At 58.7% G+C, this 56,717-nt stretch carries 50 protein-coding genes, 2 tRNA genes, 1 pseudogene and 2 riboswitches (2 of these 55 cut by a window edge); of the genes and pseudogenes, 32 read left to right on the forward strand and 21 right to left on the reverse strand.

What is annotated here, in order from left to right:
• From ACP151_RS02080 to ACP151_RS02095, 4 genes are all read left to right on the forward strand, one after another.
• Positions 1-600, forward strand: the 3' end of a protein-coding gene (locus tag ACP151_RS02080) for an ABC transporter ATP-binding protein (RefSeq protein ID WP_424977188.1). The gene continues 1,248 nt to the left of window position 1, outside the view; only the last 600 of its 1,848 coding nucleotides appear in the window; its start codon lies beyond the left edge, outside the window; its stop codon occupies positions 598-600.
• Positions 601-654: 54 nt separating this feature from the next.
• Complete coding sequence (locus tag ACP151_RS02085) at positions 655-1,902, forward strand: class I SAM-dependent RNA methyltransferase (RefSeq protein WP_424977189.1); 1,248 nt, start codon at positions 655-657, stop codon at positions 1,900-1,902.
• A 2-nt stretch (positions 1,903-1,904) separates the two neighbouring features.
• Positions 1,905-2,714, forward strand: coding sequence for an ion transporter (locus tag ACP151_RS02090; RefSeq protein ID WP_424977191.1), 810 nt, complete (start codon positions 1,905-1,907; stop codon positions 2,712-2,714).
• A 65-nt stretch (positions 2,715-2,779) separates the two neighbouring features.
• Complete coding sequence (locus tag ACP151_RS02095; RefSeq protein WP_424977192.1) at positions 2,780-3,307, forward strand: L,D-transpeptidase family protein; 528 nt, start codon at positions 2,780-2,782, stop codon at positions 3,305-3,307.
• 99 nt (positions 3,308-3,406) lie between these two features.
• On the opposite strand, the gene ACP151_RS02100 is transcribed toward ACP151_RS02095, so the two are convergent.
• Positions 3,407-3,889, reverse strand: a complete 483-nt coding sequence (locus tag ACP151_RS02100) for a CAP domain-containing protein (protein ID WP_424977344.1) — start codon at positions 3,887-3,889, stop codon at positions 3,407-3,409.
• A gap of 170 nt (positions 3,890-4,059) precedes the next feature.
• Between ACP151_RS02100 and ACP151_RS02105 the strand changes: the two genes are divergently transcribed.
• Positions 4,060-4,668, forward strand: a complete 609-nt coding sequence (locus tag ACP151_RS02105) for a L,D-transpeptidase (protein ID WP_424977345.1) — start codon at positions 4,060-4,062, stop codon at positions 4,666-4,668.
• 138 nt (positions 4,669-4,806) lie between these two features.
• Positions 4,807-4,989 (forward strand): hypothetical protein, encoded by a 183-nt coding sequence (locus ACP151_RS02110; protein WP_024092111.1) that lies wholly within the window; start codon positions 4,807-4,809, stop codon positions 4,987-4,989.
• Between the two features lie 78 nt (positions 4,990-5,067).
• Here ACP151_RS02110 and ACP151_RS02115 read toward each other — a convergent pair whose 3' ends face one another.
• The 3 genes from ACP151_RS02115 to ACP151_RS02125 form a co-directional block, all read right to left on the reverse strand.
• Entirely contained in the window at positions 5,068-8,076 is a 3,009-nt protein-coding gene (locus tag ACP151_RS02115) for an aminotransferase class III-fold pyridoxal phosphate-dependent enzyme (RefSeq protein ID WP_424977193.1), read from the reverse strand.
• Positions 8,077-8,146: 70 nt separating this feature from the next.
• Positions 8,147-9,208, reverse strand: a complete 1,062-nt coding sequence (gene hemH, locus ACP151_RS02120) for a ferrochelatase (protein WP_424977194.1) — start codon at positions 9,206-9,208, stop codon at positions 8,147-8,149.
• Between the two features lie 111 nt (positions 9,209-9,319).
• Positions 9,320-10,135: a methyltransferase domain-containing protein gene (locus ACP151_RS02125; RefSeq protein ID WP_424977195.1), complete on the reverse strand. Its 816-nt coding sequence runs from the start codon at positions 10,133-10,135 to the stop codon at positions 9,320-9,322.
• A gap of 13 nt (positions 10,136-10,148) precedes the next feature.
• Between ACP151_RS02125 and ACP151_RS02130 the strand changes: the two genes are divergently transcribed.
• The 4 genes from ACP151_RS02130 (at position 10,149) to ACP151_RS02145 (ending at position 12,500) form a co-directional block, all read left to right on the forward strand.
• A complete protein-coding gene (locus ACP151_RS02130; RefSeq protein ID WP_424977196.1) occupies positions 10,149-10,877 on the forward strand; it encodes a double zinc ribbon domain-containing protein in 729 nt (242 codons plus the stop codon).
• Between the two features lie 82 nt (positions 10,878-10,959).
• Entirely contained in the window at positions 10,960-11,217 is a 258-nt protein-coding gene (grxC, locus tag ACP151_RS02135; RefSeq protein ID WP_424977198.1) for a glutaredoxin 3, read from the forward strand.
• 15 nt (positions 11,218-11,232) lie between these two features.
• Entirely contained in the window at positions 11,233-12,063 is an 831-nt protein-coding gene (locus ACP151_RS02140; protein WP_424977199.1) for a carbon-nitrogen hydrolase family protein, read from the forward strand.
• Positions 12,063-12,500, forward strand: a complete 438-nt coding sequence (locus ACP151_RS02145; protein WP_424977201.1) for a MarR family winged helix-turn-helix transcriptional regulator — start codon at positions 12,063-12,065, stop codon at positions 12,498-12,500. Before ACP151_RS02140 ends, ACP151_RS02145 begins: the two co-directional genes overlap by 1 nt.
• Positions 12,501-12,818: 318 nt before the next feature.
• Here the strand turns inward: ACP151_RS02145 and ubiG are convergent, their stop codons facing one another.
• A complete protein-coding gene (gene ubiG / locus ACP151_RS02150; RefSeq protein ID WP_424977202.1) occupies positions 12,819-13,565 on the reverse strand; it encodes a bifunctional 2-polyprenyl-6-hydroxyphenol methylase/3-demethylubiquinol 3-O-methyltransferase UbiG in 747 nt (248 codons plus the stop codon).
• A 50-nt stretch (positions 13,566-13,615) separates the two neighbouring features.
• Between ubiG and pip the strand changes: the two genes are divergently transcribed.
• The 6 genes from pip (at position 13,616) to infB (ending at position 20,962) form a co-directional block, all read left to right on the forward strand.
• Complete coding sequence (pip, locus tag ACP151_RS02155; RefSeq protein WP_424977203.1) at positions 13,616-14,596, forward strand: prolyl aminopeptidase; 981 nt, start codon at positions 13,616-13,618, stop codon at positions 14,594-14,596.
• Positions 14,593-15,438, forward strand: a complete 846-nt coding sequence (locus ACP151_RS02160; protein WP_424977204.1) for an ABC transporter substrate-binding protein — start codon at positions 14,593-14,595, stop codon at positions 15,436-15,438. Before pip ends, ACP151_RS02160 begins: the two co-directional genes overlap by 4 nt.
• A 178-nt stretch (positions 15,439-15,616) precedes the next feature.
• Complete coding sequence (gene rimP, locus ACP151_RS02165) at positions 15,617-16,207, forward strand: ribosome maturation factor RimP (protein WP_424977205.1); 591 nt, start codon at positions 15,617-15,619, stop codon at positions 16,205-16,207.
• On the forward strand, positions 16,207-17,823 hold the full coding sequence (nusA, locus tag ACP151_RS02170; protein ID WP_424977206.1) for a transcription termination factor NusA: 1,617 nt from the start codon (positions 16,207-16,209) through the stop codon (positions 17,821-17,823). The genes rimP and nusA overlap by 1 nt, the downstream gene beginning before the upstream one ends.
• 26 nt (positions 17,824-17,849) lie before the next feature.
• Positions 17,850-18,470, forward strand: coding sequence for an RNA-binding protein (locus ACP151_RS02175; protein WP_424977207.1), 621 nt, complete (start codon positions 17,850-17,852; stop codon positions 18,468-18,470).
• 8 nt (positions 18,471-18,478) lie between these two features.
• Positions 18,479-20,962, forward strand: a complete 2,484-nt coding sequence (gene infB / locus ACP151_RS02180; RefSeq protein WP_424977208.1) for a translation initiation factor IF-2 — start codon at positions 18,479-18,481, stop codon at positions 20,960-20,962.
• A 473-nt stretch (positions 20,963-21,435) separates the two neighbouring features.
• Here infB and mutT read toward each other — a convergent pair whose 3' ends face one another.
• The 3 genes from mutT to ACP151_RS02195 are packed head-to-tail and all read right to left on the reverse strand — an operon-like array spanning position 21,436 to position 23,911.
• Positions 21,436-21,834 (reverse strand): 8-oxo-dGTP diphosphatase MutT, encoded by a 399-nt coding sequence (gene mutT, locus ACP151_RS02185; protein WP_424977209.1) that lies wholly within the window; start codon positions 21,832-21,834, stop codon positions 21,436-21,438.
• Positions 21,831-23,057 (reverse strand): bifunctional glutamate N-acetyltransferase/amino-acid acetyltransferase ArgJ, encoded by a 1,227-nt coding sequence (gene argJ / locus ACP151_RS02190; protein ID WP_424977210.1) that lies wholly within the window; start codon positions 23,055-23,057, stop codon positions 21,831-21,833. Before argJ ends, mutT begins: the two co-directional genes overlap by 4 nt.
• A 2-nt stretch (positions 23,058-23,059) precedes the next feature.
• Positions 23,060-23,911 (reverse strand): peptidylprolyl isomerase, encoded by an 852-nt coding sequence (locus ACP151_RS02195; RefSeq protein WP_424977211.1) that lies wholly within the window; start codon positions 23,909-23,911, stop codon positions 23,060-23,062.
• Between the two features lie 177 nt (positions 23,912-24,088).
• On the opposite strand from ACP151_RS02195, the gene secA reads away from it, so the two are divergent.
• Complete coding sequence (gene secA, locus ACP151_RS02200) at positions 24,089-26,788, forward strand: preprotein translocase subunit SecA (protein WP_424977212.1); 2,700 nt, start codon at positions 24,089-24,091, stop codon at positions 26,786-26,788.
• Positions 26,789-27,055: 267 nt separating this feature from the next.
• On the forward strand, positions 27,056-28,609 hold the full coding sequence (locus tag ACP151_RS02205; protein WP_424977213.1) for a phosphate ABC transporter substrate-binding/OmpA family protein: 1,554 nt from the start codon (positions 27,056-27,058) through the stop codon (positions 28,607-28,609).
• Positions 28,610-28,727: 118 nt separating this feature from the next.
• Here ACP151_RS02205 and ACP151_RS02210 read toward each other — a convergent pair whose 3' ends face one another.
• Positions 28,728-29,078, reverse strand: coding sequence for an META domain-containing protein (locus ACP151_RS02210; protein ID WP_424977214.1), 351 nt, complete (start codon positions 29,076-29,078; stop codon positions 28,728-28,730).
• Between the two features lie 309 nt (positions 29,079-29,387).
• Here ACP151_RS02210 and ACP151_RS02215 point away from each other — a divergent pair, with 309 nt between their 5' ends.
• The 7 genes from ACP151_RS02215 (at position 29,388) to ACP151_RS02245 (ending at position 40,429) form a co-directional block, all read left to right on the forward strand.
• A complete protein-coding gene (locus ACP151_RS02215) occupies positions 29,388-34,913 on the forward strand; it encodes a hypothetical protein (protein ID WP_424977215.1) in 5,526 nt (1,841 codons plus the stop codon).
• 22 nt (positions 34,914-34,935) lie between these two features.
• On the forward strand, positions 34,936-35,640 hold the full coding sequence (locus ACP151_RS02220) for a CpXC domain-containing protein (RefSeq protein ID WP_424977216.1): 705 nt from the start codon (positions 34,936-34,938) through the stop codon (positions 35,638-35,640).
• Positions 35,641-35,874: 234 nt separating this feature from the next.
• On the forward strand, positions 35,875-36,573 hold the full coding sequence (locus ACP151_RS02225; RefSeq protein ID WP_424977217.1) for a fumarylacetoacetate hydrolase family protein: 699 nt from the start codon (positions 35,875-35,877) through the stop codon (positions 36,571-36,573).
• 323 nt (positions 36,574-36,896) lie between these two features.
• Entirely contained in the window at positions 36,897-37,940 is a 1,044-nt protein-coding gene (locus tag ACP151_RS02230) for a TRAP transporter substrate-binding protein (protein WP_424977218.1), read from the forward strand.
• Positions 37,941-38,019: 79 nt separating this feature from the next.
• On the forward strand, positions 38,020-38,601 hold the full coding sequence (locus ACP151_RS02235; RefSeq protein WP_424977219.1) for a TRAP transporter small permease: 582 nt from the start codon (positions 38,020-38,022) through the stop codon (positions 38,599-38,601).
• On the forward strand, positions 38,598-40,103 hold the full coding sequence (locus tag ACP151_RS02240) for a TRAP transporter large permease (RefSeq protein WP_424977220.1): 1,506 nt from the start codon (positions 38,598-38,600) through the stop codon (positions 40,101-40,103). Before ACP151_RS02235 ends, ACP151_RS02240 begins: the two co-directional genes overlap by 4 nt.
• A gap of 149 nt (positions 40,104-40,252) precedes the next feature.
• Positions 40,253-40,429 (forward strand): hypothetical protein, encoded by a 177-nt coding sequence (locus ACP151_RS02245; protein WP_424977221.1) that lies wholly within the window; start codon positions 40,253-40,255, stop codon positions 40,427-40,429.
• Between the two features lie 9 nt (positions 40,430-40,438).
• On the opposite strand, the gene ACP151_RS02250 is transcribed toward ACP151_RS02245, so the two are convergent.
• Together ACP151_RS02250 and ACP151_RS02255 are read right to left on the reverse strand one after the other, a co-directional pair.
• Positions 40,439-41,647, reverse strand: a complete 1,209-nt coding sequence (locus ACP151_RS02250; protein ID WP_424977222.1) for a winged helix-turn-helix domain-containing protein — start codon at positions 41,645-41,647, stop codon at positions 40,439-40,441.
• Complete coding sequence (locus ACP151_RS02255; RefSeq protein ID WP_424977346.1) at positions 41,647-42,672, reverse strand: LacI family DNA-binding transcriptional regulator; 1,026 nt, start codon at positions 42,670-42,672, stop codon at positions 41,647-41,649. The genes ACP151_RS02250 and ACP151_RS02255 overlap by 1 nt, the downstream gene beginning before the upstream one ends.
• A 148-nt stretch (positions 42,673-42,820) precedes the next feature.
• Between ACP151_RS02255 and ACP151_RS02260 the strand changes: the two genes are divergently transcribed.
• Positions 42,821-42,897, forward strand: a tRNA-Arg gene (locus ACP151_RS02260).
• A gap of 559 nt (positions 42,898-43,456) precedes the next feature.
• Here ACP151_RS02260 and ACP151_RS02265 read toward each other — a convergent pair.
• A pseudogene (locus ACP151_RS02265) lies at positions 43,457-43,870 on the reverse strand (transposase); the annotation flags it as partial.
• 305 nt (positions 43,871-44,175) lie between these two features.
• Positions 44,176-44,251 (reverse strand) — tRNA-Lys (locus tag ACP151_RS02270).
• Between the two features lie 187 nt (positions 44,252-44,438).
• Between ACP151_RS02270 and dapF the strand changes: the two genes are divergently transcribed.
• From dapF to ACP151_RS02285, 3 genes are all read left to right on the forward strand, one after another.
• A complete protein-coding gene (gene dapF, locus ACP151_RS02275; protein ID WP_424977223.1) occupies positions 44,439-45,281 on the forward strand; it encodes a diaminopimelate epimerase in 843 nt (280 codons plus the stop codon).
• Positions 45,278-46,540 (forward strand): tRNA (N(6)-L-threonylcarbamoyladenosine(37)-C(2))-methylthiotransferase MtaB, encoded by a 1,263-nt coding sequence (gene mtaB / locus ACP151_RS02280; protein WP_424977224.1) that lies wholly within the window; start codon positions 45,278-45,280, stop codon positions 46,538-46,540. Before dapF ends, mtaB begins: the two co-directional genes overlap by 4 nt.
• 204 nt (positions 46,541-46,744) lie before the next feature.
• Positions 46,745-47,182, forward strand: coding sequence for a glyoxalase superfamily protein (locus tag ACP151_RS02285; protein WP_424977225.1), 438 nt, complete (start codon positions 46,745-46,747; stop codon positions 47,180-47,182).
• Positions 47,183-47,330: 148 nt separating this feature from the next.
• Here the strand turns inward: ACP151_RS02285 and ACP151_RS02290 are convergent, their stop codons facing one another.
• The 4 genes from ACP151_RS02290 to ACP151_RS02305 all read right to left on the reverse strand — a co-directional run bounded on the left by ACP151_RS02290 (position 47,331) and on the right by ACP151_RS02305 (position 50,418).
• Positions 47,331-48,119, reverse strand: coding sequence for a cytochrome c1 (locus tag ACP151_RS02290; RefSeq protein ID WP_424977226.1), 789 nt, complete (start codon positions 48,117-48,119; stop codon positions 47,331-47,333).
• A 19-nt stretch (positions 48,120-48,138) separates the two neighbouring features.
• A complete protein-coding gene (gene petB, locus ACP151_RS02295) occupies positions 48,139-49,473 on the reverse strand; it encodes a cytochrome b (RefSeq protein WP_424977227.1) in 1,335 nt (444 codons plus the stop codon).
• Between the two features lie 12 nt (positions 49,474-49,485).
• Complete coding sequence (gene petA / locus ACP151_RS02300; protein ID WP_424977228.1) at positions 49,486-50,046, reverse strand: ubiquinol-cytochrome c reductase iron-sulfur subunit; 561 nt, start codon at positions 50,044-50,046, stop codon at positions 49,486-49,488.
• A 213-nt stretch (positions 50,047-50,259) separates the two neighbouring features.
• On the reverse strand, positions 50,260-50,418 hold the full coding sequence (locus ACP151_RS02305) for a hypothetical protein (protein ID WP_424977229.1): 159 nt from the start codon (positions 50,416-50,418) through the stop codon (positions 50,260-50,262).
• A gap of 141 nt (positions 50,419-50,559) precedes the next feature.
• A riboswitch (FMN riboswitch) is annotated at positions 50,560-50,758 on the forward strand.
• Positions 50,759-50,848: 90 nt separating this feature from the next.
• Between ACP151_RS02305 and ACP151_RS02310 the strand changes: the two genes are divergently transcribed.
• Positions 50,849-51,286, forward strand: a complete 438-nt coding sequence (locus ACP151_RS02310) for a 6,7-dimethyl-8-ribityllumazine synthase (protein ID WP_424977230.1) — start codon at positions 50,849-50,851, stop codon at positions 51,284-51,286.
• Between the two features lie 165 nt (positions 51,287-51,451).
• Here the strand turns inward: ACP151_RS02310 and ACP151_RS02315 are convergent, their stop codons facing one another.
• The 3 genes from ACP151_RS02315 to thiB are packed head-to-tail and all read right to left on the reverse strand — an operon-like array spanning position 51,452 to position 54,646.
• A complete protein-coding gene (locus ACP151_RS02315; protein ID WP_424977231.1) occupies positions 51,452-52,150 on the reverse strand; it encodes an ATP-binding cassette domain-containing protein in 699 nt (232 codons plus the stop codon).
• On the reverse strand, positions 52,137-53,693 hold the full coding sequence (locus ACP151_RS02320) for a thiamine/thiamine pyrophosphate ABC transporter permease ThiP (protein WP_424977232.1): 1,557 nt from the start codon (positions 53,691-53,693) through the stop codon (positions 52,137-52,139). Before ACP151_RS02320 ends, ACP151_RS02315 begins: the two co-directional genes overlap by 14 nt.
• Positions 53,669-54,646, reverse strand: coding sequence for a thiamine ABC transporter substrate binding subunit (gene thiB / locus ACP151_RS02325; RefSeq protein ID WP_424977233.1), 978 nt, complete (start codon positions 54,644-54,646; stop codon positions 53,669-53,671). The genes ACP151_RS02320 and thiB overlap by 25 nt, the downstream gene beginning before the upstream one ends.
• A gap of 32 nt (positions 54,647-54,678) precedes the next feature.
• A riboswitch (TPP riboswitch) is annotated at positions 54,679-54,770 on the reverse strand.
• Between the two features lie 230 nt (positions 54,771-55,000).
• Here thiB and aroC point away from each other — a divergent pair.
• Positions 55,001-56,104, forward strand: a complete 1,104-nt coding sequence (aroC, locus tag ACP151_RS02330) for a chorismate synthase (RefSeq protein ID WP_424977234.1) — start codon at positions 55,001-55,003, stop codon at positions 56,102-56,104.
• Positions 56,105-56,166: 62 nt separating this feature from the next.
• Here the strand turns inward: aroC and ACP151_RS02335 are convergent, their stop codons facing one another.
• Entirely contained in the window at positions 56,167-56,583 is a 417-nt protein-coding gene (locus tag ACP151_RS02335) for a MerR family transcriptional regulator (RefSeq protein WP_424977235.1), read from the reverse strand.
• A gap of 73 nt (positions 56,584-56,656) precedes the next feature.
• Here ACP151_RS02335 and ACP151_RS02340 point away from each other — a divergent pair, with 73 nt between their 5' ends.
• Positions 56,657-56,717 carry the 5' portion of a cation transporter gene (locus tag ACP151_RS02340; RefSeq protein WP_424977347.1) on the forward strand. The gene runs 578 nt beyond the window's last position, so only the first 61 of its 639 coding nucleotides appear in the window; it begins with the start codon at positions 56,657-56,659; its stop codon lies beyond the right edge, outside the window.

Raw genomic sequence — 56,717 nt, forward strand, 5'->3', positions numbered from 1 at the left:
AGGATTGATGGCCAGGAAATATCCGGCGTCACACAGAACTCGCTGCGCAGCCAGATTGGCATGGTCACCCAGGAAACGGCCATGTTCAACCGTTCGGCGCGGGAGAACATTCTCTATGGGCGGCCGGACGCTTCGGAAGATGAATTGGTCGCCGCGGCGGAAAAGGCCGAGGCGCATGAGTTCATCACGGATCTGGAAGACGGGCAGGGCCGCCAGGGCTACGATGCCTATCTGGGGGAGCGCGGTGTAAAGCTTTCGGGCGGGCAGCGACAGAGGATCGCGCTGGCGCGGGCTATTCTCAAGGATGCGCCGATCCTGGTGCTGGATGAGGCGACCTCAGCGCTGGATTCTGAAGTTGAGGCCGCGATTCAGGTGGCTTTGCACCGGGTGATGGACGGTAAAACGGTGCTGGCGATTGCACACCGTCTGTCCACGCTCAGCGAAATGGACCGGATCATCGTGATGGATAAGGGCAGGATTGCCGAAATCGGCAACCACGAAGAATTGCTGGCCAAAGACGGGCTCTATGCCAAGTTCTGGACCCGGCAGTCAGGCGGCTTTATCTGTACAGATGAGGACACGGTGGAAGCTGCTGAATAAAGTTCCCAGCGTATTTTGCTTTTGCTGATGCCTGGCCCGCGCTATGGAGCGGCCATGACTGACGCAGCCAGAACCACAGTAACGATCAGTCGGCTTGGCCATCAGGGTGATGGCGTGGCCGACGGTCCCTTGTTTGCACCGCGCACGCTGCCGGGCGAAACCGTCACCGGAACCGTGGAGGGCAGCCGCCTGACTGGCATCCGGATCGAGACGCCCTCGGAACATCGGGTGCAGCCGCCCTGTCGCCACTACAAATCCTGCGGCGGCTGCCAGTTGCAGCACGCCAGCGATGCCTTTGTGGCGGATTGGAAAACGGATGTGGTGCGCAATGCGTTGACGGCGCAAGGGCTGGAAACAGAATTCCGGCCGATCCTCACCTCGCCACCGCTTTCCCGCCGCCGTGCCACCCTGTCGGTGCGGCGCACCAAGAAAGGGGCGATGGCAGGTTTCCATGGTCAGGCATCGGATGTGATTACCGAAATTCCCGATTGCCAATTGCTGGCGCCTGCATTGATGGCGGCGATACCGGTGGCCGAAGCGCTGGCGCTGGCTGGCGCCAGCCGCAAGGCGCCGCTGGCAGTAACCGTTACCACCTCTGAGGCCGGACTGGACATGCTGGTCAAGAACGGCAAACCATTGGATGGGCCTTTGCGCATTGAGCTGGCGCAACTGGCCGAAAAGCACAGGATTGCCCGCCTGACCTGGGACGACGAGCCGGTCGCGATGGAACAGCCACCGGTGCAGCCTTTTGGCACTGCCCGTGTTTGCCCGCCGGCAGGCGCCTTTCTGCAGGCCACCCGCGAGGGTGAACATGCGCTGCTGGCCAGTGTGCTGGAAATCACCAAAGGCACCAAGCGGATCGTCGATCTGTTTGCCGGCTGCGGAACCTTCTCGCTGCCCTTGGCGCAGCATGCCGAAGTGCATGCCGTGGAAGGCGAGAGAGAGATGCTGGAGGCACTGGATACCGGATGGCGCAAGGCCCAAGGTCTGAAGAAAGTCACCATTGAAGCCCGCGATCTGTTTCGCAATCCACTGCTGCCAGTAGATCTAAACCCCTTTGGCGCAGCCTTTGATGCTGCAGTCATTGACCCACCACGGGCCGGCGCTGAGACACAGACTGAACAGCTGGCTCAGGCGCGCACGCCGGTGATCGCCTATGTTTCCTGTAATCCGGTCAGCTTTGCCCGAGACGCAAAGATCTTGGTCTCTGCGGGTTACAGCCTTGATTGGGTTCAGGTTGTTGACCAGTTCCGCTGGTCGGCCCATACCGAACTCGTCGCAAGATTTTCCCTGACAGACTGAGAATGACGGATATTCAAGTGATGACACCGACCCGCCGCCTGGAAGCCATTCTGGACAGCAGCCGCTTTGGCCGCTTCATCACAGCCGTAATCATGATCAATGCTGTCACGCTGGGGCTTGAGACCGCTCCGTCGGTTATGGCGAAGGCTGGCGGGCTGATCCATCTGATCGACAAGATCTGCTTGTCCATCTTTGTAGTCGAAATCCTTGCCAAGCTTTTGGTGCGGCGGCTTCGGTTCTTCCTGAGCGGCTGGAATGTGTTTGATTTCGTGATTGTCGGCATTGCATTGGCACCGGGGACACAGGGTCTGTCCGTCTTGCGGGCGCTGCGTATCTTGCGGGTGCTGCGGGTGATCTCGGTTGCACCAAGACTGCGCCGGGTCGTCGAAGGCTTCATCACTGCGCTGCCGGGTATGGGGTCAGTTTTTCTGCTGATGGCGATTATTTTCTATATCGGGTCGGTCATTGCGACCAAACTGTTTGGCCAGGACTTCCCGGAATGGTTCGGCAATCTGGGGCTCAGTGCCTATTCGCTCTTTCAGATCATGACGCTTGAAAGCTGGTCCATGGGAATTGTTCGCCCGGTCATGGAGGTGCATCCATACGCCTGGGCATTCTTTGTACCGTTCATCATGGTCACAACCTTTGCCGTGGTGAACCTGCTGGTCGGTCTTATCGTGAATTCGATGCAGGATGCTCATGGCGAGGAAGAGGTAGAGCGCACAGACGCTTACCGGGATGAGGTGTTGAGCAGGCTGGAAGCGATTGAGCAAAAACTAACCGGAGATGCGGCCCCGGACAGGAAATTGTGAATTTCCTTAACAGCAGTTTCGCGCTAAAGCCTGTGTAGAGGCAGAAAAAGAATACAGGCTGGAACATGAACAGAAGGGCATTTGGCATCAGTGCGGCCGCTAGCCTGGCGCTGGCGGGCTGCAGTGCGACGTCCGGATCGGTAAACAGATTCAAGAGTTATGACGGCCCACAAGTCACTTCGGTTGTGATCAACAAAGGTGCGCGCAAGATGTACCTGATGCACAACGACGACGTCCTTCGGGAGTATGAGGTCGATCTGGGATTTGCACCACTGGGGCCCAAGCGCTTTGAAGGCGATGGCAAGACTCCGGAAGGCACCTATACTATCGACCGGCGAAACCCGAACAGCCGCTATCATCTGTCGGTTGGGATTTCTTATCCCAACAATCAGGATCGCGCCCGCGCGCGCGCCAAAGGCAAGCGGCCGGGTGGAGAAATCTTTATTCATGGGCAGCCGAACAACCCCAAAGACCGCAAACGCGCGGCCCGGGTTGACGACTGGACAGCAGGCTGCATCGCCGTGACGAATAGTGAGATTGAGGAAATTTACGCGATGGTGAACGATGGCACCACAATCGCGTTGCGGCCCTGATCGGAACTGATGGGCGGGAACTGAAGGTCTGGCGCGGATGCGCTGGACCTGACTGCTGGTGATTTCACGCAGCGCCCTGCTTTTGCACGGCGCTGCAGTTTAATCTGCCATCACCAGTGTCCACCAGATTTTTCCATTCGATTCCTGGAACCAGGAAAAGCCCATGTTCACAGCCTTGGGATCAAGGATCACTGCACGCGTGGCCGGTCTCTCTAACCAGGCAGTCAGGGTTTGCTGTTCGTTTTCGTAGGTTTCGGAAATGTTTTCGCCTAGCAGAGTGCCCGTGTATCCGGCGCGGGCGACCCTATCCAGCGGAGACGATCCGTCTGACCCGAAGTGCCAAGGCCGATTCTGCACGGACATATCGCGCGAATGAGTGGCCGCTGCGGCGGTAAGTTCAGCATTCAGCTGAACGTTTTGGACGCCCGAGGCCTGACGCAGCGCATTGACAGAGTCGAGCATCCGAAGCTGCACCTTGTCAGCATTCCTGATGCGGTAAGTGCTGCCGGACTCCAAAGTCGGCGTACAAGCTGCCACGACCGTAAGAAATGCAGCTGCCATCAGCAAAAACACGCGATTCATAATGCTCTCTCGCTCCATCAGTTGCTGTTGCATTTATCCTTCCTGTGGCAGCTGTGCAAACAGGCCGGCAGAATTATGCAGACTTGACTACCGGATTGATTTGCGACTGCGGCTTTCCAGCCATAAAATGCATCAGACCTTTACCTTGAATGCGCAAGTTGGAATATGTGATGCCCCGAAACTCTTTTGAAGTCTTCAGCCGGAGGCAGTTCCTTGCTGGTGGCGCTGCGTTGATAGGTTCCTCTGCGCTGGCGCAAAGTGACGATGAACAGGCGTTCGATCCTTTGCGGCCGCCGCCCGAACCTGAACCGCCGGTTCAACGAAATATATCGGCGTTCCGTGCCAAGTCTTGGCGGCCCTATTTTGACAATCTTCGCAATGGGGCAATCCTGGTCGATATCGACAGCCGGGCGCTGCATTACTGGTCAGCAAACGAAGGCACCTACAAGCTGTTCCCGTCATCTGTGCCGCTGTCGGACGACCTGACACGCCGCGGTCGCACGCAGGTCGTGCGAAAGGTGGAAGGACCGAGCTGGGCACCGACACCCAACATGCGAAAGCGGAACCCTGAATGGCCGGCCTATATTCCGCCGGGTCCGGACAACCCGCTTGGCACCCATGCGCTGTACCTGGGCTGGAAGTACTATCGAATCCATGGAACCCACGACACGCGCAAGATCGGCCGGAAATCATCGAACGGATGTATTGGCCTCTACAATGAGCATATCGCGGAACTGTTCAGCCTGGCAAAAGTAGGCACACAGGTGTTGCTAATTTGACGACACGCAACAGGGCGCTAGGCTGTTAACTATAACAAGCAATTGCAATCCCGCGTTTTTGCTGGTTAGAAAAAAATACGAGGTAAGTCTTGGGTGCGCGGTTCAGATGTTTGATCCGCGCAAATTCTGGAGGTTAAAATGAAAAAACTCGTTATCGCCGCTGCGCTGACCGCTGCTGCTTCGACTGCCACTGCTGGCAACCTGTCCGAGCCGGTCGTTGAACCGCCGGTCATCGTGGAAGAAGCTCAGGGTTCTTCCAGCGGCATTCTGCTGCCGCTGCTGCTGCTGGTTCTGGTTGGCGCGGCTGTTGCATCGAACTAATTTCGATACACGGTTACAGAAAAGGCGGTGGGAAACCACCGCCTTTTTTGTTGCCCGAAGATGAACCGATGGCGCTCGTCAGGACGCTTCCACTTCCCGAAGAATGCGATCCAGGGTTTTGACAATCATGTCCGTGCCATCTGTATCGATGGTCAGTGGCGGCCGGATTTTTAGAATGTTGTCTTTGGGTCCTTCGCTGCCGATCAGAATCCTGTGGTCTCGCATCCGGTTTTTTACATAGGAACAGATCTCTGTGGCTTGTGAGCCGTCCGGATTGATCAATTCCAGCCCGAGAAACAGCCCCATGCCGCGGACATCGCCGACACAGGTGTATTTCTGCTCAAGCATTTTCAGGCCTTCAATCAGCCGCTTGCCCTGGCTGCGGGCATTCTCCTGCAGGCTCTCGTCATCCACGATATCAAGTACTTCTTTCCCGATCCGGCAGGAGAGAGTTGAGCCGCCGAAGGTTGAAAAGAACTCGATACCGTTGTCAAAACTTTCGGCAATTTCCTTTGTCGTGACAAGAACGCCCAAAGGATGGCCGTTGCCGATCGGTTTGCCCATCACAACGATATCCGGCAGGGCACCCTGATGTTCAAACCCGAAGTAACACTCGCCAAGCCGCCCAAGACCGGTTTGCACTTCATCTGCAATGCAGATACCGCCTGCCGCCCGGATTTTCCTATAAACTGCAGACAGATACCCTTTTGGCGGGATGATCTGGCCGCCAACTGATGGAAAGGTTTCAGCGATAAATCCAGCAACGCCGTGGCCTGCATCTTGAAGTTTAAGGATTGCTGCGTCGACGAGAGCGGCGTATTTTTGCGCCCTGTCCGGGTCATCACGCCGGTATGAACCGCGGTAGTCATCGGCAACTTCGACAAGCTCTACCCAGTCAACTTTGCCGATTCCCTTGGGCTTGTTGAATTTGTAGGCGGAAAGGCTGATCGCGCCGGTTGTATTGCCGTGATAGCCATGGTCCGGTGTCACCATACCCTTCTTCCCGGTATGGGCGCGGGCCAGGCGTAGCGCCAGTTCGTTTGCCTCTGTTCCTGAGTTGACGAAGAAGCAAACCTCGAAATGATCGGGCAGTTTGGACAGCACCTTTTCCGCAAAGGCGGTTTGTGCCGGGTGCAGATATCGGGTGTTGGAGTTCACCCGCTTTAACTGGTCAGCTGCGACGGCCTGGATGCGCGGATGGGCGTGCCCGACATGTGGCACGTTGTTGTAGGCATCCAGATAGGGTCGACCCCATTCATCAAACAAGTGGTGCTTCCAGCCGCGAACGAGCATGACAGGATTGCTGTAAGTCAGGCTGAGGTTGCCGCCGAAATATGCACGGCGCCCGGCCAGGACGTCATCTTTGCGTGTTGGCTGATAGAGAACCTTTTCTGCCGGCAGATTTAGAAGCGCAGCCGGGTTAGGGCAGAGCGCCTGCCACAGGTACATTTCGTCAGGATCGCCAACGCCGGGCCAGTCGGTTTCGATTCCCTCTGTGGTCAGCGCCAGCTGAAAATGAACATGCGGTGCCCAGCCGCCGTTTTGGCTGGGATCGCCAAGGCGGCAGAATTCTTCACCTCTTTCGACCGTATCACCCGGTTTCAAACGGTTCAGAAATTCAGGATCCAGGTGACCGTAAAGGGTGTAGAACGAATCCCCATCCGGTGTTTCATGGCGCAGAATAATTACTCCGCCGTAGTCTAGGTGCCTGCTGCGGTTTTCGGCGGCAATCACTTCGCCCCGCAATGGCGCGAACATCGCCGTGCCCGCTGGTGCAAATGCGTCCACTGCCAGATGCACGGTACGGCGGTTGCTTGCTTTCCACGGTCCTCTGCGAAATGCGGTATCTGTGTAAATCAGTCTGGGTTCGGCATAGTACCCCAGCCAAATACGACCTTCATCCTCAAATTCTTCACCGACTCTGGCGGCTTCTTCCAGGGGCATGTGAAACGGGTTCTGGGGCCAGGTTGAATGTTCTACCGACAGCGATCCCATAGGCGCATCCACCAGATCAGCACCCATCAAAGGTGCAAAACCGCCGCGCTCCTGGTCCAGCCATGCCATGACCCGGTCGGCGCCTTCGACCACCGGCAAGCCGCAGGCGGCACGCAGCCGGGCTTTCACCAATCCGCTGTTCAGTCCATTGCTTTCCAGGAACCGCCAGGCCGGCGCCTGCGAGATGGTCACATAAGGGTCATCCGGGTTGTTTGCAGCCATGAGGGTGGAATTTACGACACTGACCGCCAACCGCATTTGCAGCAGCGGCCAGACCAGGTCCACCTCAGCGGCGGTCAGCGGATATGCCGCGTGGTAGCCTGCAACGATGGACGCAAGCGCTGCCTCCGGTGCCGGGTGATCCAGAACGATATATGCGGCAGCAATTGCCAAGTCACAGACGCGCGGTGCAACGCACATGTCGCCTAAGTCGATCAGACCGGATACCCGGCGTGCTGCGCCGAGTTCACCCGCTACCATAATGTTGTAATCATTGGCATCATTGTGGATGGCTTGTTTGCGAAGTTTTGCCAGAACAGGCTCTAAATGGGAAAACTCTGCGGCAACATCCTGCAGGATTGCGCGGCGCGCGGGGTCGGTGATGCAGAAGAGCTGATCTGTGATCCAGCCCGCCTGCATGAGATTCCATTTGAAGTCGCGTTCGAGGCCTTGGTGATGAAAGTCTGCCAGCGCTCTCGCGGCGTTGCCCAGGACTTGGCCGATTTCATGGATCAGAGCATCTGTTTTCGGTTCAGCCTTGGCATAGCAGCGGCCCGGCAGTTGATTCAGAAGCCAGACCAAACGGTCGCGGCCTTCACCATCCGCTAGTTTCAGCAGGGAGGCGCCGCTGATAGAAACTATCACCCGAGGACATGGCAGGTCTGGTAGCTGTCTGGCGATGTGTTCGAATGCTTTTACTTGCATATCGACCAGCCATTCCTCGCAGCCGGGGCGCATGGCTTTGAGGACATAGCCCTGGCCATCCAAGCCTTTGGCCAGGAAGTTCAGATCGTATTCGCCATCCAGGCGGGTGAGCTCCGCCTCGATACCCCAATGCTCCCAAAGGATTTTGCCCCAATGCGCAAGCGTCATCCAATATCTCCCTGTTTTCCGGCCGGTCCGGAAACTGAATATTGGATACTTTCTGGACTGGGGCGGCGGGTTAGTCCAGCCAGCCTTTCAGGTTCTGCTCGATAACGCCTGCCAGTGCCGCAACGTGATCATCGTCATCATTGAGGCATGGGATATACAGGAAATCCTCGCCACCGGCGTGCTCAAAGCTTTCGCGGATCTCTTCGTTGATCTCTTCCAGGGTCTCGATGCAATCGGCAGAGAAGGCAGGCGCGATCACTGCGATGTTCTTCTTGCCCTCCCTGGCCAGCGTGGCGACGTGATCGACGGTATAGGGTTTCAGCCACTCCTCAGGGCCGAATACCGACTGGAAGGTGGTGGTGATTTCTGTGTCGCCCCAGCCCAGCCGTTCTTTCAGCAGACGCGTCGTCTTCTGGCACTGGCAATGGTATGGGTCGCCCTGCATCAGATAGCGTTTGGGCATTCCGTGATAGGACACCACCAGGATATCCGGACGCTTTTCTGCCTTGGCATAGGACTCTTCAACTGAGCGTGCCAAGGCGTCGATATAGGCGGGTTGGTCGAAATAGGGCTCGATTGTGCGGGCGGCAGGCTGCCAGGGCTCTGCCATCAGCGCGCGAAAGAATTGGTCGTTGGCGGTGCCTGAGGTGGCGCCGGCGTATTGCGGGTAAAGCGGTACAAACAGGATTTTCTGGCAGCCTGCCTCCACCATAGCCCGCACTTTGGACTTGGTCGACGGATTGCCATAGCGCATGCAGAAATCAACCATCACCTGATCGCCGTAACGGGCCTTCATCGCCTCTGCCATCTTGGCGGTCTGGTCTTTGGTGATGGTCATCAGGGGGCTCTCGCCCTGGTCGTGGTTCCAGATCGATTTATAGGCCGCGCCCGACGAAAACGGCCGTTTGGTCAGGATGATCAGCTGCAGCAACGGCTGCCACTTCCAGGCCGGGTAATCGATCACCCGTTTGTCTGACAGGAACTCGCTCAGGTACCGGCGCATCGGCCAGTAGGAGTAATCGTCCGGGGTGCCGAGGTTGGCCAGCAGGATGCCGACCTTCCCGGCCGAAATCTCGGGGTGATCAGCCGGGGCGTGGGAAGGGCATTTGACGGTCCGGGCAGCGTCCAGCATGGGCAGGTCCTGTAGGGCTTGGAATTAGGGGAACGAGTGGAAGTTACTGTCTTTACGGGCGAAAAGCCAATTGGTTCTCATTGGCGCAGTCATAGGTGCAGATTATCGCAATCACAGCTTGGCTTCCGGCACTTTCAGCGCATCGGCCAGCCGCATCTGTGCGGAGCCGGGGCGCAGGGGTTTCTGCTGACTGTCCGAGGGCGACCAGCCGGTGAGGCAAACCAGCTCAAAGGTGGCGGGCAGCCGACCTTTGGCATTGGCGAAATGTTCCCGGTAGATGTGGTCTGCCATCTGAAACAGCGCCCGTGGTGCTGGGCGTTTCAGGCGCTGGGCGAGGGCGTTGGTCTCGCCCATTCCGCGCAGGTCGTGAATCAGGTGGGTCAGATCACGGTATTCGGCGGTAAGCGGCACCAGATCGGCGACCGGCAGGGCGAATCCTGCACGCTGCAACAGGCCGCCCAAGTCGCGGATCTCACCCATCGGGGCTACTCGTGGCGACAAACCGCCCATCACGCTGGTCTCTGCCTCGGCCATTGCGGTGCGCAGCTCGTGCAGGGTTTGACCGCCCAGCAGGATGACAAGCAAAAGCCCGTCTTCCTTCAACGCGCGGCGGCATTGGATCAGCTGGCCGACCGGGTCATTGGCCCAATGCAGGCACATGGCGTGGATCACCACATCATGTGCGCCCTCTTTCAGCGAAAGCACATCGCCATCCGGTACAATAGCAGTCCCGGTCAGGAACCCGTCCCAGACTTCAGGAAAAGGGCAGACCACGGCAGGGGTCGTAAAGGGCCTGTTAACCAAACTCAGGCGATCTTCAACTTCATCCCGCGCCAACTGGTGCAGGAACATAGCATCCGGACTGCGGCGTGAGCGGCGGGCGTTCAGCGTGCGGCGGTCGAAGATCTGCTTGGGTGCTTGTGTCATGAGGGCTATTTAGATGCTGACTGCCCGGATTCAAACTGCTGTTTCTTTGATTTACCCGTCCCGGTGCCTTGGTTGCGGCGGGCTGGTCGAAAGCGACTTTGGATTATGCGCCGTTTGCTGGGGCGAAATGCGCTTTGTCACCGGTACCGTATGTGAAGGCTGCGGAGTTCCCTTGCCGGGGGAAGCTGATGGATTTCGCCAGGAATGCGATAGCTGCCTGCATCATTCGCGGCCCTGGAGCCAGGGGCGGTCTGCGCTGCTGTATGAAGGGCAGGGTCGCAAGCTGGTGCTGGCCCTGAAGCATGGAGACCGCACGGAAATTGCCGGTCCTGCGGGTAATTGGCTGTACCGGGCAGCGCAACCGCTGTTGCAGGGTAATCCGCTTGTTTGTCCGGTGCCGCTGCATTGGACACGGCTTCTGAAACGCAAATACAATCAATCGGCCTTGCTGGCGGAGGTCTTGGCCCGCAAGAGCGGGTTACAACAGTGTCCTGATCTGCTGAGGCGCGTCTGCCGCACACCTGCATTGGAGGGAAAGACCAGGGATCAACGGTACAGTCTTTTGGGCGAGGCTATTAAAATTGGTCCAAACTGGCAGAAAAAAGTCATTGGGCAGACTGTGCTGATTGTGGATGATGTAATGACCTCAGGCGCCACGCTTAGTGCGTGCACTGATGCCTGCCTGAAAGCGGGCGCGCAGGACGTCCGGGTTGCTGTGCTGGCACGGGTCACGCAAGTGTGAGGTAAACCGCCAACCTCTGGCAATTGTTGCAATGAGCCCCCAATTCCTCCAAAACCTTGCAAACCAGATCATGGGGTCCTGAATGAAAACCGTTGAAATTTACACGTCGCCTCTCTGCGGCTTCTGCCACGCGGCCAAGCGCCTGCTGAACCAGAAAGGTGTCAGCTTCTCCGAGATCAACGTGCTGGCACAGCCAGAGCGCAAGGCAGAGATGATCGAGCGCGCCAATGGCGGTCGAACCGTACCGCAAATCTTCATTGGTGAAACCCATGTTGGCGGTTGCGACGATCTTTACGCGCTGGAGCAGGCGGGCAAGCTCGACCCACTGCTGGCGGCCTGAACCCGGAGACCTGATATGCGCACAGCTTTGCTGCAGATGACATCCACCGACGTTCCGGCCGAAAACCTGGAAACGGTCAAGGCGATGATGGCGGAGGCTGCGCGCGGAGGGGCGGGTTTTGTACTGACGCCCGAAGTGACCAATTGCCTTTCCGGCAGCCGTACACACCAGAACGCTGTCCTGTGCCACGAGGAAGACGATCCGGTGCTTACAGCTTTGCGCGAGGAGGCGGCCAAGCACGGTGTCTGGTTGCTGCTGGGTTCGCTGGGCATCAAGACCCACGACGAGGACGGCCGCTTTGCCAACCGGCAATTTCTGATTTCCCCAGAGGGGGAGATCAGGGCGCGCTATGACAAGATCCACATGTTCGATGTGGAGGTCACGCCCGAGGAAACCTACCGTGAATCCGATGGCTACCGTCCGGGCACTCAGGCAGTTGTGGCTGAAACACCTTTCGCCAATATCGGCATGACAATCTGTTATGATGTGCGCTTTCCGCATCTGCACCGGGCCTTGGCCAAGGGCGGCGCACAGATCATCGCTGCCCCGGCGGCTTTCTCCTATGTCACCGGCGCTGGGCATTGGCACGCGTTGCTACGTGCCCGCGCGATCGAAACCGGCTGTTTTGTGCTGGCCCCGGCCCAGACTGGCAAACACCCGGCTTCCCGCGGGCCCAGCCGCAAGACCTATGGCCATTCGTTGGCGGTGGCGCCCTGGGGCGAAGTACTGGCAGATGCCGGTCAGGAACCCGGCGTGACCTTCGTTGATCTCGACCTTGAAAAAATAGCAGAAGCCCGCAAGCGCGTGCCTTCCCTGACCCATGACCGGGAGTTCGACGGACCCTGATGGACGAAACCCATTCCCTGGCAGTATCGCTGTTCAGCGAAATACTTATGGCTGACCAGCTGGCCCGGTCGCGTCTAAGCAAAGTGCTGCCAAAAGGCATGGAGCTGTCGCATTTTTCTGTGTTGAATCATTTGACAAGGGCAGGACTGGAACGTTCGCCTGCACAGCTGGCCAAGGCGTTCCATGTAACACGCGGCGCCATGACAAATACGCTGAACAAACTGGAAGTCGCCGGTTACATCCATGTCCGGCCTGATTGGGAAGATGCCCGGCGAAAAATGGTGGCGATCAGCCCGGCAGGGAAGCAGGCCCGGGATACTGCTTTGGCAGGGATTATTCCGGTAATCTCGGAAGTGGTAGATGAGCTTGGCAGCGACCGGGTCCGCGCAACCTTGCCAATTCTGCGAGAGCTGCGCGGTAAATTGGAGGGAAGCTGATTGGGGCTTCGGTCCGAGGGCGAAGCGGTTGATTCTCAAAGCCAGTTAAAAAAGACGCCCGCGAGCAGGCGCCTTTTTTCACCATCGGTCCAAACACTCCGTGAGTGGCGGTTTCGGAACCTTCTGGCGGAGGTGCCACCATTTCTTCAGTGACAAGCATTCACTCAATTCAAGAGCTTTCGCCCTAGTGATAATACGAAACATTCCAATTTCGCAATTTGATGCTATCAAGCAGGGCGTCTCCGCTAAAGAGCGCAGAAGGATTACCACCTATCCTTAGGGGGAGCTGCGGTATCTCTGCCTGGCTGGATAGTTGTGTCAGGCGGGTTTGATGCTGGAGGTCACATAGTTCACAGACAAATCCCGTTCCGAGATCGACCAGTTCCAAGTGATAGGGTTAAACACGAATCCCTTGCGGTCCACCGGTTTCAGACCGGCTTTGCCCAGCAATTCAAACAACTCATCCGGGGTGATAAACTTGGACCACTCGTGCGTGCCGCGGGGCAGCCAGCGCATGATCACTTCTGCTCCGACAATTGCCACCGCAAAACTCTTGGGATTTCGGTTGATGGTAGAGCAAATTTCGAGGCCGCCGGGTTTCAGCAGTTCTCTGGTGGCCGTCAGATAGCTGAGTGGATCAGCCACGTGCTCTACCACTTCCATGTTCAGAATCACATCGAATTCTTCGCCAGCTTCTGACAGCGCTTCAGCTGTGGTGTGGCGGTAGTCAATCTCCAGTCCGGATTGCTCGGCATGAATACGCGCGACCGGCAAATTGCCTTCAGCCGCGTCGGCACCGACCACTGTTGCGCCAAGCCGTGCCATTGGTTCGCTGAGCAGCCCGCCGCCGCAGCCGATGTCCAACAGACGCAACCCTTCAAACGGGCGCTGTGACCTGAGGTCGCGGCCAAATTCGCCAGCGATCTGGCTGGTGATATAGTCGAGCCTGCACGGATTCAGCATATGCAGAGGTTTGAACTTGCCGTTCGGGTCCCACCACTCTGCCGCCATCGCTTCGAATTTGGCGACTTCCGCAGGGTCGACTGTGGATTGAGGCGCTTGCATTCCTGTCTCCGTGTGCTCTTTTGTAGTCTGACGTTTCACTAAGGTCAGTAATGGATAGATACTCGGACCAAAAGCGCGCTGTGCATTATCTTTATCCGCCGGTTGAGCCTTTTGACCAGCGCATGATCGACGCAGGCCAGGGCCACCGCATCTATGCGGAGCAAAGCGGCAATCCGAACGGAATTCCCGTGATAGTCTGCCATGGCGGACCTGGCGGCGGCAGCAGCCCGGCGATGAGGCGCTATTTTGATCCGCTGGTTTATCGAATCATTCTGTTCGACCAACGCGGATGCGGCCGGTCGCGCCCCTATGCGTCTTGCGAGAATAACACGACCTGGCATCTGGTGGCGGATATGGAATTGATTCGAAGCCAGCTTGGCATCGACTCATGGATTCTGTTCGGCGGCAGTTGGGGAGCCACTTTGGCGCTGATTTATGCGCAGACCCATCCGGACCGGGTGCAGCACATCATTCTGCGCGGTGTCTTCCTGATGACAAACGCTGAGCTGGAGTGGTTTTATGGCGGTGGTGCGGGAAAATTCTGGCCGGAAACCTGGGCCAAGTTCGTTTCCTTGATCCCGGATGCAGAGCGCAGTGACATGATCGCGGCATATCAAAAGCGTCTGTTCTCAGGGAGGCTTGAGGAAGAGGTCCGCTATGGTCGGGCCTGGTCCGCCTGGGAAAATGCGCTGGCCTCCGTGTATTCCAATGGCCAGAGCGGTGAGAGCCCCGGTGACTATGCGCGTGCTTTCGCCCGGCTTGAAAACCATTATTTCAGCAACGGTGGTTTTCTTGACTATGATGGTCAGATTCTTGCCAACATGGGGCGGATTTCCCACATCCCGGGGGTTATTGTGCAAGGCCGCTATGACATGATTTGCCCGCCGTCTTCGGCCTGGCGCCTGAACGAACTGTGGCCAAATGCAGAGTTGATGATGGTGCGCAATGCCGGCCATGCTCTGTCTGAGCCGGGAATCAGCGCCGAGCTGGTCCGGGCGATGGACCGGATTGCAGGAGAGCTTGTGCCATGACGCGCATCGACCGCCGTGCGCTGTTTACCTCAGGTGCTGCTGCTGCCTTGCTGGCGGCGGCGGGCGGTTCGGTCAATGCATCACCTAAAACTGGAGGTGTGCTGCGTGTGGCGGTGCCGCGCGAAGGCGGCATGTTGGAACAGGCCGCCCGAGGCGCAGTTTATGACCGCCTGACAGAAATTTCATCAGACGGTCTGTTGCGCGGTGAATTGGCTGTCAGCTGGACATCGGCGCCGGATGCACGCACCTGGACCTTTGACCTGCGCGAGGATGCGGTTTTCCATGAGGGCACGCAGCTGACAGCAGAGCATGTGGTTGCATCCTTGACTGTGCTGGGAGTTGAAGGCGCAGATCTCAGAACTGCAACGGCTCTGGGCAGTCATCAGCTTTTGCTGGAACTGGTGGAACCGAACCCGCACCTGCCGTATCTGCTTGCCGATGCGGGTCAGCTGGTCTCCTTGGATGGTGCTCTGCCTGTTTCGCTTTCTGATGCGGTTGGAACAGGCTGTTACCGCGTTGCAAGCGCACAGGAAGGCCGACATTTCCGAGCCTCGCGGGTGGCTGGTCATTACAAGGCCGGCACCGCGGGTTGGGTCGATACGGTAGAGATCACTGTCATCCCTGATGCCTCTGTCCGTGCTGAGGCACTACGCGACGGCTATGTTGATGTGGCCGCGTTGCCGGAACCGTGCGGATTGCTGCAGCGAGGCAAGTTCCTGTATCACCCGTCTTCCAGAGACATGGCTCTGGCCGCCCGGCACGACGTCGGCATCCCGCGTACAGTGGGACAGCGGGTGCCGCTTGACGATGGCCGCATTGCAGAACGCTGGTGGCGGGGATAGTGCCGGTTTAGGGCCGCGGGAACTCAAGCCTTGCAGTTTCTCTGAATCCCCCCTATATGCCTTTGACAACAGCGGCGCGTTGAACCTCTGGCTCAAGGCTCCACCGGGAATATCAACGGGCCGCGCGCCCGTTTTTTTGTGTTTGCAGGCCTGCCTGCTCGCTCCAAGTGGAGGTCTGATGACCAACGACCTGATTGCCAAAGCCGCCATCGACCGGCGCCTGGCCGAGATCGTCTCTCCGGTGATCGAGGATCTGGGATATGAGCTGGTGCGAATCCGGCTGATGTCTGGCAAGACGACAACGCTGCAGATCATGGCCGACAAGCCGGATGGCGGTATCGAGGTGGATGATTGCGCTGCGATTTCGAACGCGGTCAGCGCGACCCTGGATGTCGAAGATCCGATCATTGATGCCTATGCGCTGGAAGTGTCGAGCCCGGGAATTGACCGCCCGCTGACCCGGCTGAAAGATTTCGATATGTTCGAAGGCTATGAAGCCAAGCTCGAAACCGAAGAACTGGTCGGCGGCCGCCGCCGTTTCAAGGGTGAACTGGCGGGTACTGAAGACGATGAGGTTCTGATCAACATCGAGGATCAGGGCCAACCCGTGACCATTGGTCTGAAATTCGACTGGCTGACTGACGCCAAGCTGGTCCTGACCGATGAGCTGATCAAGGAAATGCTGCGCCAGCGCAAAGAGGCCGGCACGCTGAACGAAGACGCATTCGACGAAATCGAGACCGAAGAGTCTGACGAGGAGAACAAGTAATGGCGATCACCTCTGCAAACCAGCTGGAGCTGTTGCAAACCGCTGAGGCCGTGGCACGTGAAAAGATGATCGACCCCGGTCTGGTCATTGAGGCGATGGAAGAAAGCCTCGCCCGCGCCGCCAAAAGCCGCTATGGCGCCGAAATGGACATCCGCGTGTCGATCGACCGCAAGACCGGCCGTGCCACCTTTACCCGCGTGCGCACCGTGGTTGCCGATGACGAGCTGGAAAATTACCAGGCAGAATTGACCGTTGACCAGGCGCGCCAGTACATGGCCGACCCGGCAGTGGGTCAAACCTATGTCGAGGAAGTGCCGCCGGTAGAGATGGGCCGGATTGCCGCCCAGTCGGCCAAGCAGGTGATTCTGCAGAAAGTCCGCGAAGCTGAGCGTGACCGCCAGTACGAGGAATTCAAGGACCGCGCCGGCACCATCATCAACGGTCTGGTCAAGCGCGAAGAATACGGCAATGTCATCGTCGACGTGGGTGCCGGCGAAGCCATTCTGCGCCGCAACGAAAAGATCGGCCGCGAAAGCTATCGTCCGAACGACCGTGTGCGCTGCTATATCAAAGATGTGCGCCGCGAACAGCGTGGGCCCCAGATCTTCCTGTCGCGTACAGCGCCTGAGTTCATGGCTGAGCTGTTCAAGATGGAAGTGCCGGAAATCTACGATGGCGTCATCGAAATCAAGGCGGTTGCCCGCGATCCCGGCTCGCGCGCCAAAATCGCTGTGATTTCCTATGATGGTTCGATCGACCCGGTCGGTGCCTGTGTGGGTATGCGCGGCTCCCGCGTGCAGGCCGTTGTGAACGAGCTGCAGGGCGAGAAGATCGACATCATCCCGTGGAACGAAGATCAGCCGACATTCCTGGTGAACGCGCTGCAACCCGCCGAGGTTTCCAAAGTTGTTCTGGATGAAGAAGCCGGCAAGATCGAAGTTGTGGTGCCGGAAGAACAGCTGAGCCTGGCCATCGGCCGTCGCGGGCAAAACGTGCGTCTGGCGTCGCAGCTGACAAGCCTCGACATTGATATCATGACCGAGGAAGAGGAATCAGCCCGCCGCCAGAAAGAGTTTGAAGCACGCACCAAACTGTTCATGGAAACCCTGGATCTGGATGAATTCTTTGCCCAGCTTCTGGTCTCCGAAGGCTTCACCAACCTGGAAGAAGTCGCCTATGTCGAACTGAGTGAACTGCTGGTCATCGACGGTGTCGATGAAGGTACCGCTGAGGAATTGCAGGCACGCGCCCGTGATTACCTGGAAGCACAGGCAAAGGCCGCGCTGGATGCGGCACGCGCGCTGGGTGCCGAAGACAGCCTGATCCAGTTTGAAGGCCTGACATCGCAGATGGTGGAAGCGCTGGCCAAGGACGACGTGAAATCGCTGGAAGACTTTGCCACCTGCGCTGACTGGGAACTGGCTGGCGGCTGGACCAATGACGGCGGCGAACGCGTGAAGGATGACGGTATTCTGGAGCCGTTCGGCATGTCGCTGGAAGAGGCGCAGGATATGGTGATGACTGCCCGCATTATGCTGGGCTGGGTTGATCCGGCAGAGCTGGAAGCTGAAGAAGCAGACAGCGAAGAGGCTGGCGAAGAAGAAAGCGAAGCCTGATTCCAGGTTTCGCATAGGAGAGCTGAATGACACGCGGCGGCGCCACAAAAGACCGGAACGGCGAGAGCGAGCGCAAATGCATCGCGACTGGCGAGATCCAGCCCAAAGAGGGACTCATCCGTTTTGTGATGGGTCCCGACGGTCAGGTCGTGCCTGATGTAATGGGTAAGCTGCCGGGCCGTGGGGTCTATGTAGCCTCCACCCGCGAGGCGCTGGAAACTGCAGTCAAAAAGAAACTGTTTGCCCGCGGCTTCAAGGCTCAGGTCCAGCTGCCGGACGAATTGCCGCAAGAAGTCGAGCGGCAGGTGGTCCGCCGTCTGGTCGAGCTGCTCAGCCTGGCGCGCAAATCCGGTGATGCAGTGGCCGGTTTTGAAAAGGTTAAGGATTGGCTCTACAAAGAGGACGCAAAGATCCTGATCCAGGCCTCCGATGGTTCCGGGCGCGGAAAATCGAAGCTGAGCACGCCCTATAAGGGCAAATTTATCGGCTGCCTTACGGCGGACGAGCTGGGAATGGCATTTGGGCGCCAAACTGTGATACATGCCGCTGTCGCCTCTGGCGGACTCAGCAAACGTGTTGTAGATGAGGCGCAACGACTGCAAGGTTTGCGCGAAATGGTGGGCGGCAACGGCCGCACAGAAGGATAAAGAGCTTTATGAGCGATAGTGACGGCAAAAAGACACTGGGTCTGCGTGGGAGTTCCCGTCCGGGGAACGTGAAACAAAGTTTCAGCCATGGACGGACCAAGAATGTCGTGGTGGAAACCAAGCGCAAGCGCGTTGTGGTTCCCAAGCCGGGTGCGGCCAAGGGCGGCAGCGGAGCTGCTCCGGTCGGCTCAGGGTCCCGCCGGCCTGCCGGTATCAGTGATGCGGAGATGGAGCGCCGGCTGAAGGCGCTGCAGGCTGCCAAGGCCCGTGAAGCCGAGGAAGCTGCCAATCGCGAAGCTGAGGAAAAAGCCCGCGAGGAAGAACGCGCCCGTCGCCGTGCCGAAGCAGAAGCCAAGGAACGCGAGCAGCGTGAAGCCGAAGAACGTGCGCGCCAGAAGGCTGAAGAAGAAGAACGTAAGCAGCGTGAAGCTGAAGTGGCCAAGGAGCGCGCAGCAGCTGCTGCCGCAGCACCTGCCGCCGCCGAAGCTCCGCGGCCGGCACGCCCTGCACCAAACAAGCCTGCGCCTGCGTCGACGCCCCGCAAAGCGGATCGCGAACGGGACCAGCGCCGCGGCAAGGGTCAGGATGATGGCCGCCGTTCGGGCAAGCTGACCCTGGGTCAAGCCACCGGTGGCGGCGGCAACCGGCAGCGGTCCATGGCATCTATGAAGCGCAAGCAGGAGCGCGCGCGTCAAAAGGCGATGGGTGCTCAGATTGAGCGTGAAAAGATCATCCGCGACGTGCAGCTGCCGGAAACCATTGTGGTTTCAGAGCTGGCGAACCGTATGGCCGAGCGTGTTGGCGAAGTTGTCAAATCGCTGATGAACATGGGCATGATGGTCACTCAGAACCAGACCATCGACGCAGATACTGCCGAAGTGATCATCGAAGAATTCGGCCACAAGGTTGTCCGGGTTTCCGATTCTGACGTCGAAGACGTGATCAAAGAGGTGGAAGACAAGGACGAGGACCTGCAGGGCCGTCCGCCGGTCATCACCATCATGGGCCACGTTGACCACGGCAAGACCTCGATCCTGGATGCGATCCGCAACGCCCGCGTTGTGGCTGGCGAGGCTGGCGGCATCACCCAGCACATCGGCGCCTATCAGGTTAAGACCGAAAGCGGCACCACGCTCAGCTTCCTTGATACGCCGGGCCACGCGGCCTTTACTTCGATGCGCTCGCGCGGTGCTCAGGTAACCGATATCGTGGTTCTGGTTGTGGCGGCTGACGATGCGGTCATGCCGCAGACCATCGAAGCGATCAACCACGCCAAGGCGGCCGAAGTGCCGATGATCGTGGCGATCAACAAATGCGACAAGCCGGCCGCCGATCCGAACAAGGTGCGCACCGATCTGCTGCAGCACGAGGTGATCGTGGAGCAGATGTCTGGTGAAGTGCAGGACGTTGAAGTCTCCGCACATACTGGTCAGGGCCTGGATGAACTGCTGGAAGCCATTGCGCTGCAGGCGGAGATTCTGGAGCTGAAGGCCAATCCGAACCGCGCGGCACAGGGTGCCGTGATCGAGGCGCAGCTGGACGTGGGCCGCGGCCCGGTCGCTACGGTTCTTGTTCAGAACGGTACCCTGCGCCAGGGCGATATCTTTGTTGTGGGTGAGCAGTACGGCAAGGTCCGCGCGCTGATCAACGACAAAGGTGAGCGAGTGCAGGAAGCCGGTCCCTCGGTTCCGGTGGAGGTTCTTGGTCTCAACGGTACGCCCGAAGCAGGTGACGTTCTGAATGTGACCGAAACTGACGCGCAAGCACGTGAAATCGCTGCTTATCGTGAGCATGCTGCCAAAGACAAGCGCGCCGCTGCAGGTGCCGCAACCACGCTTGAACAGCTGATGGCCAAGGCCAAGGAAGACGAAAATGTCTCCGAGCTGCCGATCCTGGTCAAAGCTGACGTGCAAGGTTCTGCTGAAGCCATCGTTCAGGCGATGGAAAAAATCGGCAACGATGAAGTGCGCGTGCGCGTGCTGCATTCGGGGGTCGGTGCGATCACTGAAACCGATGTTGGCCTGGCGGAAGCTTCCGGTGCGCCGATCATGGGCTTTAACGTCCGTGCCAATGCCTCGGCCCGTAACACTGCCAATCAGAAGGGCGTCGAGATCCGTTACTATTCGGTGATCTATGATTTGGTGGATGACGTGAAAGCAGCGGCCTCGGGTCTGCTGTCGGCTGAAATCCGCGAGAACTTCATCGGGTACGCGCAGATCAAGGAAGTCTTCAAAGTCACCGGCGTTGGCAAGGTTGCCGGCTGTCTGGTCACCGAAGGCGTTGCCCGCCGCTCGGCTGGCGTACGCCTGCTGCGCGACAACGTGGTGATCCACGAAGGCACGCTGAAGACCCTGAAGCGCTTCAAGGACGAAGTGGCCGAAGTTCAGTCCGGTCAGGAATGTGGTATGGCGTTTGAAAACTACGACGATGTCCGTCCCAACGATGTGATCGAGATCTTCGAGCGCGAAGAAGTCACCCGCACACTCGACTGATACGCGTTTGACCTGAAGTAAGTAGGAGCCCCGGTTGAAAAGCCGGGGCTTTTCTTTTGGATCACTTGTCGAGTTCTGAACTTTCTTGGTCTTTTGAGGAAGGTGCTGCCGCTTTAAGTGACATGAAAAGGGCAGCCGCTGCGGCTGCCCTTTTCATTTCGGATTTGCGTGAGTGGTGTTTCAGGCGGTCGGCGTTACCGGGTGGCCCTTGTAAGTCTTTTTACCGACCCGCACTGAAATTTTCCCGTCAGGGAATGCCTGTATGAAGATGCCCTGGACCAATGAAAAACTTCCAACCTCTATTGTCTTTAGCATGGCTGTCTCCTGACCCTTTTCTTGCTGGGTATTGGGTTGGGTTGCCATAACAGGGTTGTTCAAATTGGTTAATAAATGGTTCAACCTTCAGGTGGAGAAGCAATAAATGGCAAGAAAACCTTGAAAGTCTGACCCGGAGAAGCTCAGGCGAGAGGCTGTCAGAGCCAATCTCTGAGGATCGGGATCAATGGGATATCTGCTGGCGGCATTGGGAAATCACGCAAATCCTGCGGACGGGCCCATTTCAAAGTTTGTCCTTCCTTTCCTTGCGGGATGCCTTCCCATTTGCGGCAGGCAAACAAGGGCATCAGCAAGTGGAATTCTTCGTAACTGTGGCTGGCAAAGGTCAGCGGGGCAAGGCAGGACGCCCAGGTGTTAATGCCCAGCTCCTCATACAGCTCGCGGATCAACGCTGCCTCAGGTGTTTCGCCGGGTTCGATTTTGCCGCCTGGAAACTCCCAGAGACCGGCCATGGATTTTCCTTCCGGCCGTTGCGCGAGCAATACTCTTCCGTCTGCGTCGATGAGAGCAACGGCTGAAACCAGAACTGTCTTCATGATCTGTAGTCCGCGTTTATTGAAATGTACTGATGTGTCAGGTCACAAGTCCAAACGGTCGATGCACCGCTTCCCAGGCCCAGATCTACCTTGATGGTGATCTCCTGTTTCTTCATCTCAGCTGCGCCCAGTTCCTCTTTGTAGTCAGGAGAGACCCAGCCTTTTTCAGCTACCAAAACATCGCCAAAGGAGATCGAAAGCAAATCCCGGTCCGCATCGGCACCAGATTTCCCGATCGCCATTACAACACGGCCCCAGTTCGGGTCTTCACCAGCAATTGCGGTCTTTACCAGCGGAGAATTGGCAATTGCCATACCGTGTGTCTTGGCATCTGCATCTGACGCCGCACCCGTTACCTGAATTTCCACAAACTTGGTTGCGCCTTCACCGTCACGCACCACCTGATGCGAGAGATCTAGCATGACCCGTTCTAAACCGGCGGCAAACGCCTCGCTGCCGGTTGCATCAACACCTGAGGCACCAGTGGCGCATAGCATCAGGCTGTCTGAGGTAGAGGTATCGCTGTCAACTGTGATGCAGTTGAAGCTCCGGTCGCAGATTTCCGCGAGTTGGGCTTGGAGGGCGCCCTGCTCAACCTTTGCATCTGTGAAGATGTAAACCAGCATAGTTGCCATGTCGGGTGCTATCATGCCCGACCCTTTGGCGATTCCTGCAATCTTGACCGTTTCTTCACCGATCCTGATTGTGGCGCTGGACCCTTTGGCAAAGGTATCTGTGGTCATGATGGCTTTGGCAGCTTCTTCCAGAGCTCCTTCATCCAGGGTGCTGTCCAACTCTTTGATCTTGGTGACAATTCTGTCATGGGGCAGAGGTTCACCGATCACACCCGTTGAGGCTGTAAAGACCCGTTCCAGAGGAAGGTTCGTCTGAGCAGCCACTGCCGTAACAATCTCCGCAACGGAAGTTTGGCCGTAGTGTCCTGTGAAGGCGTTGGAATTGCCCGAATTCACAAGGATTGCAGCGCCTGTGTCCGTGGCAGTGCCCAGCTTGGCCTGGCAATCGCGCACCGGAGCCGAACGGGTTTTGGATCTGGTAAAGACGCCGGCAACCGAGGTTCCCGGGTCCATAACTGCCAGCATAACGTCTGTACGGCCCTGGTACTTAACGCCGGCAGCTGCAGCAGCAAAGCGCACCCCCTTGATGACCGGAAGATCAGGGAAGGCGGCAGGCGCCAGCGGTGAAACAGGCATGGGTTCGGCCATCATCAGTTCCTTACCAGGCTGAGATCTTTAAGAATGGCAGGGTCCAGGTCTTCAATTTCGGGCCGTTCGATTTTTGCGGATGCTGTCAATTCGCTCACCCGTTCTTCCACGGCCTTTTGCCGAAGTTCGCCGGCAATTTCTGCCCGGACTTCTTCGAATTCAGGCGCTTCCGTCTTGCGGCGCTCGTTCAGCAAAATGATGTGCCAGCCAAATTGTGTTTGAACCGGGTCGGATACATCACCAGAGTTGAGCTTGAGGACTGCCTGTTCAAACTCCGGCACCATGCGGCCGGTGGTGAACCAGCCAAGATCACCGCCACTAGGACCGGAAGGGCCTGTCGAACGTTCTTTGGCCAGGATGGCAAAATCGGCGCCTGCATCGAGCTCCGCCTTGACGTCCAGTGCGTCTTCTTCCGTTTCGACCAGAATATGGGCGGCATGGAATTCATCGCCACCTTCGCCGGTCGAGTATTTTTCATCGTAGGCCGCGCGCAGTTTGTCCTCGCCGCTGGCCTTGTTCATCACCATTTCGATCACATCTGCTGCCAGCATAGCGCGCTCTTCGTTTTCAACCGAAAGCGCGACGTAATGCGGCACTTCGCCATGCAGCTGCTGCTTCAGTGCGGTCTGCTGGATCAGCTGGTCCAGGATCGCATTGTAAAGGACCTCATCGGGCAGTTCCTTGTACTGCTCCGGCAGATTTTCGCGGGCCATGACCATATGACCGATGGTGATCTCTTCACCGTTTACCGAAGCAACCACTGTGTTGGCATGCGGTGCAGCGGCTGCGGCCAGCGGCAGCGCAGTCATGGCAGCTACCGCCATACCGCGCAGAAATGTGAGACCTTTACGCATTGAAACCTTCCTATTCCTTGGCCTTTAGAGGCCCTGCCGTTGACACTCTATACCCTGCCGCTTACATCGCCTTGAGGCCATTGGCAGGACTGTCTTTCCACCATTGTTTATGGGTTGAAGACACGGCGGGCAAGCCTGCCCAATGCAAAGGCCTGAGATAGGATCGCTGGAGTAGATATGCTGGGTTTCGGAACACTCGCCAAAAAGGTTTTCGGCACGCCGAACGACCGTAAAGTCAAGGCGACACGGCCGCTGATTGCGCAGATCAACGCGCTGGAGGAAGAGTTTGCGAAGCTGAGCGATGAGGGTCTGATCGAGAAGACCCAGGAATTGCGCAAGCGTGCATTGGACGGAGAAGGCCTGGATGCGCTGCTGCCCGAAGCTTTTGCCAATGTGCGCGAAGGCGCCAAGCGGGCTCTGGGCCTGCGCGCCTTTGACACCCAGCTGATGGGCGGGGTGTTCCTGCATCAGGGTAACATTTCCGAGATGAAGACGGGTGAAGGCAAAACCCTGGTGGCGACGTTCCCGGCCTATCTGAACGCACTGACCGGCAAAGGCGTGCATGTGGTCACCGTGAACGAATACCTGGCCAAACGCGACAGTGAATGGATGGGCAAGGTCTTTGCCCAGCTTGGCATGACAACCGGCGTGATCTGGTCGGGCCAGCCGGATGGTGAGAAGATGGCGGCCTATAGCAGCGACGTCACATATGCCACCAACAACGAGCTGGGTTTCGATTATCTGCGCGACAACATGAAACCCTCGCTGGATCAGGTGTTCCAGAAACAGCATAACTTTGCCATCGTCGATGAAGTGGACTCGATCCTGATCGACGAGGCCCGCACACCGCTGATCATTTCCGGTCCGGCGGAGGATCGCTCGGAGCTATATTCAACCATCGACAAGATGATCCCGCTGCTGTCGGAAGAGCATTACGAGATCGACGAAAAGACCCGCGGTGTGACCTTCACCGAGGATGGCAATGAATACCTTGAGCAGACACTGCGTGACCATGGGCTGCTGGATGCAGAAGCATCGCTGTATGATCCAGAGAGCACTTCGGTTGTCCACCATGTGAACCAGGCCCTGCGTGCCCATAAATTGTTCCAAAGGGACAAGGATTACATTGTCCGCGACGGGCAGGTTGTTCTGATCGACGAATTCACCGGACGCATGATGGCAGGCCGCCGCCTCTCGGAAGGGCTCCATCAGGCGATCGAGGCCAAGGAAGAGGTTGATATTCAACCTGAGAACACGACGCTGGCGTCGGTGACCTTCCAGAACTACTTCCGTCTGTACAATACGCTCTCGGGCATGACCGGCACGGCAATGACCGAGGCCGAAGAATTTGCTGAAATCTATGGTCTGGGCGTGGTTGAAGTTCCGACCAACCGACCGATTGCCCGCTTGGACGAGGACGATCAGGTCTATCGCACCGCCCGTGAGAAATACGAAGCGATGATAAAGGAGTCCAAGGTTGCCCACGAAAAGGGACAGCCGGTTCTTCTGGGCACCACGTCGATCGAGAAGTCGGAACTTCTCAGCCATCTGCTGGAGCAAGAGGGCATCGAGCACAATGTCCTGAATGCCCGCCATCACGAGCAGGAAGCCCAGATCGTTGCGGATGCCGGACGGTTCGGCGCGGTGACTATCGCCACCAATATGGCAGGCCGCGGCACCGATATTCAGCTGGGCGGCAATGTCGAGATGAAGGTGCTGGAAGCGCTGGCCGCCAATCCGGAAGCCGACCCGGCAGAACTGCGTGCCGTCGAAGAAGCCAAGCACGCAGAGGAAAAGCAGAAGGTTCTGGACGCAGGCGGTCTGTATGTGATGGCCTCTGAACGTCACGAAAGCCGCCGCATCGACAACCAGCTGCGCGGCCGCTCCGGCCGTCAGGGCGACCCGGGCCGGACTCGCTTCTATCTTAGCCTCGAAGACGATCTGATGCGCATTTTCGGCTCGGAACGTCTGGACAAGCTGTTGTCTTCGCTGGGTATGAAAGAAGGCGAGGCCATCATTCACCCCTGGGTGAACAAGTCGCTGGAACGCGCCCAGGCCAAGGTTGAAGGCCGCAACTTCGATATGCGCAAGAATGTGCTGAAGTTCGACGATGTGATGAATGACCAGCGCAAGGTGATCTTTAAGCAGCGCCGCGAAATCATGGCAGCCGAGGATCTTTCGGAGATCGTTGACGACATGCGCCACGAGGTGATCGACGACTTGCTCGACACCCATATGCCGCCCAAGACCTATGCAGATCAGTGGGATACTGCAGGTTTGCAGGAGCAGGTCCGCGAGATGCTGTCTATTGACGCGCCAGTGGCCGAATGGGCTGCCGAGGAAGGCGTGGATGACGAGCAGATCCGCGAGCGCCTGGTCGAGGCCTCGGACAAGATGATGGCCGAGAAGGCAGAAGCCTTTGGCCCAGAGAGCATGCGCAACATCGAAAAACAGGTGCTGCTGCAGACAATCGACAAGAACTGGCGCGAACATCTGCTGACGCTGGAACACCTGCGTTCGGTTGTTGGCTTTCGCGGCTACGCGCAGCGCGATCCGCTGAATGAGTATAAGAACGAAAGCTTCCAGCTTTTTGAAAACATGCTCGATTCCTTGCGTGAAGAAGTTTCTCAGCAGCTTAGCCGCGTGCGTCCGATGACTGACGAAGAGCAGCAGCAGATGCTGATGGAAATGGCTGCACGCCAAGCTGCAATGCAGCAAATGGCGGCGCAGCCTGCAGCTCCAGACGCGCCGGCCGAGGCACCACCTCCTGGTTTTGTCGAGGACGACCCCGCGACATGGGGAAATCCATCCCGCAATGACAAGTGCCCCTGCGGCTCCGGCAAAAAGTTCAAACACTGCCACGGCAGCCTGACCTGACCTGATCGGTTCCGGGTGTCCCAAACGCCCGGAACTCCGAAGCCCGCGTTCATTGGAAAGCCCGCGAAGGCTCGCGCCTTGTGACAAGGGTTTCTTTCTCTTGAACCCATCTGTGGGCCTTCAGCGTGCCGAGGCGAACCTTGTATCAGGGGTGTGGATGATGCCTCTGTCTGATTGCAGTCGCAGAATGTCTTTCTGGTGTTGAATAATCTGCTGGAAGACTTGAAGATTGCGGCCAACTGATTTGCGGTAATTTCAGGTATTCACATGACCTTCTTTCGTGCGGCCGCTTGTGCCGCACTTTTTCTGGCTACCTTTGCGCGTGGGCTTGCTGCTCAGGATGTCACTCTGTCATCTCCGGATGGTGCTGTTGAGATCACCGGAACGCTGCTGGGGTTCGATGGCGAGTTCTACCGGGTGCAGACGCAGTTCGGAGAACTGACTGTCGATGGCACCGGTGTATCTTGCGACGGGCCGGGATGCCCCAGCCTGTCTGGGTTTGTAGCCGAAGTGACTTTTGCCGGCTCTTCCACCATGTCGGAAGTCCTGCTGCCTGCGCTGATCGAGGGATTTGCATTGCGCAATGGGTATCAGACGCGCAGGGAGGCTCTGCCTGCGGGAAACTTCAGTCACGTGCTGTTGAACGGACAAAAGCCCGCAGCACGATTTACCTTCACCGCAAGCAATACGGATGCAGGGTTCGCGGCGCTGATCGCGGACGAGGCGGATGTTGCCATGGCGATGCGCGAAATTCGACCTCTTGAGCGGAAGGGGGCAAAGGCTGCAGGGCTGGGAGATCTGACCGCAGCGGGGCGCAGCCGCGTTTTGTCACTGGATGCCATTGTTCCGGTAGTCGCCCCAAGCAACCCAGTACGCGAGATTTCCTTGCTGCAGCTTGCCCGCGTTCTGTCCGGGGGAATTACCAATTGGCAGGATCTCGGCGGCCCTGATGCTCCTGTGTCGATCCATATGCCGGTGTCGGGGGCGGGCTTGTCTCAGGCTGTCGAAGATAAACTGATGAAGCCATTCGGGGCCGGTTTCACCGCAGCGATCCACCGCCATGACCGCAGCAGCACGCTGGCCCGGCGGGTATTGATCGACCCCTTTGCAATTGGCATAGCCAGCTATGCCGAGAAGGGAGCAGCCCGGGTGCTGATGCTGACCGGACCTTGCGGGTTTTCTCTGCAGGCCAGCCGCAGGGCAGTGAAAACCGAAGACTATCCGCTGACTGTTCCGATGTTTCTGTATCTGCCGGCCCGGCGCCTGCCGAAAGTGGCACGAGATTTCCTGGCCTATGTGCGCGGTCCTGCAGCGCAGGCGGTGATCCGACGTGCCGGGTTTGTCGATCAGGCTTCTGAGCTGATCCCCTTCAGTCGGCAGGGCAACCGTCTGGCCAACGCCATAGAAGCGGCGGAAAAGCAAGAGGGGCTGGCTGAGCTTCAGCGCCTGCTGAGCGAATTGCGCGGGATGCAGAGGCTGACGGTTTCGGTCCGTTTTGAACCAGGGTCTTCACGCCCAGATGCACGCTCTCGCAGCAACATTGAGCAGTTGGCCAAGGCACTGGAAACCGGAGAGTTTGATGCAAAAGAGGTGGTGTTTGCTGGCTTTTCCGATGGTGTTGGCCCTGCGGCGGGCAACCGCGAAATCGCATTGAAACGAGCCGGTGCCGTGCGCGACGCAGTGATCCAAGCGGCGGAAACGGCCGATATCAGCCGCGTGCAATTCCGAGCAGAAGGGTTTGGCGAAGTGTTACCGATGGCTTGTGATGACAGCGAGTGGGGTCGTCAGTCTAACCGAAGGGTAGAGGTCTGGGTGCGTTAGATCCAAACCATGCAGTCTGTTGATAAACAGTACTAATTTGTCAAATATCTTGCTGCTGTTGTGTTGAATGCGTCCGACGATCAAGCAGACTTTCGGCAGCCCGCACCTGAAAGCCAATTTAGCCTGACAACGGTTTTGCCCAAAGCAAGGGCTTCTCAAAATTGTACATTACCAGCTGTCCGTCTGCAGCTACTTCCATCCGGTTGGCCATGCTGATCTGCTGCATGAAATCACGTTCAATAATCATGGAATTTTCATCGCAAAGCCCGCCCCCGATTTCAAAGGGGGCGAACATCAGATTCTGCAGGTCAGGCCCGAAGGTGGTGGTAAAGCTCCGGCATGGGCTGGAGCCATATAGTGTGTTGCCGTCGAAATCGAACCGTAAGTCTTCAAATGGTGTCAGGTCGACATTGGTGACCTTGTGAACGAGCCAGGCGCCTTCAAGATCTGCTACCGTAGTCGAGGCCATAGGAAATCCTCCTCCTTGTGCGGTCTTGTTTTCAGAGGCAAATGAGTACAGTGCCAACCCGCAGCAAGTGCCTGCGACCGCCGTAAGAAACATCGTGCGGGCTGTGCTCAAACACTTCATCCGCGGCATCCCGACCATTGGAAACTCATTACCGCCTCACTGTGAAGCGCATAGGTTTTCAGTCTGCGCAGCCTACGGAGATTGACAAGAGAAAAATCTTGCTGGAATCCGGCTTCCATGCGACGCTTGTAAGTGAGCAGGTATAACCTGCTGTTTTTTTATTGTTTTTTCGCCTTGGGAGTTTGCCCCATGCCACTTGATGCTGCCGCTGCAAAAGAAATCAAACAACAGATGGGGCTCGCGCGCAAACGAGAACTATCCTTTGGATTGTGCTTTGGCAAAAAGATCGAAAACTCGGTATTCCTGACACATAAGACCAAAGCCGCGAAGATTTTGGGAAAGCAGGCAAAGTCCGACGGAGAGACGCCTCAGTTCACCTTTGGGACGCTGAAACTGGACGGCAAAGAACTGTCACTGTCAGTCGAAGGCAAAATCGTGCCGGGTATGGCCCGCAAGGCCAAGAAGATGTTGATGGTTGTGGGGCTCAAGTACAAGATCCTCATCTTGGATCCTGATGGCAATGTCGTCGAGACGGAAGAGGATGACGAGGGCGAAACCACGGCTGACGCTCCCCAAGCGGCGCCTGCGGCCATGGGCGACACAGCCACCGAAGACCCGGGTTCGGCTCCGGCGGCACCTGGTTCAGAACCGGACCCAGCCGAAGCCAAGTGGCACACCGCCGCTGCCAAGGTGGAAGCCAATCTTGCCAAACTCCGTGGAATAGCCGGTATCGACCTTTCCAAGGCAGAGACGATGTGGAAGGCAATTCAAGCCAAGGCTGAGAGCAGCGGTTTTGCCGTCGCGCTGGAGCATGTCGCCAAGCTTTCTGCGGAGATGAAAGCTGCCGCCCAGGATGCAGTTGCCCGCGCCAAACGGCAGAGTTTGCTGGAAAGCAAGTGGCAGCAGGCCGCGGCCAAGCTGGAGCCTCTGCTTGAGGAGGTGCTGGCACTGAAGACTGCTCAGTCAGGGAAAATCGAAACTGTCTGGACACAGGTAAAGGCGCGGGTTGCGAATGTACCGCCGGACTACGAGGGCGCTCTTAAGGCGGTAGGACCGCTGGCCCAGGCAATTTCCAAGGCCCGCAAGGCCGAAGTGGAATCCAGTGACGGCAGTGAAGATGCCCCTGCCAGTACCGAAGCGGCGGCAGCAGATGATGGCGATACGGTAACAACGGCCAAACCAACGGCCCCCGCCAAGGACCCAGAACAGGCCGCGCCGCCGTCCGAGGACACCACCGTCGAAGAACAGATTGCACGGATAGAGGCCACGCTCAAAGCACTGAAGGACGGGCCGGTCACGACCTACAATACAATGATGCCGGATGCCGTGAGTCAGACCCCTGAAAAATGGAAAGCTGCGCTCGACAAGGTCACGGCGCTTGCTGCCCAGGCCAAGGCAAAGCCCGAGGAGGCCAGCGGCGCCAAGCTGGATGCAGGCGAAAAGGCGCTCGATGCGCTGGAAAAAGCGGTTGCCGCCGAAACCGAAGCCAAGACTGTATTTCAGAAAACGCTGGAAATCTTCGACTTGCGGATTGTTCCGCTCACCAGCCACCCCAAGGCCGCAGCCCCCGAGATCGCCCCGGAAATCACCCGTATCAACGGTCTGCGCACGGCTGCCATCGACAAAGCCAAGACGCATGATCTGAAAACCGCTGCGGATGAGCTGAAGGCAGCCGAGGCCGAGATCGCCAAGGCTGAAGTCATGGCCGACGACTTTGCCCATTTCATGGCGCTTGACCCGGACCGCAAGGCGCTGGCCGATGCGGACCGGGGCATCACCACGGGTGATCCGGCCCTGGATGATCCTGCCCGCGAGATGGAGCGGCTCTATGACGGCGCCCAGCAGGACAAGGCGGCCAAGAAATACAAGGATGGCATCAAAAAGCTGGAAGAGATTGCCAAGGTCAACACCCGCAGTAAGCGGGTCAAACTGCAGCGCAAAAGCTACGATGCCTCCCGGCCGAATGCCAAGGCTTGGGTCGACCATTGGGCGGGTCTGGCAGCCCCCGTCAAGGCGCTGCTCACAGCAAAACTGACCGAACTTGGCGGCTACTACACCAGCGCGGATGTTGCCACCACCAAAGACTACGGCAAGTCGCTCGAAGACCTGGGAAAATTCTGGAAGCTGAAGGAATTCCTGGAAAATGAAATCCCGGTTGTGCAGCAATACGCACCCAAGCTGGCAGCCTTTGAAACCCAGCTGCAGACCTTCAAGGACCATGATGGCGCCTCGGGTATCCAGGTGATGATCCTGAAGATGGATGGCGACCTGGCATCTGCCAAGGCCGAGGCTGTGCTGCATAAATATAATGCGGCGCTGGCGCTGCTGGATGCCACCCAGGGCGATTGGGTCACAACCACGGCCCGGGCCGATGCCTGCAAAGCCTACAAGGAAAAGCGGGTCGCGGTTCAGGGCAAGATTGACGCTCTGAAGAACGTGCCCCCGGCTGAACCGATGGTGGCAGATGCAAAGGCTCTGATGGTCGAAGCTGCAGCCCTGGCGTTGAAACACGACTACCCGGCTGGCAGCAAGACGCTGGCCGAGGCAGAGAAACGCATCGACAATGCCAAAGCCTCTGCCGAAGCTTTGGTCGAGCTTGACGGCTTGGCAGGATCTAAAGCGCTGGATGATCTCGCCAAGAAGTGGGATCCTGCCTTCAAGGTTTTCACCGATATCCGAGACAAGGTTGTGGCCGCAGATACCGGCAATGACTTCACCACCCTGATTGCCAAGGCGCAACTGCCGGCTGCAGAGGCGGAAAAGGCCAAAACCGCCAAGAAATACGACGATGCCAGAGCGTATTTGGACAGCGCCATCTCAAATTTGAAGATGGCCATGGTGCTGATCCACCAACACAATGCCTATGGAGATCTGAAGACCTCGCTGGCGGCCAAGGCAACTGCTTTGGGACCATTGAACGACACCGCCTGCATTCAGCCCCACATTGATGACATCAACCGGTTGACCGCCGAGGCTGACGCCCTGATCAAACCCGAAGCCTATGACTACAAGGGCGCCGAAGCAAAACTCGGAGACGCCCGCAAAGTCGAGGAGCAGGCCCGCGCCGACGCTGAGCTGTTCAAGACCATCAAAGCCGATCGTGCCAAGGCCGCTGCCGCGATCGCCACGATCACCGCCGAAGGCGGCGCGGTTGAAATCCAGCTGACCCACCGCAAGACTGAAATCCAGGCACTGATTGATGAAAGCACTGTCAAACAGACGGCGCGCGATTTCAAAGGGGCCGCGGAGAAAGCCAAGGCTGCGGCAGACTGGGAAAAACCCACTGCCGGTGATCTTGCTACCGTCAAGACGGTGATGGGCTGGGTGAATCCCTATTTCAAGACACCTCGCGCCACGCTGATTGGACCGGGCAAGGAAGCCGGCGTTCATCAGATCGCCAGGGCAGACGCGGATTTCGCCAAATACGAGGCGATGATGGCGGCACACACATATTCCGCCGCAAATGGGATGTTCGCGAAAGCCTATCAAAAGATCGAGGCCTGCAAACTGCTGATCGCTGCTGCAGCGCCCTATAACCAGTCTGTGACTGACGCACAGGCAGCAGTGGACGCATTGGCGCCCGAACGCAACGGCGCCACCGAGGACCGGATCAAGGCGCTGGAAGACCGTCTGACTGCCGCCAAGCTCGATACCGCCCGCACCGATCTGATCGACAATGACTACAATCAGTCGGTCAAGGCCTTGAAAGCCATCACTGACGAAGCCAAGGCCCTGCTTGTCTCGATCAAGGGGTCATCAGAATATGAAACTGCCCGGGCCGCCGCCAAGGCAAAACTGGACGAGGCAGCAGGTCATAAACACGCCGATGCCATCCAGGCCCAGCTGACCCGGCTGTCACAGAAATACGAAAACCTCGTCAAATTGGCGCCCAGCAACTACGCTGCCGCCAAGACCATGGCCGAAGAAGTGGCCAAGTCCGCAGAAGACGCGATCAGCTCGGCAGGCACCCAAGGTATCCTTGAGGCCGTAAACGGTGCTATCGGCGGCGACCAGGACAGCGCTCCCTGGTGGCCTCAGGTACAGGCCGCGAAACTGGCTATCGCAGGGGTCGGCAGCCGCGAAAACGCCGCAGTGGCCAAGACCAAGCTGGATCTTGCCAGTTCGGAGATCGAAAACTGCCAGAAGGACGGGATCGACGCCAAGACCGCCAAGGGCCATCTGCTTGCTGCGCTGGATGCCTGCAACACCGCCAATGAAGTGATCTCGCAGTATGTCTTTATCATGCAGGAAATCACCCGCGTCCGCGGCCTTGTGGCACCGGTGCGGGGGGATGATGAATCCACCTATGTGAAGGATGATCTGGACGCCGCTGAAAAGCTGTTGAACGACTGTGAGGCTGCGGCCAAGGCAGGCCAGGACTACGCCAAGGTCAGCGCTGATATCGAACGTTCGATTGTCCTCATTCAGACGGCGCAGGAACACGCCGATCTCAACAAGAAGTATAAGGAACTGCGCGCCAAACCCGAGGTGGAGCCGCGTCTGGAAGTGCTGGAAAAGCACGAGCACCGTTATGCCATCAAACCCAGTATCGACACCATGCGCAAGAAACTGGCCGATGCGGCAGCTCAGGCAGCTTCCAAAAACCCGGCCCAAGCCATCAAGCTGCTGGAAGAGGCCCGCGCCCTTGGCACCAGCGCCTTTGTGATGGCCGAAATGCGTGCCAATACTCCGCCCAAGCCGAAAGACATCCAGGAAATCCTGTCGCGACCCAATGGCACCGCTGAACTGGACGCGATGATCGACAATTTGGAACCCGAAGCGCAGCGGGCTGTGGTCAAAGTCGCCTTCAAGGAGCGTTACGGCTGCGATATCAAGAACTTCAGCAATGAAAACCTGGCCCCTGCCAGCGAGATTGCAGATGGAGATCTGAAAGGCCCCAATATCGTTGCCTTCTACAAGGCGATGCAGGATCTGCCGCTGGATCACACGATGACCAACGACTCGCTGAAAAGCTTTGCCGTCAACGAAGCTGCCAAGGGTGGTTCAATGTATCAGGACAGCAAGAAACGCATAGTTATGCACGAAGGCGATGCAGGTCTTTCGCCCAACTATGGCTTTGGCAGCGACGATGCGGTGGGCAGTCTGGAAGACGCCGCCACGCCTGAGGAACGGGCAGAACTGGAAAAATGTAAACCTGCCAACGAAGAGCCGATCAGCTATTTCAACTGGAACACCTTGCATGAGGTCGGCCATGCCGTTGACGACAAAAAGGGCTTCATGCGGAGCAACGGCAGCAAAAAGGATTACGGCGGCTGGACTGAACATGGCATGGACATCACCGTCATCGCCGAAAAGATTGCCACCAAGTTCAGCTACGACAAGGCCTATATCCTTGAATACATGGCCCACAACAAAAGCATCAATGCACCGGCCAAACCCGCGGACGAAACCTGCTCGGACGAGGATTGGGACGCCCGGCGTGTCAAGGCCGAGGCCTTTGTCGACATGGCTTCAGAGCCGGCCAAACCCTGGTCGAGTATGGCCACAGCCAAGAAGCTGGCAATCGGTGGCGTGGTGTATCAGGAAAGCTATACAAATACTTGGAATTCCTATCTCCTGAGCGAGCGCGCCAAGGGGATGACTGGATATCAGTTCCGGGCCCCTGGAGAATGGTTCTCAGAGCTTTATGCCGCCTACCATTCCGGCAAGCTGAAACCCAATCATCCCGCTGTTGCCTGGCTGTCGAAACTCTGACCCATTGAAAGGCTGTTGACCGATGTCGCTTTTTCAACCCGTCAACTTGCAGTGCCCGAATTGCGAGGCGCCTGTGATCATGATGGCCGTGGGCAGTGTGAACGCCGACCGTCGCCCCGACCTGCGTGACGATATTCTCGAAAACCGGTTCCAGGACTGCGAATGCGGCGAATGCGGCGAAAGCTTTCGCCTGCAGCCGCAGTTCAACTACCTCGACTCCGGGCGCGGCCAGTGGATCGCCGCTATGCCCGCTAGCCGTCTCCGCGACCACTTGCAGCTGGAAGATGAGGCCAAAGCGCTGTTTGACGCCAGTTATGGTGCCAGTGCGCCAGCGGCTGCGCGCGACGTGGGGGGCGATCTGGCTGCTCGCTTGACGTTCGGTTGGCCGGCAGTTCGAGAGAAGCTTTTGGTCAGGCAATTGGGCCTGGATGACGTCATTGTCGAAATGATGAAGTTGCACATTCTGCGCAGCGTCGCATCGGTTCCAATGGCCGAAGGCATTGAGCTGCGCCTGACCGAGGTGGATGAAGAAACGGATGAGTTTATCTTCACATGGCTGGAAACGGCCTCGGAGGAACGTATCGAATACATAACGGTTCCAGCAGAATTATACCGCGCGGTTCAGGGGAACCCAGAGGGTTGGTCAGCGATCCGGGCCAGGCTAGACAATGGATATTTTGTCGATATGCAAAAGCTCTATATGGGTGATGGGCAGTCGGCTGAGTAACCGTCTCCAACCAAACCAACGGACTTTCTTTGTGCTTGGAGGTCGCAGGAAGTTGGGTCCTGTCGTCATTGGGCGAATGCAAGTAAGTCGTCCAAGGCCAAAAGATCAGATGAGATAGGAGTTGCCACAGATTATCTGAAATTGTTTGCTGGCAAACAGGGGTTTTCAACTTCTGGCATGAAGACTCAGCCCTGAGAAGCAGCACAAGGCCGCGCAGCAAAAAGGAAATTTCCGATGGGTGATATTCTGTTCCGGCTTCCGGAAACGCCGGTCGTTCCGGTGTCAGGAAAGGCGGCTGGTTATCCGGTGGGCCGGATTTTCTGTGTCGGGCGGAATTATGCTGCCCATGCCGCCGAGATGGGCAATGAGGTGGACCGGGAAGCGCCGTTCTACTTCACCAAATCAGCGGCAAATGCAGTGCTGACTGGTTCAGTCGTGCCCTACCCGCCAGGAACTGAGAATTTTCATTATGAGATGGAACTGGCAGTGGCCATTGGCGCGCCGGTGTTCCGGGCTTCAATAGAAGAGGCGGCGGCGGCGGTTTTTGGCTATGGATGCGCGTTGGATATGACCCGGCGCGATGTGCAGATCCGGGAGCGGCAGAAACAGCGGCCGTGGGATCTGGGTAAGGATCTGGAGAACGGAACGGTTCTGGCGCCTTTGACCAAAGCTGCGGATTGGGGCGGCCCGTCTGGCCGACGGATCTGGCTGGAGGTGAACGGAGAAAATCGGCAAGACGCCTCGCTGGACGAAATGATCTGGCCGGTGAAAGAAATCATCTGCCATCTGTCCGGCTTCTACCACCTGCGGCCTGGGGATCTGATTCTGACCGGCACGCCCGCCGGAGTGGGGGCTGTGCACAGCGGCGACCGCATGCGTGGGGGCATAGACGGGCTGGAGCCGGTTGAGCTGGCACTGGCTGCAGCTGAATGACGCAAGGCGCCGTGCGGCCACAATTGCTGTTGCCATGACGTGCTTTCAATATGTATCAAATGATGTGCAACCTTGTGGTATCCGTAACATCTCCGGCCGTGAATTTGTCGGCAAGCCGAATGTACAGGCGGAATTCTTGCGTGAGAAATACATGATCTGTTGTTGATGGTTACAAACGCACCCAATAGCAGAAGTGAAAGCGGTTCAGTAAATGAACCCAAAACGGGGGTCTGGCGGCACAAACGGAAAGAACTTGGCTGGGTGCCGCAGCAATCTTGCATGAGACAGCCCCCAGAATGTGAATAGGTCAAAGGGAGGACGACATGACCACTCGGAGAAAGCTACTGGGCGCAGTTGGCGCAGCAGCCGTCGCAGCGATGTGCGCGGCACCGGCATTTGCCCAGGAAGTCACGCTGAAACTGCATCAGTTCCTGCCGGCGCAGGCCAATGTGCCGAAGCTGATCCTGGATGTCTGGGCGGACAACGTCGAGGAATCCTCGGGCGGCCGTATCAAAATCGACCGTTTTCCATCGATGCAGCTGGGCGGCAAGCCACCGGAACTGATGGATCAGGCCATTGATGGTGTGGCGGACATCGTCTGGACCGTGGTGGGCTATACACCGGGCCGCTACCCTTCCACCGAAGTGTTTGAACTTCCCTTCATGATGACCAACGCACGCGCGGTGTCACATGCCTATTGGGAAATGTTCGAAAAACACATGAAGGACAGCGAGTTCAAGGATGTGCACATTCTGGGCACCTGGGTGCACGGTCCCGGCAATATCCATACCAAGGATCCCGTCTCAACACCGGATGATCTGCAAGGAATGAAAATCCGCGGCGGCGGCCGTTCGGTGAACGCGCTGCTGAGCGAGCTGGGGGCGACCCCGGTCGGGATGCCGGTTCCTGCTGTTCCCGAAGCGCTGTCCAAAGGCGTGATCGATGGTACGACCATCCCCTGGGAAGTGACCGCCGCATTGAAAGTTCCGGAACTGGTCGAAAGCCACACTGAATTCACCGGCAAGGCGCTTTACACGCTGACCTTTGTGCTGGCGATGAACAAGAACAGCTATGAAAGCCTGCCGGATGATCTGAAGAAGGCAATCGATGACAACTCCGGCCTGGAGCTATCGGTCTTTGCCGGTGGTACCATGGAAGATTCCGACGGACCATCGCGGGAAATGGCGCTGGATCTGGGCAATGAAGTCATCACGCTGGACGCCGGGCAGACGGCGATGTGGCGCGAACGGTCTCAGCCGATCTATGACAAATGGATCGCGGATATGAACGAAAAAGGTATCGACGGTGCCGCGCTGATCGAAGAGGCCAGCGGGCTGATCGAGAAATACACGCCTCAGTACCAGTAAGGCGTTCTGACTGATAAAAGCGAGGGGCCGCGCGGCATTGGCAGCGGCCCTTTGCACACCGGAATAAGGCAACACTACCATGCACAAGCTCATGATGCGGCTGGCCAAGGCCATGGCCTACCTGGGCGGTGCGGTCCTCACTCTCCTGATCATTCTGACATGTGTTTCAATCGCCGGGCGGCTGCTGAACGGGCTGTTCCATGGCGATCTGATGGAGCGGATTGCACCTGGGTTTTCGAAATGGATGACGGGCTGGGTCGGTCCCGTGAACGGCGATTTTGAGCTGGTAGAGGCGGGCGTTGCCTTTGCCATCTTCGCCTTTCTGCCGCTGTGCCAGATCACTGCGGGCCATGCTTCGGTGGATGTGGTGGCAAATGCCTTTCCGCGTGGCGTGAAACGGTTCCTGCGGATGGTGACCGAGCTGCTGTTTGCAGCGGTGCTGGTGCTGATCGCCTGGCGCCTGGGAGCTGGTCTGGTGGGCAAATATTCCAACGGCGAGACCTCCTTCCTGCTCGAATTTCCGGTCTGGTGGGCCTACGCCATCAGCATGCTCGCGGCGCTCGTGGCCGCCATCGTCGGCATCTATATGGGCGCGGTGCGCACCATTGAATTCTTGACCGGCCGCATCCTGGTCTGGGATGGCGTGGAGGGTGAAACGTGACGGCTCTTGAAATTGGCATCGCCTCCTTTCCAGTCCTGATGCTGCTGATTTTCCTGCGGGTGCCGATCGGGCTCTCGATGTTTCTGGTCGGGCTTGGCGGGCTGATCTGGGTGACGGATGGCACCCAGGTGGCGTTCGGACGACTGAAAAGCGAAACCTATACGACGTTCTCGTCCTATTCGCTGACCATCGTGCCGATGTTTCTGCTGATGGGGCATTTCGCAACGCTGGGCGGCATGTCCACCGCGTTGTTCAAGGCTGCCGAAGGGTTTCTTGGACATCGCAAAGGCGGAGTGGCGATGGCCTCCATCGGCGCTTGTGCGGGTTTCGGCGCGATCTGCGGCTCGTCTCTGGCCACTGCGGCCACCATGGGTCGTGTGGCGCTGCCCGAGCTGAAGCAATACGGTTATGCCGGCGGCTTCTCCACCGCGACACTCGCGGCAGGCGGCACGTTGGGAATCCTGATCCCACCCTCCGTGGTGCTGGTGATCTATGCCATCCTGACCGAGCAGAACATCGCCAAACTGTTCCTGTCGGCCTTCATCCCCGGCCTTCTGGCGGCCCTGGGCTATGTCATCGCTATTTCCATCTATGTTCGCCTGTTCCCGGAAAGCGCGGGCACCCGTCCACCAATACCGATGCGCGAGCGGTTTGCGGCGCTGTTCCATGTCTGGCCGGTGCTGCTGGTTTTCGGCCTGGTGGTGGGCGGCATCTATCTCGGCTGGTTCACTCCGACTGAAGGGGCGGCTGTGGGGGCGTTCGGCACCGGGCTGATTGCCTGGATGAACGGCGGTCTGAACCGCGAAACCCTGGGCGAGAGCTTCATGGTCACGGCGCGCTCCACCGCGATGATCTTCTTCATCGTTCTGGGTGCGGGTTTCTACAACGGTTTTCTGGCTCTGACCAAAGTTCCGCAGGAGCTGGCGGATTTCGTGGTCAGCCAGGGCCTCAGCCCCTGGATGGTTCTGACACTGATCCTCGCCTTCTATCTGGTGTTCGGCTGCCTGATGGATTCGCTGTCGATGATCCTGCTGACCATCCCGATCTTCTTTCCGGTGATTTCGGCGATGGACTTTGGCCTGCTGTCCTTGTCCGCAATGCAGGCAGATGCAGCGATGGAGGTGCTGGCAGTCGGCGTGCCTGACGGTATGGGCGCCGAAATGCTGGCCTCGATCAAGGATGCGATCGCTGTCGGCGCAGAGCTGTCCCGCGAGCAGATGAAAGAGCTGGGTATCCGGGTGACCGAAGGCCGGGTGAACCGGATCGAGGCAGAGTATGTCGCCATCTGGTTCGGTGTGCTGGTATTGATCGTGGTGGAGGTCGGACTGATCACCCCGCCGGTCGGCATGAACTTGTTCATTATCAACGCAATGGACCGAGAAACCAGGATGATCGACACCTACAAGGCGGTGATGTTCTTTGTTGCCTCTGACATTGTCCGGGTCGTCATCCTGGTCGCCTTCCCGGTGATCACACTGCTGCCCCTGATGCTGATGCAGTAAATTTTCTGCCCCTCTCGGCCTGCGGGAAGGGGTGCACTCTGAGCCAAGGCAGGAAATAGAAATATTTTGTGACATAGGCTTGGATTGACCTGAATCAGTCTGCCGGGTTCGCTTACCAGATCGCGCCGTTTTATCAGAGGAGACCCGCCATGCAGATCAGCCGCAGCAAATCCACCGCACCCAAGGTCAAGGCCCTGGCGGCAGAAGTTGCCGAACTTCAGGGACCCTGCGTCGGCTGCGCCAATTGCGTCGGCCTGTGCGACGCGCTGATTGACACGCTGGTGCTTCCGGACCTGATCCTGTCGCGCAAGCGCAGCACTGCGTAGCGCAACTGTCTACAGACGCAGCCAGCCGTCTGAGAAAACAACGCTGCCAACGCCGGCAAAGCGCGCCACACGGTCCAATTCCGCCTCCAGTCGCCTGGTGCGGGCCGCAGACCATTTCACATCCCGTTCAGGCCAGATAGCGGTGACGCGCAAAATATCCGCGTCGCGCTCCGCTTTCATATCTATGCGCCCCACCAGCCGCGCGCCTTCCATAAGCGGAAAGACATAATAGCCGTATTGCCGTTTGGGTGCCGGGGTGAAGACTTCGATCCGGTAGTGGAAGCCGAACAGCCGCTCGGCACGCTTGCGGTCGCGCAACGCCGGATCAAAGGGGCTCAGCACCCGCATGCGGTTTGGGGCCGGTGCCAGCTTTGCAGCAGCTGCAACTGTGCCGGGGCGGGTGAACACCTTGCGCAGTTTCCCGTCGGCTTGTTCTATTTCTATCTCTTCCAGCTCTCCCGAATTCAGCTGTTCGGCGCACCAGGCCTTGGCCTCAGCTGCAGAAGCAGTGTCCCAAAAGGCTGCCAGCTCACCAGAGGTGCCAAAGCCCAGGCGGTCCAGGGCGGCAGAGCAGAGCCAGTTGACTGTCGCCTGTGTGTCGCAGTTCAGGCGCCCGGGACAGAGAGAGTCCTCAATCACCCGTTCGGTCAGGTCATAGCGTTTCTGGAACCCTTCACGCCCCACCACCGTCAGAGCGCCGGAGCGCCAGAGATATTCCAGCGCGGTTTTGGACGGATGCCAGTCCCACCAGCTGCCGGAGCCTTTCTTTTCATCCTTGCCTACGTCGGATGAGCTGACAGGCCCGTGATCGCGCACATGGTTCAGGACAGCCTCAAACTGCGCCTCGAACCCGTCGCGCCGCCAGTTGCGCCAGCGTTTGCGCAGCAGTTCGGTGTCGCGCTGAAAGCGCAGATGCCAATGCGGGTAAAACGCCATCGGGATCATCGCGGCGTCATGGGTCCAATGTTCAAACAGCCCGCGGTCCCGTTCATAAAGCTGCTTTAGGTGCTTGGCACGATAGCCCGGGCGCCGTGAATAAAGGATCACATCATGCGCCCGCGCCACGGTGTTGATGCTGTCGAGCTGCACAAACCCCAGCCGCTGAATCAGAGCCAGAAGATCAGCGCCCTTGGAAGGGCCCGAAGGCTGTTCCAGCAGCGCGTGGCGATCCAGAAACAGCCGCCGCGCGGTTTGATTGTCCAGTCTCTGTAGCGCCATCAGCGGCGTTTCAGCGTATCGCCATAAGAAATGGTCGGAGTCAGCGTGACATGTCTTTCAATGTCTATCTCCGGGTCCTCCAATTGCGCGGCGATAATTTCTGCTGCTTTGCGGCCGATTTCCAAACGGCAGGCATCCATGGTTGCCAGTTTGCGGGGCAGCCCTTGCAGCAGCTCCACTCCATTGAAACCGGCCAAACCGACTTGGCCAGGAACATCGATGCCCTTTTCTTGCAGATACAAAAGCCCGCCCGCGCCAATCATGTCGTTGGAATAGTACAGGAAATCAAGTTCTGGCGAGCGTTCCAGCATGGCTTGGGTCATCTCTCTCCCCTTCGCCAAAGCAGATCCGCCGGAATAGAATTCGCGGTCTTCAATCTCCACGCCTTCCTTGGCGAGAACTTCGGTGAACCCTTCAAAGCGTTTGCGCGCTCTATGGTCCAGTGGCATCTTGGTGCCCATGAAGCCGATGTGGCGGTACCCTGCTTTTAGGATTGCCTTCGCCATTTCGCGGCCGGCGCGCCGGTGGGAGATGCCAACCATGGCATCCACCGGTTTGCCATCAGTGTCCATGATTTCCACGACCGGGATTCCTGCATTTCGCAGCATGGCACGGGACGCATCAGTGTGCTCCAAACCGGCAATAATCACACCGGAAGGGCGCCAAGAGAGCATCTCATAGAGGACTTTCTCTTCCTTTTCAGGCTGATAGTCGCTGACACCAACCACCGGCTGCAGGTCAGTGTTCTCCAGTATTTTGTTAATACCGGTCAGAACCTCAGGGAAAACCATATTCGAAAGAGAAGGAATGATCACCGCCACCAGGTTCACACGGTTCGAGGCCAGCGCACCTGCGATCTTGTTTGGTACGTAGCCTAGATCCTTGGCAGCAGATAGAACCTTGGTGCGAGTCTTCTCTGACACATCGCCGCGGTTGCGAAGAACGCGGCTTACGGTCATTTCGGAGACACCGGTTGCCTCGGATACATCGCGAAGGGTAAGCGGGCGCTTGCTGTCCGTTGTCACGTTCCTGAGCCTCATGCATATTTCTGTTCGTAACGTTAGCGCAGACATGATGTGCTGCACAATGGAAACTGCGTGCGTCAAAGCGGTTCTTGAAGCAGGCCATCCTATTGTGATTGCAAAAGGGAATTGCTATGGCGTGAACCCGCATGGCTCCGTGGCTCAACTGGATAGAGCAGCCCCCTCCTAAGGGGCAGGTTGCAGGTTCGAATCCTGCCGGGGTCGCCAAAAAAACCTGAAAAGTATGGCTTATTTACAGGCCTTTGTGCAGAAGCGTGCAGAAAGTCCCGTGAGCCTTCAGGCAGAATTCTGCTGAAACGGCGGAATTCTCGTACAAAACCTGTACAAAATTCGCACGTATTTGCGCAGTTTAGGGCCTTACAATGAGCCGGCGGGTGGCAAACGCATGTGCCGAACGGAAGTTCGGGAGTGCGACGCGCAAGCAGATCATCATGTTTCTTGCGGACAAGGCATCTGGTGTTCGAAAGGACGATCCAACGGCACACGGAGCTCGGGGAGACAACCGTCAAGAGGACGATCCGGGACTTCCTGAAGGAAGGCATTCTGGTCGAGACCGGAGCGCGGGGATGCAAGAACGAATTCACCGTCGTCTACCGGATCGATCTCGCCCGGCTCGAGGCGCTTGAACTCACCGCTGAGCCCGATATCGAGACGGGGGCCGCAGTGGCCGGGGTACCGGGGCCACCACGGCCCCAAACCATCCGAACCACCTCCGCGCGAGCGCGTGGCGGTGGAGGATAAAGAGGCTGAGAAGATTTTGGCAGCCTATCCCTGGGCTGTCGAACAACAGGTGCAGCGGCCCCTTCGAGCCACGATACGGGATGTTCACGACCCGCGGCTTCTGGCGGCAGCTCAGCGTGCTGAAGTCGGGCACCGTCCAGTCGAGGCCGACCAGGCGCAACAGGCTCTCGACGAAGCCCGTCGTCTGCCGCAAGGCCATGCCGAACAGCACCTCCATCGAAAAGCATGTCTGGATGGCGGCATCGCTGTAGGTCTGCTGGCGGCCACGGCTGCCTGGCGGCGCCGCATCCCAGCTCATCTCGGGGTCAAACCAGCCTTACGGCGATTGCGGGCAATCGCCTACCGGCCAATGGATCGTCAGCGAGCCACGGCGGTTGAGCGCTTCATTGTAGACTGGCCAGTTCCTGGTCCTGTAGGTCGGGGGCGCCGGGCTGCTCAAGCATTCCAGCTACCACGCTGGATTCACGAGATGAATCCCTCACTCAATTTGTGTAACAGAGCCCCCTGAGGGTCCGCTTCAGGTGTTGACGGGCACGGCCAGCGTCGCGTTGCCGCAATTCCGCTTCCCGCCAGCACTTAACACAACTCGAAAAATGTGATGACCGTAAAGGCACTTCACCCATTGGGTAGCTTAGATAACACAGGAACATCCTGAACCAATGGGCAACAGATCTGTCGCAAATGGATAGAACCTTGTCACAGATGGACAATTACCTTGTCACGTGACATGAACTTAGGAGGAAGTGGTGAGCCGTGCAGGATTCGAACCTGCGACCCACTGATTAAAAGTCAGTTGCTCTACCAACTGAGCTAACGGCCCACTTCTTCGTTGCGGTCTAAGTGTTTTTTCCAAGAGGTTCAAGCACTTATTTCGCTTTGGTCTGGCGTGTCAGTCACTGTCACGCTGTCCCGATAGGCGGCGTATCTAGGGCCAGTGCGGCGGGGGGTCAACCCCTATTTTCAACTTTTCTCAACGAAGGCTGGATTCATCTCGGCCCCGGGTTTATATGCCCGCCATGAGCATCTCAGCAGACATCAAAATCCCTTTCATGAAGATGCACGGGCTGGGCAACGACTTTGTCGTTGTCGACGCGCGAGCGTGGGACATTGCCATCACCCCGGCGATGGCCAAGGGAATTGCGCACCGCCAGTTTGGCGTCGGCTTCGATCAGCTGACGGTGATCTCGAACGGCCAGGGTGATGCGCATCTGACTTTCTACAATGCCGACGGTTCCACCTCTGCTGCCTGCGGCAATGCCACCCGTTGCATTGCCCGGCACCTGATCCAGGAAAGCGGCAAGGCTGATCTGCATCTGACCACCGATCGCGGCGATCTCTATGCCCGCGATGCCGGCGATGGGCTCACCTCTGTCAATATGGGGCAGCCGCAGCTGGACTGGCAGGAGATTCCACTGGCCGAAGAGATGGACACGCTGGAACTGCCGATCGAAGGCGGCCCAACTGCCACTGGCATGGGCAATCCGCATTGCACCTTCTTTGTTGAGGACGCAGAGCGCATTCCACTGGAGGATTTCGGCCCCCGGTATGAACACCATCCTCTGTATCCACAGCGCACCAATGTGCAGGTGGCCCAGGTGACCGGTCCGGACCGCATCCGTATGCGGGTGTGGGAACGGGGGGTGGGCGTGACACTGGCGTCTGGCTCCTCCTCCTGCGCGACGGCCGTTGCAGCGGCCCGGCGCGGGCTGACAGGTCGCAAGGTGCAGATCGATCTGGACGGCGGCACCCTGTGGATCGACTGGGCAGAGGATGGCGTCTGGATGACCGGGGCGACCATGCATGTGTTTGACGGCAGCTTCACTCGCGAATTCCTGGAGAGCCTGGGATGACTGCGCCCAAATTCACCACTCTTGGCTGTCGCCTGAACGCCTATGAAACCGAGGCGATGAAGGAGCTGAGCCAGCAGGCGGGCCTGGAAAACGCCGTGGTGGTAAACACCTGTGCGGTAACGGCCGAGGCGGTGCGCAAGGCACGTCAGGAAATCCGCAAACTGCGCCGGGACAACCCCGATGCACCGATCATCGTCACTGGCTGTGCCGCTCAGACCGAACCGGAAACCTTTGCCGCGATGGAAGAGGTCACCCGGGTCATCGGCAACACCGAAAAGATGCAGCCGCAAACCTGGCAGGACATTGCCAAAGGGCCGGATTTCATCGGCACCACGGAAAAGGTGCAGGTCGATGACATCATGTCGGTGACCGAAACCGCAGGCCATCTGATCGACGGTTTCGGCACCCGCAGCCGCGCCTATGTCCAGGTGCAGAACGGATGTGACCACCGCTGCACCTTCTGCATCATTCCTTATGGCCGCGGCAATTCCCGCTCGGTCCCTGCCGGCGTGGTGATCGACCAGATCAAACGTCTGGTGGACAAAGGCTATAATGAGGTGGTGCTGACCGGCGTTGATCTCACGTCCTGGGGCGCAGATCTGCCCGCGCAGCCGCGCCTGGGCGATCTGGTGATGCGCATCCTGAAGCTGGTGCCGGATCTGCCGCGCCTGCGCATTTCCTCTATCGATTCGATTGAGGCGGACGAAAATCTAATGCAGGCGATTGCCACCGAGCAACGCTTGATGCCGCATCTGCATCTGTCGCTACAGCATGGCGATGACCTGATTCTCAAACGCATGGCCCGGCGCCACCTGCGCGACGATGCCATTGCGTTTTGCGAGGAGGCCCGCAGCCTGCGCCCGGAAATGACCTTTGGCGCCGACATCATCGCAGGCTTCCCGACTGAAACGGAATCCCATTTTGAGAATTCGCTGAGGCTGGTCACTGATTGCAACCTGACCTGGCTGCACGTCTTTCCCTACTCCAAGCGGGTAGGCACCCCGGCCGCCAAGATCCCGAACCAAGTCAACGGCAACGTCATCAAGGAACGTGCAGCCCGTCTGCGGGCTGTCGGTGATGTGCAGGTGAACCGCCACCTGGCGGCACAGCTCGGCAAGACACATCAAATCCTGATGGAAAACCCGCATATGGGCCGCACGGAACAGTTCACCGAGGTGAGTTTTGCAAAGGCCCGGACCGAAGGCAGCATCGTGTCCGCCGTGATCACCGGGTCCAGCGCAACACAGCTTACCGCCTGACAGATCTTGCAGAGAACGGGGAATTGCTTTCCCGCACTGTGCCAGCTAAAGATCAGTCCAAGGTATCCGGATACCTGCCGCTCGCGGCCGCTGGCCATGGTGAATTCCGGACAAGGATCTTTCCTGACGCCTGGGTGCACGCCCGGATAGCAACGCGAGCCCTATCTGCAACGGCAACCGCACCCGATTGCGAAAGGCAGAGTCATGCAGAAAGACACTCCCCTCCCCCCCGTCGGGCAGTTGAAGGCCGAAGCCCGCCTTCTGAGAACCGAGGCCGCAAAGCTCGGCCAGCCCATCAGCCACAGCACCGCCCTGGAGCGGATTGCTGAGTATTATGGCTACCGCAACTGGAACATCTTGCACGCCCGTGCCGCCAATGCGCCAGAGCTGCAGGTGGGCATGCGGGTCGAAGGCTGCTACTTGGGCCAGCCTTTTACTGGCTACGTGCACGGGCTGGCTGCCTGCGGCCCCAATGGCCACCGCCGGATCACCCTGCATTTCGATAAGCCGGTGGATGTGGTCCAGTTCGACAGTTTCTCGTCCTGGCGCCAGCGGGTGTCTGCGGTCATTGATGCCGGGGACCGTTCGCCGCAGAAAACCTCCAACGGTCAGCCGCATCTGGCGGTCAGCCCGCTGACCTAGGCCTGCTGCTTCTTTCTGGTCAAAAATACCCCGGGGTGAATGCGCGGCTACGCGCAGAGGGGCAGCGCCCCAGCCCCATCAGCAAAGAAAACCCCCGCAAGCGTCACTTGCGGGGGCTCTGTTTCAAAGCTGCGTCAGCAGCCAGTGATCAGTGTTTGCCCTTGTGGGGGGCCCACAGACGCTTGTTGGTCAGATACAGCAGCACCGACAACAGGGTCAGGAACAGCACGCCAACAAAACCAGCCTGCTTGCGCGCCATCATCTTGGGCTCCGCGGTCCACATCAGGAAGGCCGCGACGTCCTGCGACATGGATTCCACGTCGTTGGCGTGGCCATCGGCAAACTCAACCTGCTCATCCGACAGCGGTGGTGCCATCGAAATCCAGCCGCCCGGAAAGGCGGTGTTTTCATAGAAGGTGGTGCCTGCTTCTTCTTTGGTCTCGCCTGTGTAACCCGCCAGCAGCGACGCGATATATTCCGCACCGCCCATGCCTTTGAACATCTGGTTGATGCCCAGGCCATAGGGACCGTGGAAGCCCGCACGAGCCTTGGCCATCATGCTGAGATCCGGAGCGCCTGCGTTGTTGTTCTCCGGGAAGAAGTCGACCGGCTTGGCCGGGCGGTCCTCATCCAGTTCCGGATCATAGACGCTGAAGTTGTCAGCGGCGTAGGCACGCACCTGATCTTCCGGCATCTGTGGGCCGCCTTCATCCGCCAGGGTGCGGATCGGCACCAGCTTCAGCCCGTGGCAGGCTGCGCAGACTTCGGTGTAGATCTGCAGGCCGCGCTGCAGCTGGTTGCGGTCGTAGGTGCCGAACGGACCCTCGAACGAGAAGTCATAATCGGTCACATGCGCATCGCCGCCGCCTGCCGCGTATGACGCAGCAGGGATCAGGGCCAGAGCGAAGGCGGCACCGGTTGCCAGTTTCTTGAACATTGCTAGGTGTTCCTTCTTCTTACTCTGCAGGAGTGGCTTCAGCAGAAGACTTCTTGCCGTATTGGGCGTCGAAATCCTCTTCGATGGTTGCCGGCTGCGCCAGCGGCTTTTCGATCACGCCCAGCAGGGGAAGGATCACGAAGAAGTAGCCGAACCAGTAGGCCGAAGCGATCAGCGAGAACGATGCATAAGGCTCTTCTGCCGGCATCGCACCCAGCCACATCAGGGCAAAGAAGTCGACAACCAGCAGCGCGAACCACCATTTGAACATCGGACGGTAACGGCCCGAACGCACGTTGGAAGTATCCAGCCACGGCGCCAGCGCCATTGCCAGGATCGCACCGAACATGGCGATCACACCAAAGAACTTCGCATCCACGATACCGCCGGTCACAAAGGACGCGAACTGAACAACCCAGACCTCAGAGGTGAAGGCACGCAGGATCGCGTAGAACGGCAGGAAGTACCATTCCGGAACGATATGCGCAGGCGTCACCAGCGGGTTGGCTTCGATGTAGTTGTCCGGGTGGCCCAGATAGTTCGGCATGAAGCCGACGATGGCCCAGAAGATCACCAGAACAACGGCCAGACCCAGGAAGTCCTTGATCACGAAGTACGGCCAGAACGGCAGGGTGTCTTTCTCGGCTTCCTCTTTGGAACCTTTACGGACATCAACACCGGTCGGGTTGTTGTTGCCAGTGGTGTGGAAGGCCCAGATATGCACGACCACCAGCGCTGCGATCACGAAGGGCAGCAGGTAGTGCAGCGAGAAGAAGCGGTTCAGGGTGGCGTTGTCCACCGCAGGTCCGCCCAGCAGCCAGGTCTGGATTGCTTCGCCGATAAAGGGAATCGCGCCAAACAGGCCAGTGATAACGGTGGCCCCCCAGAAGGACATCTGGCCCCAGGGCAGCACGTAGCCCATGAAGGCGGTGCCCATCATCATCAGATAGATCAGCATGCCGACGATCCATGTGATCTCGCGGGGCGCCTTGTAGGAACCATAGTACAGGCCGCGGAAGATATGGATGTAGACGGCAACAAAGAACAGCGAAGCACCGTTCATATGCAGATACCGCAGCATATGGCCGCCGTTCACGTCGCGCATGATATGCTCAACAGATGCAAAGGCCAGGTCAACATGCGGGGTGTAATGCATCACCAGGACGATGCCGGTGACGATTTGCAGCGCCAGGCAGAAAGCCAGAACGATGCCCCAGATCCACCACCAGTTCAGGTTCTTGGGGGTGGGGATCATGATGGTGTCATAGATCAGGCCGACGATGGGCAGGCGGCTGTGCAGCCACTTTTCTGCACCTGTCTTCGGCTCGTAATGGTCGTGCGGAATACCGGACATGAGCGCGTTTCCTTATCCCAGCTTGATGGTGTTTGCGTCGGTGAACTCGGCGACAGGCACATGCAGGTTCTGCGGTGCCGGACCTTTGCGGATACGGCCCGAGGTGTCGTAGTGCGAACCGTGGCAGGGGCAGAACCAGCCTTCGAACTCACCGGCACCGTCACCCAGCGGCACACAGCCCAGGTGGGTACAGACACCCATCATCACCAGCCATTCGCCGGCTTCATCCATGGTGCGGTTGACGTCAGCCGCATCGGTTCCCGGCTTGTTCGGGTTTTCCGACAGCGGGTCAATCAGCTCGGACAGCTCCACGGCACGGGCTGCATCGATCTCTTCCTGGGTGCGGCGGCGGATGAACACCGGCTTGCCAAGGAACATCACCGACAGCTGCGTGCCTACTTCCACGCCGCTGACATCGACCAGGATCGAGGACAGCGCTTTCACATCGGCGGACGGGTTCATCTGGTTGACCAGGGGCCATACGGCGGCACCCGCGGTCACTGCCCCGGCGCCGGCAGTGGCGTAGTAGAGGAAATCTCTCCGGGTTCCTTCGTGGTCTTCTGCGTGGGACACGAGGTTTTCTCCAATTCCAGCGCCCGTTTAGGGCAAACATGCGCATGCACCGCGATTTCTCGCAGTGACTCAGGCGCGTGTCTAGCGGGGAGAATGGCATTCGTCCAGCGGTCATAGGCGCGCAGAAAGCCGCAACGGGTCTTTTCTGTTACGCCTGTGTGACAGTGCCGCACCCATATCGGCGCGACACCGGTGTTTTTCAAGAAGGAAGCGTTAACTTTTGAGGGATTTCGGCACCTGCATTGCGGGCCGCGAATCGACTGCGGCGAACTGGTTGTTCAGCAACGCCTTGCCTTGGCGCCAGTTGGTTTCCGGGCGGCAGAAGTCCCCATAGGCCAGCGAGCAGCCAACCGCGATCTGGCCAATTTTCAACGACCTCTGCAGGTGGCTCGTCCGGCCCGCTGACAGCACGTCGCAGCCGGATGTGCACACAAAGATCAATCGCGTGTCTTTCCTGACGGATTATCCTGTGTTTTCCGCTCTTGAAATTGCCCTGCCGGCTTGGCAATGTCCGCCCGTTCTCAGGGCGGGGCGGAATTCCCCACCGGCGGTAAGCGGGCCAGTCTCGTAAGCCCGCGAGCGGCGTCTGTGTCCACAATCCGAAAAGTGGGAACCGGTTTTCGGATAAATTGTGGAACAAAGCACAGATGTGTCAGCAGATCTGGTGCGACTCCAGAGCCGACGGTCACAGTCCGGATGGAAGAGAACGTGCGTCAGGACCGTTTTGGGCTGGTTTGCCCTGCGTGCGCCTGCCGTTCGTGATCGCCTTGGGTGACGTGTCAGAGCCAAAGGAGATTACGAAATGACACACACCCGCTTTGCCTTCATCAAGGCGCAATGGCATGCCGATATCGTAGACCAGGCACTGGAGGGCTTCCTGCAGCTGATCCCGGCGGATCAGGTCGACGTCTTTGATGTGCCCGGCGCCTTTGAAATGCCGCTGCTGGCGCAGGAGCTGGCCAAAACCGGAAAATACGCCGCTGTGGCCTGCGCTGCATTGGTTGTGGACGGTGGCATCTACCGGCATGATTTCGTTGCTCAGGCCGTGGTCGATGGGCTGATGCGGGCAGGTATGGACACCGGCGTTCCGGTCCTGTCCGTCTCGCTGACCCCGCATCACTTTCAGGAAACCGAGCATCACATCGGCATCTACCGCGCGCACTTCGTGCAAAAAGGCAACGAAGCCGCCAGCGCAGCCCTGATGATCACGAAGACGCGGGAAGCGGCCCTGGCCGCATAAACCCTGCGCTTACAGTGTTTTTTGACCTGCATCGGCCCGCTGCTCTGGCAGCGGGCATCCGGTCAGCAGATCAAGTTCTCCATTTAAGATCCTGTTAATAAATGAGGTTTCGCAGCGAAACCCCTTTTCATATGCACGTCTGCCGAGCCCCCTCTGATCAGAGGCTCAGGCCATTCCCAAATAGGCCCGCAAGGCAGGCGGTGGATTATCCAGCATCTGCGTGGTCTGTTGCGGTGCATGCGCCCTGCCATCCGCCACCAGCACCACCTGATCAGCGATCCGGCGGGCGTCATTCGGATCATGGCTGACCATCAGAACGGTGGCACCGCTTTCACGTGCCAGTTCTGCCACCAGATCCAGCATCTCAGCCTTCAGCGCTGGCCCAAGCGCGGCAAAGGGCTCATCCAGCAGCAGAAGATCCCGTCCCTGCACCAGCACCCGCGCCAGCGCCACCCGGCTCTGCTGGCCGCCAGACAGGGCCGCGGGCTTGCGATCTCCCATGTCCCCCAGCCCGACACGCGCCAGCGCCTCCTCCACCTGGCGCCGCTCCGCATCCGCCAGCCGCAGGCTGGCATGAATACCCAGAGCCACATTCTGCGCCACGGTCAGATGCGGGAACAGGTTGCCGTCCTGAAACAGCATCGCAATGGGCCTTTTGCCGGGCGGTGCGGCGGTCAGATCCGCGCCATTCCAGCTGATGCCTCCGCGGCTCACCGGCAGAAACCCGGCAATCGCCTCAATCAGTGTCGATTTCCCAGCTCCCGAAGGCCCGATCACCGCAGCACAGACACCCGGCGCAACGGCCAGATCCGCTTCGACGGCAAACCCGCCATTGATGATCCGGCAGTTTTCAAGCTTCAGCATGCCAGCGCCCTCCGCGGTCCAATATCCAGAACGCCCCCATTGAAAGCACAAGAAGCAGCAGTGCCGCCCCGGCCGCCGCCTCCATCCGGTAGGCCCCCATCAGCCGGTAGATCTGCAAGGGCAATGTTGCGAAATCCGGGTCGGCAAACAGCGCGACCACCCCCAGGTCCCCCATCGAAAGCGCCGCCGCCAGCCCGGCCGCAAAGCCTGTCTGCGCCCGCATCCTAGGCAGGTAGACATGCCGCACAAAGGCCCAGCCCTGCATATCGAGCGACAGCGACAGGCGACCATACCGCCCCAGCACCTCGCGCGCGCGGGGCACCAGAATGCGCATGGCAAAGGGCAGCGCCATCACCGCATTGACCAGCGCCGTCACCGGCAGCGCCAAAGCAAAGGGATCAGCAATCGGATGGATCAGGATGAACAACCCGGTACCGATCACCAGCGGCGAGGCCGCAAGGCCCAGGATGCCTGCCAGTTCCGTCATGCCATCGCGGCCCGCAGCAACTGCTGCCGCCATCGGCAGGGCCAGCGCCAGCAGAATCACCGTGCTGAACCCTGAAACCAGAATGGAGTTTCCAGCCGCTTGCCAGACCGTGCCCTTCAGCGCTGCCAATCCCGGCAACCCTGCCAGAACAATGGCGGTCAGCGGCAGCAGCAGGAAAGCGGCGGACAGGAAGATCCAAAACATGTCCAGCCCGCGCGAAAAACGGCTGTGCCCGTCCCAGCGCCGCACCGCCCGGTCTAGCCCGGCACCGAAACCTTCGCCTGCAGACACCCGCAGCGCCACCAGTGCCGCCGCCCCCGTCAGACCCAGTTGTAGCCCTGACAGCAGCGCCGCACGGCCCAGGTCGAAATCAAAGCGAAACGCCTGATAGATGGCAAGTTCAATGGTGGTGGCCCGCGGTCCTCCGCCCAGGGTCAGCGCCACGGCAAAGCTAGAGAGGCAAATGGCAAAGACTACAGCCAGCGCACCCGGCGCAGCCCGCCGTAGCATCGGCGCTTCCAGCAGCTGCCACATTGCCAGCGGCCCGGCATTCAGCTGTGCCGCCAGGCGAAAGCGTTCGGCAGGAATTTCCTGCCAGCCCTGCAGGATCAGCCGGGTCGCCAGCGGCAGGTTGAAGAACACATGTGCCAGGACCACCCCATGCAGCCCGTAAATCTGCACCGGCTCCAGCCCGAACAGCCCCAGCAGACTGCTAAGCCAGCCGGCCCGGCCAAAAACCGCCAGCAGGCCCAGAATGGCAACAATGACAGGAAGAATGAAGGGCGCTCCCAAAAGCGCGATCAGCAAACGCCGTCCCGGGAACCGCCGCCGCGCCAGCGCGCGGGCGACGGGGATCGCGAGGCCAACGCTCAGGAGCGCAGACAGGCTTGCCTGGGTCAGTGTGAAACGCAGCGCAGCCCAGTCGCTGACGCCAAACCCGGTGCCGGCCTCAGCCCGGGCAGCAACAGCCGCAAGGGTTCCAAGGATCAACGCAGCCACAACAAGGGCCGCGCCGATCCCGGGAAATGCGCTTACTGGCTGAGCGCGTCCAGCCATTCGCCCAGTGCCGCATCACGGACGTCTGCTGCCTCAGTTTCGCTCAGCAGCAGCGATTTGCCGGGCTGAACCAATGTCTCAAACCCCTCCGGCAGGCCCGTCGCCGGGATCACCGCCGGATACATCCAGTTGGTGGTCGGGATAATCGACTGGAACGCATCCGACACCATGAAGGCCAGGAACTGGTCGGCCAGTTCAGACTGATCGCTGTTTGCCAGTTTACCGGCCACTTCCACCTGCATGTAATGACCCTCATCAAAAGCCGCCGCCGCCTTGGAGCCATCTTCCTCGGCAATCAAGTGATACGCAGGTGAAGTGGTATAGGAGAGCACCATGTCGGCCTCGCCTTCCAGGAACATGCCATAGGCTTCGGACCAGCCTTTTGTCACGGTGACAACGTTGTCAGAAAGACCCTTCCAGACGGCCGGCGCCTCGTCACCATAGGCCGCCTTGACCCACAAGAGCAGGCCCAGACCCGGGGTCGAGGAGCGCGGGTCCTGAATGACGATTTTGGTGTCGCTGTCCGCCAGCGTCTTGAAATCCGTGGGCACTGTGGCATCGGCGTTGTGGACAAAGGCGAAATAGCCCCAGTCGTAGGGCACAAAGGTTGCGTCGGTCCATTCCACCGGCAACGCATAGTCGGCACTGACCGAATGATCGGCAAACAGGCCGGTTTCCTTGGCCGCTGCGGTCAGGTTGGTGTCCAGCCCCAGAACCACATCGGCGTCCGAGCGTTCGCCCTCCAGCTTGATGCGCGCCAGCAGTGCCGCGCCATCGCCTGCGCCAACCAGCTTCAGGTCGCAGCCGCAGACCTCTTCAAAGGCTTTTTCCACTGCCGGGCCGGGCCCCCAGTCGGAAACAAAGCTGTCATAAGTATAAACGGTCAGTTCGGGCGTTTCGGCAAAAGCCGCCGAAGCGCCAAGCAGTCCCGCTGCAAATGCAAGATGTTTCATGCCATCCTCCTTTGCGGCTTTGGGCAAGGGTGGAGGACGTCCAGTACCTTCCCTCCGCCGGTGTGATCCGGTTCAGGTTCAACGGGTGTCATCTCAGCGCTTGTGCGCACCCCGAGGTGGCGCGGACCTTAGGCCCGGACTGCGGCAAAGACAAGCCAAAGCCCGCCAGGACCTACGCTTCAGGCAAACAGGATCGCTGCTTGCGCCGATCCTGTGTTCTTCTGGCTTGAAATATCCCGGGGGAGCCGCCAAAGGCGGCGGGGGCAGCGCCCCCTGTTCCTTTGCTGCACAGGAATCTGCTTGAGGCACAGGCCCCTGCCCGCTAAGCACGTCCCGCAAAGGAGACCGCGCCTCATGTCGATGAACAGCTTTGGACACCTCTTCCGCGTCACCACCTGGGGCGAAAGCCACGGGCCCGCGCTTGGCGCCACTGTTGATGGCTGCCCGCCGAATGTGCCGCTGGAGCCGGAAATGCTGCAGCAGTGGCTCGACAAGCGCCGCCCCGGCCAGAACAAGAACACCACCCAGCGCAATGAGCCGGACGCGGTGAAGATCCTGTCTGGCGTGTTTGACGGCATGTCCACCGGCACTCCGATCCAGCTGATGATCGAGAACACCGATCAGCGCTCCAAGGATTACGGCGAGATTTCCCAGACCTTCCGTCCGGGCCACGCCGACATCACCTATTTCCAGAAATACGGCAACCGCGACTACCGCGGCGGCGGCCGCTCCTCGGCCCGCGAGACTGCCGCGCGAGTTGCCGCGGGCGGTGTTGCACGTGAAGCAATCAAGGCGTTGGTGCCGGGATTGCAGATCAAGGGCTACATGACCCAAATGGGTGAGCTGGAGATTGACCGCAGCCGCTTTGACTGGGAGGCGATCGAACAGAATGATTTCTGGATTCCCGACGCAGGTGCCGTGCAGGATTGGGAAGACTATCTGCAGGGCCTGCGCAAGGCGCATGATTCTGTTGGCGCCGTGGTTGAGGTTGTGGCCCGGGGTGTCCCCGCAGGCATCGGCGCGCCGGTTTACAGCAAGCTGGACACTGATCTGGCCGCCGCGATGATGTCGATCAACGCCGTCAAAGGCGTTGAGATCGGCGAAGGCATGAATGCTGCACGCCTCAAAGGCTCGGAAAACGCCGATGAAATTTTCATGGGTGAAAACGGGCCTGAGTACTCCTCCAACCACGCCGGCGGCATTCTCGGCGGCATTTCCACCGGTCAGGATGTGGTGGTGCGCTTTGCGGTGAAGCCGACGTCTTCGATCCTCACCCCGCGCCAGTCGATCCGCAAGGACGGCTCTGCCACGGAAGTCATCACCAAGGGCCGCCACGACCCCTGTGTCGGCATCCGCGCGGTGCCGGTGGCTGAGGCGATGATGGCCTGCGTGATCCTGGACCACCTGCTGCTGCACCGTGGCCAGATTGGTGAGAATCAGGGCCATATCGGCGCATAATCCGGCTCTAACACTGGTAAAACCGGGCAAACCGCTGTGTTTGCCCGGTTAAAAACGCGCGCTTAACCGTGGTCCCCTGCGCATTGGCTGTGGTCACCCAGTGCCGTCAGCACCTTGCAGCAGCCGCCGTTGCCGCCGTCGCACAGGGTGCTGATCCGCTCCAGCTCAGACGCCAGCTGCTCCAGCTTGCGGATCCTTTCCCGGACATTGGCCAGCTGGCTGCGGGCAATGCGGTCGGCCTCGGCGCAGTCATCGCCCAGATGGCCGTCGAGCCCCATCAGCGATTTGATATCCTCCAGCGAGAACCCCAGATCGCGGGCATGTTTGATAAAACCCAGCGCGTCCATGCCATCCTGGCCGTAGCGGCGCTGATTGCCGGCATTGCGACCCGGCTGTGGCAAGAGGCCGATTTCCTCATAGTAGCGGATGGTGGGCACTTTCACACCGGTGGTTTTGGACAGCTGACCGATGGAGAACATGGCACAAACCTCTTGAAGCTCTAGTGACTAGAGCAGCTACATTGATCTCGAATCAGGAATGAGGACAAGCACAATGGCAGGCTGCTGCAATCACAATGCCCGGTTTGACGGGGTCTCGGCAGACTACAAACGCA

Source organism: Leisingera sp. S232, assembly GCF_049800895.1.
GTDB lineage: Bacteria > Pseudomonadota > Alphaproteobacteria > Rhodobacterales > Rhodobacteraceae > Leisingera.

Bases quoted from the DNA above. Each gene is read 5' to 3' on its own strand.
- ACP151_RS02085 (WP_424977189.1), top strand. From the start codon at position 655: ATGACTGACGCAGCCAGAACCACAGTAACGATCAGTCGGCTTGGCCAT.
- ACP151_RS02090 (WP_424977191.1), top strand. From the start codon at position 1,905: ATGACGGATATTCAAGTGATGACACCGACCCGCCGCCTGGAAGCCATT.
- ACP151_RS02095 (WP_424977192.1), top strand. From the start codon at position 2,780: ATGAACAGAAGGGCATTTGGCATCAGTGCGGCCGCTAGCCTGGCGCTG.
- ACP151_RS02100 (WP_424977344.1), bottom strand. From the start codon at position 3,889: ATGAATCGCGTGTTTTTGCTGATGGCAGCTGCATTTCTTACGGTCGTG.
- ACP151_RS02105 (WP_424977345.1), top strand. From the start codon at position 4,060: ATGCCCCGAAACTCTTTTGAAGTCTTCAGCCGGAGGCAGTTCCTTGCT.
- ACP151_RS02110 (WP_024092111.1), top strand. From the start codon at position 4,807: ATGAAAAAACTCGTTATCGCCGCTGCGCTGACCGCTGCTGCTTCGACT.
- ACP151_RS02115 (WP_424977193.1), bottom strand. From the start codon at position 8,076: ATGACGCTTGCGCATTGGGGCAAAATCCTTTGGGAGCATTGGGGTATC.
- hemH (WP_424977194.1), bottom strand. From the start codon at position 9,208: ATGCTGGACGCTGCCCGGACCGTCAAATGCCCTTCCCACGCCCCGGCT.
- ACP151_RS02125 (WP_424977195.1), bottom strand. From the start codon at position 10,135: ATGACACAAGCACCCAAGCAGATCTTCGACCGCCGCACGCTGAACGCC.
- ACP151_RS02130 (WP_424977196.1), top strand. From the start codon at position 10,149: ATGCTGACTGCCCGGATTCAAACTGCTGTTTCTTTGATTTACCCGTCC.
- grxC (WP_424977198.1), top strand. From the start codon at position 10,960: ATGAAAACCGTTGAAATTTACACGTCGCCTCTCTGCGGCTTCTGCCAC.
- ACP151_RS02140 (WP_424977199.1), top strand. From the start codon at position 11,233: ATGCGCACAGCTTTGCTGCAGATGACATCCACCGACGTTCCGGCCGAA.
- ACP151_RS02145 (WP_424977201.1), top strand. From the start codon at position 12,063: ATGGACGAAACCCATTCCCTGGCAGTATCGCTGTTCAGCGAAATACTT.
- ubiG (WP_424977202.1), bottom strand. From the start codon at position 13,565: ATGCAAGCGCCTCAATCCACAGTCGACCCTGCGGAAGTCGCCAAATTC.
- pip (WP_424977203.1), top strand. From the start codon at position 13,616: ATGGATAGATACTCGGACCAAAAGCGCGCTGTGCATTATCTTTATCCG.
- ACP151_RS02160 (WP_424977204.1), top strand. From the start codon at position 14,593: ATGACGCGCATCGACCGCCGTGCGCTGTTTACCTCAGGTGCTGCTGCT.
- rimP (WP_424977205.1), top strand. From the start codon at position 15,617: ATGACCAACGACCTGATTGCCAAAGCCGCCATCGACCGGCGCCTGGCC.
- nusA (WP_424977206.1), top strand. From the start codon at position 16,207: ATGGCGATCACCTCTGCAAACCAGCTGGAGCTGTTGCAAACCGCTGAG.
- ACP151_RS02175 (WP_424977207.1), top strand. From the start codon at position 17,850: ATGACACGCGGCGGCGCCACAAAAGACCGGAACGGCGAGAGCGAGCGC.
- infB (WP_424977208.1), top strand. From the start codon at position 18,479: ATGAGCGATAGTGACGGCAAAAAGACACTGGGTCTGCGTGGGAGTTCC.
- mutT (WP_424977209.1), bottom strand. From the start codon at position 21,834: ATGAAGACAGTTCTGGTTTCAGCCGTTGCTCTCATCGACGCAGACGGA.
- argJ (WP_424977210.1), bottom strand. From the start codon at position 23,057: ATGGCCGAACCCATGCCTGTTTCACCGCTGGCGCCTGCCGCCTTCCCT.
- ACP151_RS02195 (WP_424977211.1), bottom strand. From the start codon at position 23,911: ATGCGTAAAGGTCTCACATTTCTGCGCGGTATGGCGGTAGCTGCCATG.
- secA (WP_424977212.1), top strand. From the start codon at position 24,089: ATGCTGGGTTTCGGAACACTCGCCAAAAAGGTTTTCGGCACGCCGAAC.
- ACP151_RS02205 (WP_424977213.1), top strand. From the start codon at position 27,056: ATGACCTTCTTTCGTGCGGCCGCTTGTGCCGCACTTTTTCTGGCTACC.
- ACP151_RS02210 (WP_424977214.1), bottom strand. From the start codon at position 29,078: ATGGCCTCGACTACGGTAGCAGATCTTGAAGGCGCCTGGCTCGTTCAC.
- ACP151_RS02215 (WP_424977215.1), top strand. From the start codon at position 29,388: ATGCCACTTGATGCTGCCGCTGCAAAAGAAATCAAACAACAGATGGGG.
- ACP151_RS02220 (WP_424977216.1), top strand. From the start codon at position 34,936: ATGTCGCTTTTTCAACCCGTCAACTTGCAGTGCCCGAATTGCGAGGCG.
- ACP151_RS02225 (WP_424977217.1), top strand. From the start codon at position 35,875: ATGGGTGATATTCTGTTCCGGCTTCCGGAAACGCCGGTCGTTCCGGTG.
- ACP151_RS02230 (WP_424977218.1), top strand. From the start codon at position 36,897: ATGACCACTCGGAGAAAGCTACTGGGCGCAGTTGGCGCAGCAGCCGTC.
- ACP151_RS02235 (WP_424977219.1), top strand. From the start codon at position 38,020: ATGCACAAGCTCATGATGCGGCTGGCCAAGGCCATGGCCTACCTGGGC.
- ACP151_RS02245 (WP_424977221.1), top strand. From the start codon at position 40,253: ATGCAGATCAGCCGCAGCAAATCCACCGCACCCAAGGTCAAGGCCCTG.
- ACP151_RS02250 (WP_424977222.1), bottom strand. From the start codon at position 41,647: ATGGCGCTACAGAGACTGGACAATCAAACCGCGCGGCGGCTGTTTCTG.
- dapF (WP_424977223.1), top strand. From the start codon at position 44,439: ATGCCCGCCATGAGCATCTCAGCAGACATCAAAATCCCTTTCATGAAG.
- mtaB (WP_424977224.1), top strand. From the start codon at position 45,278: ATGACTGCGCCCAAATTCACCACTCTTGGCTGTCGCCTGAACGCCTAT.
- ACP151_RS02285 (WP_424977225.1), top strand. From the start codon at position 46,745: ATGCAGAAAGACACTCCCCTCCCCCCCGTCGGGCAGTTGAAGGCCGAA.
- ACP151_RS02290 (WP_424977226.1), bottom strand. From the start codon at position 48,119: ATGTTCAAGAAACTGGCAACCGGTGCCGCCTTCGCTCTGGCCCTGATC.
- petB (WP_424977227.1), bottom strand. From the start codon at position 49,473: ATGTCCGGTATTCCGCACGACCATTACGAGCCGAAGACAGGTGCAGAA.
- ACP151_RS02310 (WP_424977230.1), top strand. From the start codon at position 50,849: ATGACACACACCCGCTTTGCCTTCATCAAGGCGCAATGGCATGCCGAT.
- ACP151_RS02315 (WP_424977231.1), bottom strand. From the start codon at position 52,150: ATGCTGAAGCTTGAAAACTGCCGGATCATCAATGGCGGGTTTGCCGTC.
- ACP151_RS02320 (WP_424977232.1), bottom strand. From the start codon at position 53,693: ATGGCTGGACGCGCTCAGCCAGTAAGCGCATTTCCCGGGATCGGCGCG.
- thiB (WP_424977233.1), bottom strand. From the start codon at position 54,646: ATGAAACATCTTGCATTTGCAGCGGGACTGCTTGGCGCTTCGGCGGCT.
- aroC (WP_424977234.1), top strand. From the start codon at position 55,001: ATGTCGATGAACAGCTTTGGACACCTCTTCCGCGTCACCACCTGGGGC.
- ACP151_RS02335 (WP_424977235.1), bottom strand. From the start codon at position 56,583: ATGTTCTCCATCGGTCAGCTGTCCAAAACCACCGGTGTGAAAGTGCCC.